Below are 55,847 nucleotides of genomic sequence, written 5' to 3'. Positions count from 1 at the left end.
CAGAAGCGCGATCAGTGGCGCGACCACGACCTTCTCCCGCAGGGTGATGTCACGCCGCATGCCCTCCACCCCGGCCAGCGCCGGGTTGAGGGTGCCCTGGGTGGTGCGCTGCACCATCCAGAGGACGTACGCGGCGGCCAGGATGATGCCCAGGGTGGCGATGATCGCGACCGGCTTGTTCACCGTGTAGGTGCCGATCAGCACCAGGAACTCGGAGATGAACGGGGCCGTTCCGGGCAGGGCGAGCGAGGCCAGACCGGCGAAGAAGAACACTCCGGCCAGCACCGGGACCATCTTGCCGGCCCCGCCGAAGTCGCTGATCAGCGCCGAGTTGCGGCGGGCGACGAACATGCCGACCACCAGGAAGAGCAGGCCGGTGGCGAGGCCGTGGTTGAGCATGTAGAGCACCGCGCCGGTGCCGGCCTGGCTGGTGAAGGCGAAGATGCCGACGCCGATGAAGCCGAAGTGCGCGATCGAGGTGTACGACACCAGGCGCTTGAGGTCGTTCTGGCCGACCGCCAGCAGCGCCGCGTAGATGATGCCGATCAACGCGAGCGCGATCGCGTACGGGGCGAACCAGCGGGACGCCTCGGGGAACAGCGGCAGGCAGTACCGGAGGATGCCGAACGTACCGACCTTGTCCATCACGCCGACCAGCAGCGCGGCGGAGCCGACCGGGGCGGCGCCACCGGCGTCCGGCAGCCAGGTGTGGAACGGGAAGAACGGTGCCTTGATCGCGAAGGCGATGAAGAAGCCGAGGAAGAGCCAGCGCTCGACGCCGGTGGAGATGTCCATCGTCGGCAGCGTCTGGATCAGGGTCGCCCAGTCGAACGTCTTCCCGCCGACGACCCAGAGGCCGATCACGGCGGCGAGCATGAACAGGCCGCCGACCAGCGAGTAGAGGAAGAACTTCACCGCGGCGTACTGGCGCTGGTGCCCGCCGTAGCTTCCGATCAGGAAGTACATCGGGACGAGCATGACCTCGAAGAAGACGTAGAACAGGAACACGTCGGCGGCGGCGAAGACGCCGATCATCGTGCATTCGAGGAGCAGCAGCAGGGCGAAGTAGACCGGCACCGAGCGCTTCGACTTGTCCGCGTCGTGCCAGCTAGCCAGGATCACCACCGGCACCAGCAGCGCGATCAGCATCAGCATGACCAACGCGATGCCGTCGGCGGCGAAGGTGAAGTTGACGCCCCAGCGCGGGATCCAGGAGTAGGACTCGCGGAACTGGAGTCGGTCGCCACCGGCCTGGAACGCCACCCACATGAAGATCGAGAGCACCAGTACGGCGACCGACCAGCCGAGCGCGACCCGCTTGGCCAGCTCCGGCTGGCTACGTGGCAGGAACGCCACGATCACGGCACCGACCAGCGGCGCCACCGTCAGTACGGAGAGGAAGGGAAAGTCCCCGGCGAACATTATTCGGCCTTTCCTGCGTTGTTAGCGCACGGTCCGTGCGAGGCGACGGACCGAATAACGTTCGTCATGCCAGCCATCCCATCTGCAGGGCCAGGAACGCCGCCACCACCAGCAGGGCGCCGGTGAGCATCGACATCGCGTACGACCGGACGAACCCGGTCTGCAGCCGGCGCAGCCGGCCGGAGCCGCCGCCGACCGCCGCGGCGAGCCCGTTGACGAGCCCGTCGATGCCGCGGTTGTCGAGGTAGACCAGGGCCCGGGTGAGGAAGATGCCGGGCTTCTCGAAGACGGCCTGGTTGAACGCGTCGGTGTAGAGGTTGCGCCGCGCGGCCCGTACGACCGGGCCGACCGGCTGCTCCGTGAGCGCGGTGCCGTTGCGGAACAGCAGCCAGGCGAGGCCGGCGCCGAGCACGGTGAGGATCAGCGACAGGGCGGTGATCACACCGTGCGAGAGCACGCCGTGCACGCCCTCCTCGGCCTCCGGCAGCACGGCCGGGGCGAGCCAGTCCGGCACCGAGGTGGCGAGCAGCGCACCGGCGCCGAGCGAACCGATGCCGAGCAGGATCAGCGGGATGGTCATCAGCGGCGGCGACTCGTGCGGGTGCTCGATGTCCTCGGTCCACCGCTTCGGACCGTGGAAGGTGAGCACGAACAGCCGGGTCATGTAGAACGCGGTCAGACCGGCGCCGAGCAGGGCCGCACCACCGTAGAGCCAGGCGGTCCAGCCGTGCCGCTCGAACGCGGCGGCGATGATCGGCTCCTTGGAGAAGTAACCCGAGAACGGGAACATGCCGATGATCGCCAGCCAGCCGGCCCCGAAGGTGAGCCAGGTGATCTTCATGTACTTGGCCAGACCACCGAAGCGGCGGATGTCGACCTGGTCCTTCATGCCGTGCATGACCGAACCGGCGCCGAGGAACATGTTGGCCTTGAAGAAGCCGTGCGCCAGCAGGTGGATGATGGCCAGCGCGTACGCCCCGCCACCGAGCCCGACGCCGAGGAACATGTAGCCGATCTGGCTCACCGTCGACCAGGCGAGGACCCGCTTGATGTCGTCCTTGGCCGCGCCGATGATGCAGCCCATCAGCAGGGTGAGCGCACCGACGCTGACCACCACGGTCTGGAGCGTGTGGTCGGCGGAGAAGATCGGGTTGGACCGGGCGATCAGGTAGACGCCCGCGGTCACCATGGTCGCGGCGTGGATCAGGGCGGAGACCGGGGTGGGGCCCTCCATCGCGTCCGGCAACCAGGCCTGGAGCGGGAACTGACCGGACTTGCCGGCCGCGCCGAGCAGGAGCAGCAACCCCATCGCCAGTACGGTGCCGCCGGCCAGACTGCCGGCGTCGATGCCGCCGATCACCCCGTTGAAGACCTCGTTGTACTGGGTGGTGCCGAAGCTGGCGAACATGATGAAGATCGCGATCGCCAGGCCGGCGTCGCCGACCCGGTTCATCAGGAACGCCTTCTTACCGGCGGTGGCGGCGGACGGCCGCCCGTACCAGAAGGAGATCAGCAGGTACGACGCCAGACCGACGCCCTCCCAGCCGAAGTAGAGCATCACGTAGTTGTTGCCGAGCACGAGCATCAGCATCGCGGCGACGAACAGGTTGAAGTACGCGAAGAACCGGCGCCGGCCCGGGTCGTGCTCCATGTAACCGACCGCGTACACGTGGATCAGGAAACCCACGCCGGTGATCAGCAGCACGAAGACCCCGGACAGCGGGTCGAAGAGCAGGCCGAAGTCGACCTTGAAATTGCCGACCGAGATGAACTCCCAGAGGCTGCTCTCGACGGACTTGTTGTCCAGGCCGCGCAGCTGGAAGAAATAGGTCAGGCCAAGTACGAAGGCGGCACCGACACTCGCCACCCCCAGCCAGTGACCCCACCGGTCGGCCCGCCGGCCGAGCAGCAGGAGGATCGCCGCGCTGGCCAGCGGGATGGCCACCAGCAGCCACACGCTGCTCAGTAGCCCCGTGGCCTGGGCGTACTCCACAGTCTCTTCCACTCCAGGGCCCCTTTAGTACTTCAGCAGGTTGGCGTCGTCGACGCTCGCGGAGCGTCGAGTCCGGAAGATCGACATGATGATCGCGAGCCCGACCACAACCTCGGCCGCGGCGACCACCATCACGAAGAACGCCATGATCTGGCCGTTGAGGTCGCCGTTGATCCGACTGAAGGTGACCAGTGCCAGGTTGGCGGCGTTGAGCATCAGCTCGACGCACATGAACAGCACGATCGCGTTGCGTCGGATCAGCACCCCGACCGCGCCGATGGTGAACAACACCGTGGCGAGGACCAGGTAGTAGTCAGGACTCATTTCTCGGTCCCCTTCAGCGCGGTCTCCGACGCGGACAACTCCCGCGTCGGGAGGATCTCGGGCACGCTGCGCTCGCTGAGCGTTCCGTCCGGCAGAAGGCCGGGGGTGGCGACCGAGCTTGAGGTGGCGAAGACACCGGGGCCGGGCTTCGGGCCGGGGTAGTTACCCGGAGCGAAGCGGGCCTTCATGGTCGCCACCTGGTCCATCCGCTCGCCCTTGCGCCGCTCGACGTGAGCCAGCACCATCGCCCCGACCGCCGCGGTGATCAGCAGCGCCGAGGTGATCTCGAAGGCGAAGACGTACTTGGTGAACAGCAGCGCGGCGATGCCCTGGACGTTGCCGTCGGCGTTCGCCTCGTCCAGCCCGACCACTGTCGTGCCGTGTACGGCCCGGTAGACCCCGGTCGCCACCAGCGCGGCGAAGCCGAGGCCGAGGGCGATCGCGGCGACCCGCTGGCCGCGCAGCGTCTCGATCAGCGAGTCCGAGGCGTCCCGGCCGACCAGCATCAGCACGAACAGGAACAGCATCATGATCGCGCCGGTGTAGACGATGATCTGCACCATGCCGATGAACGGCCCGGCCTGGAGCACGTAGAACACGCCCAGGCAGAGCATGGTCAGCACCAGCCAGAGCGCCGAGTGCACGGCGTTGCGGGCCGCGACCATGCCGATCCCGCCGATCAGGGCGAGCGGGGCGAGGATCCAGAAGGTCACCGCCTCGCCGGTGGAGACGTCACCGGCCGCGGCGAGCACCGTCTGCGTCGTCATCACTTGTCTCCAGTCGCGCCGGAGCCGTCCACCGTGCCGGTTTCGGACCAGGGCGCCCGTTCGGCGCCGGCCGACGTACCCGGGTTGGTCAGCGCACCGACGTAGTAGTCCTTCTCGGTGTCCCCGAGCCGCATCGGGTGCGGCGGCTGCTCCATGCCCGGCAGCAGCGGCGCGAGCAGTTGTTCCTTGGTGAAGATCAGGTCCTGCCGGTTGTCCCGCGCCAACTCGTACTCGTTGCTCATGGTCAACGAGCGGGTCGGGCAGGCCTCGATACAGAGCCCGCAGAAGATGCACCGGGCGTAGTTGATCTGGTAGGTGCTGGCGTACCGCTCACCGGGCGAGAAGCGCTGCTCCTCGGTGTTGTCGCCACCCTCCACGTAGATCGCGTCCGCCGGGCAGGCCCAGGCGCACAGCTCGCAGCCGATGCACTTCTCCAGCCCGTCCGGGTGCCGGTTGAGGATGTGCCGCCCGTGGTAGCGGGGAGCGGAGACCGGTGGCTTGAACGGGTAGTCGGTGGTGACCACCTTCTTGAACATGTGCGAGAAGGTGACCCCGAAACCCTTGAACGTGCCCGAGATCGCGCCCACGTCACACCTCCTTCTCGTCCGCGCCGGCAACAACGTTGGCCGGCTCCCGCTCGGCGACCGCGCGCTTGAGCCGCGGACTCGGCGGGACCTGCAGGTCCATCGGGGGCAGCGGGAAGCTGCCGGTGGGCCGGTTACGCACCTGCTGTTGCAGGGTCTCGGTCGGCTCCGGCTTGCGGCTCGGCCAGAAGAGCACGATCAGCAGCAGGACCAGCAGCACCACACCGAAGATGATCCAGCGGTCGGTCGCACCACGGCCGTCGACCGAGCGGATGCCGGCCAGCGCCAGGATCCAGACCAGGTTGATCGGCAGCAGCACCTTCCAGCCGAACCGCATGAACTGGTCGTACCGCAGCCGGGGCAGCGTGCCACGCAGCCAGACGAAGACGAAGACCAGCAGGATCACCTTGACCATGAACCAGAGCAGCGGCCACCAACCGGAGTTGGCCCCGTCCCAGAAGGTGATCGGCCACGGCGCCCGCCAGCCGCCCAGGAAGAGCGTGACGGTCACCGCCGACATGCTCACCATGGCGACGTACTCGGAGAGCATGAAGAGCGCGAACTTCAGCGAGCTGTACTCGGTCATGAAGCCGGCGACCAGCTCCGACTCCGCCTCGGGCAGGTCGAACGGCGCCCGGTTGGTCTCGCCGACCACGGCGATGAAGAAGATGATGAAGCTCGGGAAGAGCAGCAGCGCGTACCAGCTCGGCGCGGTCGGGTGCCAGCCGAAGATGTCCCAGCTCGCCGCCGAGTTGCCGGCCTGGGCGGCGACGATCCCGCTGGTCGACATGGTGCCGGCGCTCATGAAGACGGCGACGATGGAGAGCCCCATCGCCACCTCGTACGAGATCATCTGGGCGCTGGACCGGAGACCGCCGAGCAGCGGGTACGTCGAGCCGGAGGCCCAGCCACCGAGCACGATGCCGTAGACGCCCATCGCGGAGCAGGCCAGGATCACCAGGACGGCTACCGGCACGTCGGTGACCTGCAACGGCGTCCGCTCACCGAAGATGCTGACCATCGGTCCGAACGGGACGACCGACAGCACCGTCACCGCGCTGATCACCGAGATGGTCGGCGCGAAGAAGAACACCACCTTGTCCGACGCCTTCGGCAGGATGTCCTCCTTGAAGGCCATCTTGAGACCGTCGGCGAGGGTCTGCAGCAGACCGAAGGGGCCCACCTGGTTCGGGCCCGGACGCACCTGCATCCGGCCGACGACCCGGCGCTCGAACCAGACCCCGAGCAGGGTGGCGAGCACCGCGAAGACGAAGGCGAGGACAATCTTGAGCAGCACCAGCCACCAGGTGTCCTTGCCGAAGTCGGCAAGGGTGGGATCCTGGGCCAGATAGTCGAGCCTCACTGTGCACCTCTTCCACTGCCTGTGGACAGCCGGACGATCGCGCCGGAGGTGGCGCCGAGGCTGCGCCGGACCGTCGAGCCGGGCGAGTTGGTCGGCAGCCAGACCACCCCGTCGGGCATGTCGGTGATCTCCAGCGGCAGGGTCAGCGCGCCCCGGTCGGTGCCGACCGTGACGGCGTCGCCGTCGACCGCGCCGAGCGCCTCGGCAGCGGCCTTGCCGAGCCGGACCACCGGCGGGCGGGCGGTGCCGCCGAGCTGCGCGTCGCCCTCGGTCAGGGTGCCCAGGTCGATCAGGTGGTGCCAGGTGGCGAGCACCGCCTCGTCCGCGCCGACCGTCGCCGGTGCGGCCGGCTCGACCGCCGGGCTGGCCGGGCGCTGCGCCCGGGTCACCGGCAGTCCGCCCAGCTCGCGGCGGATGCTGTTGACATCGCCCGCACCGAGGGTGACCCCGAGCTGCGCGGCGAGCGCGTCGAGCACCCGGGCGTCGGTCATCGCGGTGGTGTCGAGCACGGCGTCGAAGGTGCGCAGCCGGCCCTCCCAGTCGAGGAAGCTACCGGCCTTCTCGACCACCGGGGCGACCGGGAAGACCACGTCGGCGCGGCGGGTGACCGGTCCGCCCTTGATCTCCAGGCTGATCAGGAACTGCACCTTCTCCAGGGCTTCCTCGGCCAGTCGCGGGTCGGCCAGGTCGGCCGGGTCGACCCCGGCCACCACCAGCGCGCCGATCTTGTCGGCGGCGACCGCGGCGATGATCTGGTCGGTGTCCCGACCGGTCTGGCTGGGGATGACCCCGGCGGCCACGTCCCAGGAGCCGGCCAGTTCGGCCCGCGCGCCGGGGTCGCTCACCGGGCGTCCGCCGGGAAGCAGGTTGGGCAGGCAGCCGGCGTCGACCGCGCCCCGGTCGCCCGCTCGCCGCGGCACCCAGGCCAGCTTCGCACCGGTACGCTCGGCGACCGCCGCGGCGGCGGAGAGCCCGCCCGGTACGGAGGCGAGCCGCTCGCCGACGAACAGGATCGCGCCCGGCTGGCTCAGCGCCTCGGCGACCGTGTCGTGCTCGGCCAGCACCTGCGCCTCCTCACCCGGTACCACCCGGGCGAGCTTGGCGCCGAGCTTCTCCAGCCCACGGGTGGCGAACGGCGCCAGCGCGTAGACCTTGAGGCCCTTCTTCTGGTACGCCTTACGCAGCCGCAGGAAGAGGATCGGGCACTCCTCCTCCGGCTCCAGCCCGGCCAGCACCACCGTCGGCGCCGCCTCGATGTCGGCGTACGTCACGTCGGTCACGCCGGCCACGTTGCTCGCCAGGAACTGGGTCTCCTCGGCGGAGACCGGGCGGGCCCGGAAGTCGATGTCGTTGGTGTTCAGCGCCACCCGGGCGAACTTCGCGTACGCGTACGCGTCCTCGACCGTGAGCCGGCCGCCGGTGAGCACGCCGATGCCGTACGCGCCGTCACGGGCCAGCCGCAGCCCCTCGGCGGCGAAGGCGAACGCCTCGCTCCAGGAGGCTTCCCGCAGTTCACCGGTTTTCGCGTCCCGGATCAGCGGGTTGGTGAGCCGTTCGGTGGCGGTGCTGTAGCGGAAGCCCCAGCGGCCCTTGTCGCAGTTCCACTCCTCGTTCACCGCGGCGTCGTCGCCGGCCAGCCGGCGCTGCACCTTGCCGCGGCGGTGGTCGGTGCGCTGGGCGCAGCCGGCGGAGCAGTGCTCGCACACGCTCGGGGTGGAGACCAGGTCGAACGGGCGGGCCCGGAACCGGTACTGGGCTCCGGTCAGCGCGCCGACCGGGCAGATCTGCACCGTGTTGCCGGAGAAGTACGAGTTGAACGGGACGTCACCGGCACCGCCGGAGTCGCGGCCGCTGCCGTCGCCCTCGCCGCCGTAGACCTCGTCCCGGTAGACGTTGATCTGCTCGCCGGAGGAGCGGTCCATCAGGTCGATGAACTTGTCCCCGGCGATCTCCTCGGAGAACCGGGTGCAGCGCTGGCAGAGCACGCAGCGCTCGCGGTCGAGCAGCACCTGGGAGGAGATGTTGATCGGCTTCTCGTATTCCCGCTTGGTCTCGTGGAAGCGGGTCTCGGGGCGGCCGGTCGACATCGCCTGGTTCTGGAGCGGGCACTCGCCGCCCTTGTCACACATCGGGCAGTCCAGCGGGTGGTTGACCAGGAGCAGCTCCATGATCCCCTCCTGCGCCTTCTTGGCGACCGGGGAGGTGAGCTGGGTCTTGACCACCATGCCCTGGGCGACCGTCTGGGTGCACGAGGCGACCGGCTTGCGCTGGCCCTCCACGTCGACCAGACACTGCCGGCACGCCCCGGCGGGCGCGAGCAGCGGGTGGTCGCAGAACCGGGGGATCTCGATGCCGAGCGTCTCGGCGGCCCGGATGAGCAGCGTGCCCTTGGGCGCGGTCACCTCGATGCCGTCGATGGTCAGCGTCACCGTCTCCACCGGCGCGACGGCACCGGCCGGGTTGACAGCCTTCAGGTCGGTCATCAGTGCGCCCCCACCAACTGCTTGTCCGACAGCTTCGGCGCGGTGCGCCCCTCGATGTAGTCGAGGTAGTCCTGCTTGAAGTACTGCAGGGACGAGGTCACCGGGCTGGTCGCGCCGTCGCCCAGACCGCAGAACGAGCGGCCGAGGATGTTGTCACAGGTGTCGAGCAGGGTGTCCAGGTCCTCCTGGGTGCCCGCTCCGGAGAGGATCCGGCGGTAGACCCGGACCATCCAGTAGTTGCCCTCCCGGCACGGGGTGCACTTGCCGCACGACTCGTGGTGGTAGAACTCCAGCCACCGGTAGGTCGCGTAGACCGGGCAGTCCTGGTCGGAGAAGATCTGCGTGGCGGTGGTGCCGAGGATCGAACCGGCGGCCGCCACTCCCTCGAAGTCCAGCGGCACGTCGATGTGCTCCGCCGCGAGCAGCGGCGTCGACGAGCCACCCGGGGTCCAGAACCGGAGCTGATGACCGGGGAGCATGCCGCCGGCCAGCTCGATCAGCTCGCGCAGGGTGATGCCGAGACCGGCCTCGTACTGGCCGGGGTTGACCACCCGACCGGAGAGCGAGTAGATCATCGGGCCGGACGACTTCTCCGTACCCATGCTCTTCCACCAGTCGGCCCCGCCGAGCACGATGTACGGCACGCTGGCGATGGTGCCGACGTTGTTGACCACGGTCGGCGCCGCGTAGAGGCCGTGCGTGGCCGGGAACGGCGGGCGCAGCCGGGGCTGGCCCCGGAAGCCCTCAAGCGAGTCGAGCAGTGCCGTTTCCTCGCCGCAGATGTACGCCCCGGCACCGCTGTGCACCACCAGTTCCAGGTCGAACCCGGTGCCGAGGATGTTGGTGCCGAGGTAGCCGGCGCGCTTCGCCTCGGCGACCGCGTTGCGCAGCCGCCGGGCGGCGTGCACCGCCTCGCCCCGGATGTAGATGTAGGCACGGCTGGCCCGGATCGCGTACGACGCGATGATCACGCCCTCGATCAGCGAGTGCGGATCGTGGGTCATCAGTGGCAGGTCCTTGCAGGTGCCGGGCTCGCCCTCGTCCGCGTTGACCACCAGGTAGTGCGGCTTGCCGTCACCCTGCGGGATGAAGCCCCACTTGAGTCCGGTGGGGAAGCCGGCACCGCCGCGCCCCCGCAGACCCGAGTCCTTGATGAGCTGGATCAGGTCGTCCGGGTGGGCGGCGAGCGCCTTGCGCATCGCGGCGTAACCGTCGAGCTTCTGGTAGACGTCGAGTTTCCAGGCGTCCGGCGAGAGCCAGCGCTTGGTCAGCACCGGAGTCAGCTTCGCCAGCGTCTCCGGCCGAGGCGTACTCATGATTGAGCCTCCTTCAACGAACGCTGCTGCTGCTCGGCGTCGTCACCGGCCGGCTTGCCATCGCTGGCCGGCTTGTTGGTGGCGGCGCCGGCCTCGGCGGCGGCCTGGGCGTCCGCCGGTACCGGCGGTTCGCCGTCGACCGGGGTGGCGACCCCCGGCGCGTCCGGTGCCGGCGTCTTCGCGTCCGGCGCGCGGGTCTCCGCGGTACGCAACTGCGGCGACTTCTGGTCCGGTGCCGGCAGATCCGGCGCGGTGGTGCCGGTGGCGGCGGCCGGCCGGGTGGTGGCCGGGGCCGGTGCGGCCGCGGCCTTCGTGCTCTTGATCGGGGTGTTCGGGTCGAAGCCCGGCACCGAGATGCCGTGCTGCTCGGCCAGCCGCAGCCCGCGCAGTGTCGCGTCACCGGCCGGTCCGTCGGCCACCGCGCCCTCGCGCTCGTCGGCGAAGCCGGCGAGTTGCAGCGACATCTCCTTGAGCGTGCAGAGCCGGGCCCCACGGGTCGGCATCGGCCGGTTCCCGGCGCGCAGCTCGTTGACCACGCCGACCGCGCTGTCCGGGTCGACCTTGTCGAAGAAGTCGTAGTTGACCGTCATCACCGGGCCGTAGTCGCACGCTGCCAGGCACTCGGCGTGTTCCAGGGTGATCGTGCCGTCGGCGGTGGTCTCGTCGTGCCCGACACCGAGGTGCTCGGAGAGGGCGTCGTAGACCTTCTGCCCACCGAGCACGTTGCACATCGTGTTGGTGCAGACGCTGACCAGGTAGTCCCCGGTCGGCCGGCGCTTGTACATCGTGTAGAAGGTCGCCACCGCGCCGACCTGCGCCTTGTTCAGGCCGAGGACCTCGGCGCAGAACGACACGCCGGCCGGGGATACGTAACCCTCCTCGGACTGGACCAGGTGCAGCAGCGGCAGCAGCGCCGAGCGGGACCGGTCGGCCGGGTAGCGGGCGATGATCTCCCGCGCCCGCCCGTACGTCTCTTCACTGAAGGCCACTAGCGATCACACCCACCCATCACCGGATCCAGAGAGGCACCGCCCGCGATCACGTCCGCGATCAGACCACCCTCGGCCATCGCCGGGATGGCCTGCAGGTTGACGAAGCTCGGCTCGCGGTAGTGCACCCGGTAGGGCCGGGTCCCGCCGTCCGAGACCGCGTGTACGCCCAGCTCGCCGCGGGGCGCCTCGATCGCGACGTAGACCTGGCCCGGCGGCACCCGGAAGCCCTCGGTGACGAGCTTGAAGTGGTGGATCAGCGACTCCATCGACTGACCCATGATCTTCGCCACGTGTTCGAGGGAGTTGCCCATGCCGTCGACGCCGATGGCCAGCTGCGCCGGCCAGGCGATCTTCTTGTCGGCCACCATGATGGGGCCGGGCCGGAGCCGGTCCAGCGCCTGCTCGACCAGCTTGAGCGACTCGCGGATCTCGCCGAGCCGGACCTGGTAGCGACCCCACACGTCGGCGTCGGTCGAGGTCGGCACGTCGAACTCGTACGTCTCGTAGCCGCAGTACGGCATCGTCTTGCGCAGGTCCCAGGGCAGTCCGGCCGAGCGGAGCACCGGACCGGTGACGCCGAGCGCGACACAACCGGTCACGTCGAGCACGGCCACGTTCTTGGTCCGCTCGATCCAGATCGGCTGCCCGGAGAGCAGGTCCTCGTACTCCTTGAGCCGCTGCGGCATCATCTTCAGGAACTCGCGGATCTTGACGATCGCCGCGTCCGGCACGTCCTGGGCGACACCGCCGGGGCGGACGTACGCCATGTTCATCCGCAAACCGGTGATCATCTCGAAGATGTCGAGAATGTACTCACGCTCGCGGAAGCCGTACAGCATGATGGAGATGGCACCGAGTTCCAGCCCGGTGGTGCCGAGCCAGACCAGGTGCGAGGCGATCCGGTTCAGCTCCATCATGAGCACCCGGATGGTGGTCGCCCGCTCGGTGATCTGGTCGGTGATGCCGAGCAGCTTCTCCACCGCCAGGCTGTACGCCGTCTCGTTGAAGATCGGAGCCAGGTAGTCCATGCGGGTCACGAAGGTCGAGCCCTGTACCCAGTTGCGGTACTCCAGGCTCTTCTCGATGCCGGTGTGCAGGTAACCGACGACGGTGCGGGCCTCGCGGACCGTCTCGCCCTCAAGCTCCAGCACCAGCCGCAGCACGCCGTGCGTGGACGGGTGCTGCGGACCCATGTTGACCACGATCCGCTCGTCGGCGATCGGGTCGTGGCCGGCCACCACGGTGTCCCAGTCGCCACCGGTGACGGTGAAGACCCGGCCCTCGGTGGTCTCGCGCTCAGCCGCGTATCCGGGAGTGGTCATTACTGGTAACTCCTCCGCTTGTCGGGCGGTGGGATCTCGGCGCCCTTGTACTCGACCGGCACGCCACCGAGCGGGTAGTCCTTGCGCTGGGGGTGTCCCTCCCAGTCGTCCGGCATGAGGATCCTGGTCAGGGCGGGGTGCCCGTCGAAGATCACGCCGAACATGTCGTACGCCTCGCGCTCCTGCCAGTCGGCCGTCGGGTAGGTCGACGTGATGCTGGGCAGGTGCGGTTCCTCGGCCGTCACGGCGACCTCCAGCCGGATCCGCCGCCGGTAGGTCATCGAGGTCAGCTCGTAGACGATGTGCAGCCGGCGGTCGTCGGTGCCGAGGTAGTCGACGCCGGAGACCGAGGAGCAGAGCTCGAACCGGAGCGCCCGGTCGTCGCGGAGCACCTGGCAGACCTCGGCGATCCGCTCCGACCGTACGTGCAGGGTCAGCTCGCCCCGGTCGACCACGATCTTCTCGATCGCGTCGGCGAACGCCGGGTACGCCTCTTCGAGCGCGTCCCGTACCTCGTCGAAGTAGCCGCCGTACGGGCGCGGGCTGTCGACCAGGCCGACGTGCCGGCGGACCAGGCCACCGAAGCCGGAGGTGTCGCCCGAGCCGTGGATGCCGAACATGCCCTGCCCGGCCGGGCTGGCCGGCGGGTGTTCGGCGGGGGCACCGCTGGTCGCACCGACCGGCGGCGCGGCCACCGGTACGCCGTTACCGGGCTTGTCACTGGGCGTGGTCACGGCTTGACACCCCCGGTGATGTGGTTCTGTGCGTTCATCCAGTTCTCGATCCGGAGCTGTTCCTCGCGGCCCTCGCGAACCGCCTGCGTCCACTCGGCCCGCCGGGCCTTGTCGGACCGGTACGACGACGGCATCGAGCCGTACGGCACCACCGGCACGTCACCACGGGCGATGCGGGCCTCAAGCATCTTGCGGCCGTTCGGACCGAGCGGCTCGTGCATGATCTTCTCGCGGAGCTTCAGGATCGCGTCGATCAGCATCTCCGGCCGGGGCGGGCAGCCGGGCAGGTACATGTCGACCGGGACGATGTGGTCGACGCCCTGCACGATGGCGTAGTTGTTGAACATGCCGCCGCTGCTGGCGCAGACGCCCATCGACAGCACCCAGCGGGGCTCGGCCATCTGGTCGTAGATCTGGCGCAGCACCGGGGCCATCTTCTGGCTGACCCGGCCGGCCACGATCATCAGGTCGGCCTGGCGCGGCGAGGCCCGGAAGACCTCCATGCCCCAGCGGCCCATGTCGTAGTGCGGGCCGCCGGCCGCCATCATCTCGATGGCGCAGCAGGCGAGGCCGAAGGTCGCGCCCCAGACCGACGACTTGCGGGACCAGTTGACCAGCTTCTCCACCGAGGTGAGCAGGACACCGGCGGGGAGCTTCTCTTCGATACCCATCTGACGTCCTCCCTCAGTCCCAGTCCAGGCCGCCGCGCCGCCAGACATAGGCGTACGCGACGAAGACCGCGACGATGAACAGCACCATCTCCACGAAGCCGAAGATGGGCAGCGAGTCGAACACGACCGCCCACGGGAAGAGGAAGATGATCTCGATATCGAAGATGATGAAGAGCATCGCGGTCAGGTAGAACTTGATCGGGAACCGACCGCCGCCCGGAGGCTGCGGGCTCGGCTCGATGCCGCACTCGTACGCCTCGAGCTTGGCCTTGTTGTAACGCAGCGGACCGGCGAACCGCGCGGCGCCGACGGAGAACAGCGCGAACGCCGCGGCGAGGGCCATGAGCCCGATGATGGGTACGTAAGGCGAGAGCGACATCTCTTCTCCTGCTCGTCCTTCCCTGCCCTCGGTTAACGAAATTCACACTATTCACAGCCCATCGGGCACCTTCGCCCGGGGGCCGCCGCTCACACCGCTGGTGCCACCTTGGTCATCGCGTTGATCACCCGGTCCATCGCGTCCCCGCCGCGCGGGTCGGTCAGGTTGGCCAGCAGCTTCAGGACAAACCGCATCAGGGTCGGGTGCGGCATGCCGTGCTTGGTGGCGATCCGCATGATCTGCGGATTGCCGATCAGCTTCACGAAGATCCCGCCGAGCCGGTAGTAACCGCCGTAGCGAGCCTTCAGCTCGGCCGGGTAGCCGGCCAGTGCCCGCTCCCGGTCCGGCCCCTCGGCACGGGCCAGCGCCTGCACGATGATCTCGGCGGCAAGCTCGCCGGACTCCATCGCGTACGCGATGCCCTCGCCGTTGAACGGGTTGACCATGCCCCCGGAGTCGCCGACCAGCAGCACACCCCGGGTGTAGTGCGGCACCCGGTTGAAACCCATCGGCAGCGCGGCACCGAGGATCGGGCCCTCCGCGTTGGTCTCGTCGGTCATCCCCCACTCGGGCGGAGTGTTGGCCAGCCAGTCGGTGAGCATCCGGCGGTAGTTGGTCTTGCCGAACGCCGACGAGGAGTTCAGTACGCCGAGCCCGACGTTGACCCGACCGTCCCCCATGCCGAAGATCCAGCCGTAGCCGGGGAGCAGATTGTCGCCGGAGTCCCGGCTGCGCAGCTCCAGCCACGACTCCAGGTAGTTGTCGTCGTGCTTGGCCGGTGACTTGTAGTAGCGGCGTACCGCCACACCGATCGGTCGGTCCTCGCGCTTGGCGAGCCCCATCGCGAGCGGCAGCCGCCCGGAGACGCCGTCGCCGGCCACGACCAGGGGCGCGTGGAAGGTCACCGGCTCCTTGCCCGGTCCCGCCTCGCCGCTGACCCCGATCGCCCGGCCGGTCGCGTCCAGCACCGGGGCGGTGACGTTGACGCCGGTACGCAGCTCGGCGCCGGCACCCACCGCCTGCTTGGCGAGGATGTCGTCGAAGTCGAGCCGGGTCCGGACCAGGCCGTAGTTGGGGAAACTCGCCAGATGGGGCCAGTCGAGCTCCAGCCGCATCCCGCCGCCGATCACCCGCAGGCCACGGTTGTGCAGCCAGCCGGCCTCCGGCGAGGTGTCGATGCCGAGCTTGACGAGCTGCTTGACCGCGCGCGGGGTGAGGCCGTCGCCGCACACCTTCTCGCGCGGGAACTCGGTCTTCTCCAGCAGCAACACCCGCAGCCCGTGCCGGGCCAGGTGGTATGCGGTGGTCGAACCACCCGGTCCGGCGCCGACGACGATGACGTCCGCGTCGTACTCGACCGTGGCCATCAGCGCCTCCTTCCCGAGGTGCTCGTGAAATGCTTCACAAGCTAGTTCGGGAGGAGTCTAAGACCGCGTTAAGGGTGCCAGCGGGTTAGGTGAACCTAAGTTACCGAGGTGGGGACGGTGAGCCCCGTACGGTGGCAGCGCGGCCGGCTCAACCCGACCCGGTGGGGCGTTCCTCCGACCCCGCCGCCTCCAGATCGGACAGTGTCACCGGGGGCTCGTCGCCCCTCGTCAACCGGTTGGCCGGCGGCCCGTCCGCACTCGCCGACGCGTCCGACTCCGCCTCCTCGTCGCCGGCCGGCAGATCGACCGGCGCGTTCTCGTACCCGTCGGGCAGATCGACCGGCGGCTCCGCCGGTCCCGCCATCGCCCCGTCCGGCGCACCGGCGCGATCCGCGATCGACCCGCCACCGGTCCGGTCGGCGTTCGACCCGTCACCGGCGCCGGGCGCCGCACCCGGAGCGTCGGCCGGCCGGTCGAGTCGGTCGGCCGACCGACCCTGGCCGGGAGTGTCGGACAAACCCCGGCCGGGAGTGTCGGGCCTGCCGTGCGGCAACTGCTCGCGCAGCGCGCCGCCGGCCGCCCGGTCGAGCGCGCTGAGCACCTCGGCGACCACCTGCCGCACGCCGGCCGGGTCCGCGTCGGCAGCCAACTGCCGGATCTGCGCGATCAGTTCGGCCGCGTCCGTGTCGGCCGGCGCGCCGTGCTCCGCCGCCGCCGACCAGTCATCGCCGTTCGGCTGCCGATATGCCCCCGCCATGCGGGCAGCGTACCGCCCAAGACGTCCCGAAAAGGACGAAACGCGAGAAGTTGCCCACTCGGACCCGATCGGCTCGCTTACTCGCGTACGGCGCGGTGCAGGGCCACGATGCCGCCGGTCAGGTTGCGCCAGCCCACCCGCCCCCAGCCCGAGGCGGCGATCCGCGCGGCCAGCCCGGCCTGGTCCGGCCAGGCCCGGATCGACTCCGCCAGATAGACGTACGCGTCCGGGTTGCTCGACACCGTCCGCGCCACCGCCGGCAGGGACCGCATCAGGTACGACAGGTAGACGGTACGGAAGACCGGGTTCGTCGGCGTACTGAACTCGCAGACGACCAGCCGGCCACCCGGACGGGTCACCCGGGCCATCTCGCGCAGCGCCGCCTCGCTGTCGACCACGTTACGCAGGGCCAGCGAGATCGTCACCGCGTCGAAGGAACGGTCCGGGAACGGCAGCCGCAGGGCGTCACCGGCGAGCAGCGGCACGTACGGGCGGGTCCGCCGGCCGGCCTGCAACATCCCGATGGAGAGGTCGAGTCCGACGGCGTACGCGCCCGAGTGGGCGAGTTCCTCGGTGGAGACACCGGTGCCGGCGCCCACGTCGAGTACCCGTTCACCGGGGCGCAGGCCGAGGGCGGCGCGGGTGGCCCGGCGCCAGCCCCGGTCCTGCCCGAACGAGACGATGGTGTTGGTCAGGTCATACCGGGACGCCACGCCGTCGAACATCGCCGCCACCTCGTGCGGCTGCTTGTCCAGGCTGGCGCGCTGTCCGTGTGGGGTACGGGTCACGCCGCACCACTCTGCCACCCACCAGCCCTCCCCCTCCCCGCACCCCACACCCGCCCCGCACTGCACGCGCCGCACCCGCCCCGCCCCCGCGCGCCTCTTGTAGAGAAAGAGTCGCTATCCGCGACGGAATACCCACTCTTTCTCTACAAGAGGGCGGATCTTGGGGTGGGGGTGGGGGTGGGGCGGCGGCGGGTGAGGAGGAGCAGGGTGGTGCCGGTGGTCAGGGTTCCGAGGGCGAGGGTGGTGAGGAGGGGGGTGGGCGGGCCGGTCAGGGGGAGGTCGGCGGGGGCGCCGGCGGCGGTGCCGGTGCGGGTGGCGGTGGAGATGATGAAGCGGTCGGAGTCGTCGGTGCCGTCGAGGCGGGTGGCGACCAGGCCGATGATGTCCTCGGGCAGGTCCGCCACGGGCGGCAGTTGACCGGCCAGCAGGGGTTCGACGTCGAGCCGACCACCGGCCAGCCGGGCCGGCGCGGGTGCGGACGACTCCACCCGTACCGAGTGGCGGAATCGTAGCGCCGAGTAGTCGCGGTCGTGCGGGTCGCGGTCGGCCCGCGCGGCGACCAGTGACAACTCGGGGTACGCGCAGGTGGCGTTCCGCCGCCCGATGTCGTACGTGCACCCCGGCCGGTCCCCGGCGAACGTCACGTGGACCGGCAGCCCAACGGTCACCACCATCCCACTGACCGGCTCCGTTCCGTGGTTGCCGATCTCGAACCGCAGGTCGCCGACGCTTCCGGGCAGGGCCGGGGTGATGGTCCCGGTCGGATCCGCCGGCCCGTCCCAGGCGCGGGCGTAGAGGTCGGGGGCGCCCTCGGCGAACCCGATCGGGGAGGTCACCGAGTCGTTCGCCGGGACCGGGTCGATACCGGCGTGCGAGACCCGTACGGTCAGCTCACCGACCGTGCCCATGCCGTGCGCCGAGCGGACGATGGTGCTGTTCAGCCGGGCCGACCGGCCGGGGGCGAGATCCGGCAGGCCGCACTCGCCGTCGACCGTCACCTCCAGCGACGGCGCCGAGGTGGGTGGGCCCGGTACGGGGCTGGTGACCGGCGGTGGGCAGAAGGCGACGCTGCGCGGGTTGATGACCTCGCTGTCGACCCGGCCGGTGTAGTGCAGCCGGACGCCCCGCGCGGTGGCGCTGCCCCGGTTGGTCACGGTCGCGGTGGCGACCTGCCGCGAGGTCCGGTTGGTCAATGTGGTGCCGTCGAGGGAGACGGTGAGGTCGACGCCGTGGTCGGATGGTGACAGGGCGACGCCGGGGGTCGCCCTGGCCCCCTCGGCCGGCCCGGTGCCGGCCGATGGCAGTGCGGCGAACACCGGCGCGCCGACGGCCGGCCCGGCTACCAGGAGCAGGGTCGCGCAGGCCGAAGCGGCAAGGAAAAGGTGTGTTCGCATGACTGCGTACTGTAGTCAAATACCCGACGCGACGCGCCTGACCAATCGCGTTTCACCTGGGAAAACGTAAATTTGGCAGTGGATACGGTACGGGCGGGGTGCTGAGCACCCCGCCCGTACCGCCGTGCGTTATGTGGACGGCCCCGCTGGGCCGATGGAGTACGACATCAGCCACCGGCGCGGTCGACACGATCGCGGCGGAGGGCAGGAAGTCTGGATGTCGTCCCGCGAACGCGGGCGCTACGACGGACGTTAGCGATCTCCACCGACCCCCCGCTACCCCAGTGATACATCCGTTATGACCTGCGGCCCTACCGGAGGAGAGTCCAGCCGACCGGCGTGGTCGCGCCAGCCGTCCGGCTACTTCGCCTCGACCAACGGCAGCTGCTTGCCGACTCCTCCGCCGGGCAGTGCGATCGAGGAGAAGTGCGACACCACACGGTCGTCGTGCGGGTCCTCGGCGGGCGTACGGTGCACCGCCAGGTGCCGGTAGAGGGTGTCCCGCTGGGCCGGGATGCGGCCGGCGGAGCGGATCATCCAGATCAGGTCCTGGAGGTTGGACCGGTGCCGGGCACCGGCGGAGGAGATGACGTTCTCCTCCAACATGATCGAACCCAGGTCGTCGACCCCCATGTGCAGGGCGAGCTGCCCCGCTTCCTTGCCCGTGGTCAGCCAGGACGCCTGAAGGTGCGGCACGGTCTCGAAGAAGAGCCGGGCCACCGCGATCAGCCGCAGGTACTCCAGGGTGGTCGCCTGGGTACGCCCCTTGAGGTGGTTGTTCTCCGGCTGGTACGTCCACGGGATGAACGACCGGAACCCGCCCGTACGGTCCTGCACGTCGCGGATCATCCGCATGTGCTCGATCCGCTCGGCGTTGGTCTCGCCGGTGCCCATCATCATCGTCGCGGTCGACTCGATCCCCTGGCGGTGGGCGAGTTCCATCACCTCCAGCCAGCGCTGCCCGGACTCCTTGAGCGGGGCGATCGCCTTGCGTGGGCGGTCCGGCAGCATCTCGGCGCCGGCGCCGGCGATCGAGTCCAGCCCGGCCACCTTGATCCGGCGGATCGCCTCGTCGAGGGTGACACCGGACACCTTCGCCATGTGCAGGATCTCACTCGGTCCGATCGAGTGGATCACGAGCTGCGGGTAGGCGGCCTTGACCGAGGAGAAGAGTTCCTCGTAGTACTCCACGCCGTAGTCGGGGTGGTGGCCGCCCTGGAGCATCACCTGGGTCGCGCCCAGCTCGACCGCCTCGCCGCAGCGGCGCAGGATCTCCTCGGTCGGGTGGGTCCAGCCCTCGGCGTGCTTCGGCGCCCGGTAGAACGCGCAGAACTTGCACGCGGTCACGCAGACGTTGGTGTAGTTGATGTTGCGATCGATCAGGTACGTGACGATGTTGTCCGGGTACCGACGGCGGCGTACCGCGTCGGCTGCCTCACCGAGGGCGTGGAATGGCGCCTCGGTGTAGAGCAGCAGCGCCTCCTCGGGCGTGATCCGCCCGCCGTCGGCACCGCGCTGGAGAATGTCGTGGATCTCGCTGCTCCCAGTCACAGCTCCGAGCGTACGTGGCCGACCCGGACAGCCGCCCGGATGGTGCCGCCGACCGGCGTCGATCACACCCGAGGACACCCGGCCCACCCGCACCCGCACCCGGTGGAGCCGAGTTGTACGCAGCATGGGCGCAGCCAGCAGCAGGTCAGCGGAGATCGGGCAGCGGGCCGGAGGCGGCATCCGGCGACGGACCGGCAGGCTGCTGAGGCGAGATGCCGGGCTCGGGGTGCTGCGGCGACATGTCGGGATCGGGGTGCTTCTCGGGGTCGGTGTGGTGCTCCGGCTGCTGTTCATGATCGCGTACCGGCCCGCGTTCTGGTTCCACGGCGACAGCGGGGTCTACCTCAACCTGGCCGGGTCGACACCGGCACCGCACCCGACCCGGCCGCTCGGCTATCCGGCACTGCTCAAGCTGCTCTCGCCGGCGGGGACGCACCTGGCCGTGGTGGCCGTCCAGCACCTGCTCAGCCTCCTGCTCGCGCTCGCCGTCTACCTCCTGCTGCACCGCCGGGGACTGTCCCGGCGGCTCTGCTGCCTCGCCGCGGCGCCGCTGCTGTTCGACTCGCTCGTCCTGACCACGGGCCACTACCTGTTGCCGGACATGCTCTTCACGGTGCTCTTCGCCGCTGCCGTCGTACTGCTGCTCGGGCCCGGCACGCCGGGGCACCCGGCGGTGATCGGCTCCGGTCTGCTGATCGCGGCGGCCTGGATCACCAAACCGACCGCGCTCCCGGTGGCCCTGCTGCTCGGGCTCTACCTGCTGGTCCGCCGGGTCGGCTGGCGCCGGCTGGTCGGCTACGCGCTCGGCTTCACGGTGCCGTACGTCGGGCTGCTCGTCTGGATCGGCGACCGGCAGAGCGTGTACGGCACCCAGAGCGGCACCGCCCTGTACGGCCGCGCCGCGATCATCGCCGACTGCGACCGGCTCCGGTTGACCGACCGGGAGCGGGTCGCCTGTCCGGACCAGCCGCTGGGGCAGCGCTGGGACCGGGCCGACGCGTTCTTCTGGCGCCGCCCGGCCCGGCTCAACGACGTGTACACCGAAGCCGGCGCGGATCGGCTGGTCGACTTCGCGGTGACGGTGATCCGACAGCAGCCGCTGGACTACCTCCGGATCGTCGGCAGGGAGAGCGCGGCGCACTTCGTACCGGGGCTCTACCTGGGGCCGATGAACGAGTGCCTGCGCGAGCGCCTGGTCCCGCCGGCCGCGTTCCGGGGCACGCAACGGCTGCCGGACCGCTGCCCACCCGCCCAGGGCTCCGCCAACTTCGGCGGCGGCGCGACCTGGCCGGGCACCGCGCCGGAGGGCACGGCCCTGACCACGGGACTGCACCGGTACGGCGAACTGCTCCGGGTGGTGCCGATCGTGCTGCTGGTCGGCGTACTGCTCACGCTGGCGGCACTGGTCGTGCGTCGCCGCCGGGTCGACGGCCGGATCCGGCTCGATCTGGTGCTGTTGCTGCTCGCCGGACCGGGCCTGACCGTGCTCACCGTCGCCGTCGGCATGTACGAGCCGAGGTACGCGCTACCGGCGCTGCCGCTGTCGGCCATCGCGGCGGCGCTGGCCTGGCACGGGCTGACCAACCGACCGGCGGCCACACCCCCGGTCGCCATCCCGGCCAGCCGCGAACCGGAGCCCCGAAACCACCTGAGCGCCGCCGTTTCCGGGTAGCCCGACCCGGGACCCACCCTCAACGCGGGAGGACGGCTCGCAGGGCGACGTCGACGGAGGCCTGGAGTTCTTCGCGGCTGGCACCGGCCGCGGCGTGTACCGCGTGGCCCTCGCTGAGCGCCATCACGAATCGCGCCAGCGAGCGGGCCTCGACACCGTCCGGGAGGTCCCCTTCCCGCGCCGCCCGGGACAGCCGTTCCACGAGCGCGGACTCGGTGGCGGCCCGGCCGGCGGCCAGGACCTCGGAGATCCGGGCGTTCTCGGGCGAGCAGGCCAGGCCGCCCTGGACGGAGAGGCAACCCGCAGGGTGATCGTCGGCGGTGAGGCCGTCGGCACTGGAGCGCAGGAAGGCCTCTATGGCGGCGTACGCCGTGGGTTGTTCCATCGCGGCGCGGGCCTTGGCCACCTGGGTCTCGTGGTAGCGGTCGAAGGCGCGGCGGAACAGTTGCTCCTTGCTGCCGAACGTGGAGTAGAGGCTGGGCCGGTTGATGCCCATCGCGCCGGTGAGGGCGCTGAGCGACGCTCCCTCGTAGCCGTGCCGCCAGAAGACCTCCGTGGCCCGGTCGAGGACCGTCTCCTCGTCGAAGGCCCGCGGTCGTCCGGCGGTCTGCGTCTCGGTGCCCATGGACCCAGCCTACCGCTCGGTACAAATCGCGACCCGGCCACCAACCGTTCGGTACAAAATCTGCTACGGTGGCCCGCAACCGATCGGTACAAAAACTGGCCGGCCCCGCCCGACCGCATCCCCGGAGGAGACACATGACCGTCACCCTCATCACCGGCGCCAACAAGGGCCTCGGTTTCGAGACCGCCAAACAGCTCCTCGAACTGGGCCACACGGTCTACGTCGGCGCACGCGACGTCGAGCGGGGCGAGAAGGCCGCAGCGACGCTGGGCGCACGATTCGTGCAGCTCGACGTCACCGACGACGCGTCGGTGAGCGACGCGTTGGCCAGCATCGAATCGGCCGAGGGTCGACTCGACGTCCTGGTGAACAACGCGGGCGTGCTCGGAGTCGGACCCGTCGACGGAACGACGGCCCTGCGGGTGTTCGACACCAACGTGGTCGGGATCGTCCGCGTCACCGAGGCGGCGCTGCCGCTGCTGCGGAAGTCCTCGAATCCCACGGTCGTCACCGTGTCGAGCAGCATGGGATCTTTCTGGGCGGTGACGAATCCCGACCGGCCGGAGTTCAGTCTGTCGGCCACGCTCTACTCGGCGTCCAAGTCGGCGGCCACCATGCTCACCGTCCAGTACGCCAAGTCCCAGCCGGGCATCAGGTTCAACGCGATCGAGCCCGGCTACACCGCCACCGACATGATGGCCGCCATCGGGGGCGGACGGCCACCGGCGGAAAGCGCCAAGACCATCGTGCGGTTGGCCACGCTCGGCGCGGACGGCCCGACGGGGACATTCCAGGACGAACTCGGCACGTTGGGCTGGTGAGGGCAGGGCGCCACCGGTCGGTCAAGACCGCACTGCCCGAAGATCCGTCAGGCGTCGTAGTCGACCACAAGGGTGTCGCCGACCGGGCTGGACTGGCAGGTGAGCACGTAACCGGCGGCCACCTCGTCCGGCTCCAGGGCGTAGTTGCGGGCCATCGTCACCGCACCGGTGACGACCTTCGCCCGGCAGGTGGAGCAGACCCCGCCCTTGCACGCGTACGGCAGCTCGCCGCGTACCTTGAGGGCCGCGTCGAGCACCCGTTCGGTGCGGCCCATCCGGAACGACGACGCCCGCCCGTCGAGCATGATGGTGACGTCGGTGCCGGCGGTGTCCGCCGTGGTCGGCCGGACCGGCGCCACCGGCGGCTCGTCGACGTGGAACAACTCCGTGTGTACGGCGTCGCCGGGCACACCCCGCCCGGCGAGCACCTCACGGGCGTCGGTGACCATCCCGTACGGGCCGCAGAGGAACCACTCGTCGATCCGCTCGGCCGGCACCAGGTGCGTGAGTAGCCGGGTCAACCGGTCGGCGTCGACCCGGCCGGAGAGCAGGGCCGACTCGCCGGGCTCGCGGGAGAGCACGTGGATCAGGTGCAGCCGGGCCGGGTAGCGGTCCTTCAGGTCGGCCAGTTCCTCGGTGAACATGACACTGCGGGCGTTGCGGTTGCCGTACACCAGGGTGAAGGTGCTGGCCGGTTCGACGGCCAGGGCGGTCGCGACCAGCGCGAGCACCGGGGTGATGCCGGAGCCGGCGACCACCGCGCCGTAGTGCCGGGTCCGGTCCGGCCGGAACCCGGAGCTGAACTGGCCCAGCGGCGGCATCACCTCGACCGCGTCGCCGGCCCGCAGCAGCCGACCGGCGAAGGCGGAGAACGCGCCGCCGGGGATCTCCCGGACGCCGATCCGCAGCCGGCCGTGGTCGGCCAGCTCCGCCGGGGTCGAGCAGATCGAGTACGACCGGCGCACCTCCGCCCCGGTCAGCTCGTCGGTACGGCGCACGGTGAGGTGCTGACCGGCCCGGAAGGCGAAGGTGTCGCGCAGTTCGGCCGGAACGGCGAAGGTGACCGCCACCGAGTCGTCGGTGAGCCGGTCCACGGCGAGAACCGGCAACAGGTGGAAGACCGGCCGACGGCGGACCGGTCGGGTGATCGTCACGCTGCTCATAACGCCTTCATCTGGTCGAACGGTTCACGGCAGGCGCGGCAGCGCCAGAGCGCCTTGCAGGCGGTGGAGCCGAACCGGCTGACCTGCTCGGTGTCCGCCGAGTCGCAGCGCGGACAGCGTACGGTCAGCCGCACCGCCACCGGGCCGGGTCGCCGGTCCGCCGGTCCGGGCGGGGCGATGCCCGCCTCGGCGAGCTTGGCCCGGCCGGCGGCGCTCACCCAGTCGGTGCTCCAGGCCGGGGCGTACACGGTCGTCACCTCGGAGTCCGGGTACCCGGCGGTGCGCAGGGCGGCCCGGATGTCGGCCCGGATCACGTCCATCGCCGGGCAGCCGGTGTAGGTGGGGGTGATGGTGACGGTGACCCGGCCGGTTTCCGGGTCCCGGTCGACCCCGCGCAGGATGCCCAGGTCGTCGATGGTCAGGATCCGGATCTCCGGATCGACCACCGCGGCGACCGCCTCCCGTGGGCTCACCATCGTGTCCGGCCTCACCAACGCGCGCCGGGGTGGGCGCGGTGCAGCACCTGCATCTCGGCCAGCAGGTAGGACAGGTGCTCGGTGTGCACCCCGGTCCGGCCACCGCCCGGTGCCCAGCCGTCGGCCGGGCGGACCAGCGTCGCCTCGGTCAGCACCGCGTCCACCGTGGCCAGGAAGGCCGGGCGCAGGGTGGCCGGGTCGACCGGCGCGTCCGGGTCGGCCACGAACAGCTCGTGCGTGTACGGCCACACCTGGTCGACCGCCGCCTGCATCCGCCGGTGCGACTCCTCGGTGCCGTCACCGAGCCGCACCGTCCACAGTGAACTGTGGTCGAGGTGGTACGCCGTCTCCTTGCGGGCCTTGTCCGCGATCGCGGCCAGCCGTTCGTCGGCACAGCCGGCCAGCGCCGTGTAGAGCGGAAGCTGGTACGCGGCGAGGAAGAGCAGCTTCGCCATGGTCACGCCGAAGTCGCCGTTGGGCAGCTCGACCAGCAGGCAGTTGCGGTACTGCCGGTCGTCGCGCAGGTACGCCAACGCGTCCTCGTCCCGGCCGGCGCCCTCCACCTCCCCCGCGTACGACAGCAGCAGGCGGGCCGCGCCGAGCTGGTCGAGCGCGATGTTGGCCAGGGCGACGTCCTCTTCCATCTCCGGTGCGGCGGCGGCCCACTCACCGAGCCGCTGGGCGGCGATGAGGGCGTCGTCACCGAGCCCGAGCAGGTGTTCCACGGAGACGGTCACAGGTGGGCCACCCCGTCCGGCACCTCGTAGAAGGTCGGATGACGGTAGATCTTGTCCGCCGCCGGGTCAAAGAAGGCGTCCTTCTCGTCCGGGCTGGACGCGGTGATCGCGCTCGCCGGCACCACCCAGATGGAGACACCCTCCTGGCGCCGGGTGTAGAGATCCCGGGCGTTGCGCAGGGCCATCTCGGCGTCGGGTGCGTGCAGGCTGCCGACGTGGGTGTGGGACAGCCCTCGCCTGGCGCGTACGAACACCTCCCACAGTGGCGACTGTTCGGTCACTGGGCCGGCTCCATGGTGCGGGCGGCGGCGGTGCGCTTGGCGGCGTACGCGGTGGCTGCCTCGCGTACCCAGGCACCGTCGGAGTGTGCCTTGCGACGGTGGTCGATCCGCTGGCGGTTGCACGGCCCGTCGCCCTTGATCACTCGCATCAGCTCCGCGTAGTCCGGCTGGGTGTAGTCGTGCGCCTGGCGCTGCTCGTTCCACCGCAGGTCGGGGTCGGGCAGCCGCAGGCCGAGGATGGCGGCCTGCTGGACGCACATGTCGACGAAGCGCTGGCGCAGCTCGTCGTTGGAGAAACGCTTGATCTTCCAGGCCATCGACTGGGCGGAGTGCGTGGAGTCGGTGTCCGGCGGGCCGAACATCGCCAGCGACGGGTACCACCAGCGGTCGATCGCGTCCTGCGCCATCGCCTGCTGTTGCGGGGTGCCGTGGGCCAGGGTGTGCAGGATCTCGTAGCCCTGCCGCTGGTGGAACGACTCCTCCTTGCAGACCCTGATCATGGCGCGGGCGTACGGACCGTACGAGCACCGGCACAGGGGCACCTGGTTGACGATCGCCGCGCCGTCGACCAGCCACCCGATGGCGCCGACGTCGGCCCAGGTCAGGGTGGGGTAGTTGAAGATCGAGCTGTACTTCTGCCGACCTTCGAGCAGCATGTCGACCAGCTCGTCGCGGCTGATCCCGAGCGTCTCGGCGGCGGCGTAGAGGTAGAGACCGTGCCCGGCCTCGTCCTGCACCTTGGCCAGCAGGATCGCCTTGCGTTTGAGCGAGGGCGCCCGGCTGATCCAGTTGCCCTCCGGCTGCATCCCGATGATCTCGGAGTGGGCATGCTGGGCGATCTGCCGGATGAGCGTCTTCCGGTAGGAGTCGGGCATCCAGTCTCGCGGCTCGATCTTCTGGTCCGCCTCGATCACGGCCGTGAAGTAGTCGCCTAGATCACTTTCGCCTGCCCCGGCCAGGTCGACGGCGGCCCGGGGGCGCGCCTGGAGGGCCGCGGCACGCAGTGCCGCCTCGGCCGCCTCAACCTGGTCGATCAGGCCGCCGGTCGGCTCGTCGGACGCGTCGGGGAAGTCATTGCCGTACACCCGTCCAGTGTTACAGCTCAGAGATGACTAAGCCAGAGGGTGTCACAAGAAATCAGCTCGACCACGGTAAGTAGCGGTACGCCTACATACCGTCGTAAATGCTTCCAAATTGGACAAATGATCCCGATCACAGAGTGTGATCGGCCAAGATTGCATTGCCACATAAGGGCTTATTTCGGTTCTCTTTACGAAAACTTGATGGCTTCCTGATCTGGCACATCGAGCCCCGCCACGTAAGCTTTCATCGGTCGGCCTGCCATATTCCCCGGCAGCCCGCGACCGCGTCGCCGCCCCGCAGTGGTCGGCCGGCACAGGATAACCAGCGCGAACCCAAACCCAGAGCGAAGATCGACATCCCAAGCGCAGCACGCCCCGGTCCCCCCGGGCCCCGACTTTCTTGGAGCTCTACCCCCATGCGCCCACGCCTGATCATGGTGCTCGCCATCGCGGCCATCGTCGCCGGCGGCGTCCTGCTGGTGCCGGCCGCGTACGCCCAGTTCGAGGGCGACGATTCGACCGCAGCCGGACCGGGCTCGGAATCCGCGCAGGGCGCGGCGGCGGCCAAGCTCGCCGCCCCGGCGCCGCCGACGCTCGCGGCCGCACCGGTCTCCGTGCAGGTCGACAAGGGGTTCTTCTCCTGGGCGCTGCTCGACCGCGAGACCGGCAAGATCTCCGGCGCGCCCAACCTGACCGCGACCAACAGCACCGAATCGATGATCAAGGTCTGGCTGGTCTCGGACTACCTGCGCCGGCTCGGTGACAAGCAGCCCCCGGCATCCCGGTTGAAGCAGGCCAGCGCCGCACTGATCAACAGTGACGACGACGCGGCCGAGGCGCTGTACCAGGCCGGCGGCGGCAAGCCGGTGATCGACCGCCTGATCGACCTGTGCAAGCTGACCGAAACCGAACCGGTCATCCCACCCGGCGCCAAGACCGTGTGGTGGAGCTACACCAGGATCTCGGCCGAGGACGCGGTCCGGATGGGCGAGTGCGTCAAGAACGGCACCGCCGCCGGCCCGAAGTGGACCACCTGGGTGCTGGACGAGATGACCAAGGTCACCGGCAGCACCGCCGCCAAGGACCAGCAGCTCACCAGGGGTGGCGGGCGCTGGGGCATCATCGACGGCCTGCCGCAGGCGATCACCGACCAGGGTCCGGTCGCGATCAAGAACGGCTGGACGATGATCTACGCGGACGGGTTGTGGCACGTCAACTGCCTCGCCGTCGCGGACAAGTGGGTGCTGGCCGTACTGCTGCGCTATCCGCAGAAGCAGGGCCTCGACTACGGCGCGGACGTCTGCTCCAGCGTCGCCACCCAACTGGTCACCGTGCAGCCGGGCGCCGCGCTCAAGGTGCCCGTACCGATCGGCAACACTGCCGTACGCGCCGGTGGGGCCTCCTGATGGCGGGCACCCGACGGGCCAGCCGCAACGGCGCCGACATGACCCCGCTGCGGATCGCGATCATCACGGGCGTACTCCTGGTGCTGGTCCTGGCCGCGCTCCGGCTGCTGCCGGGGTCGCCGCTGGCGGCGAAGGCGGCCGGTGAGTGGGGCGAACCCGACCGGTCCGCCGGGGCCCCCGCGCACACCGGCGACCAGGCGGCCAGCCGGTCGGGCCGGTCGACGCCCAGCGCGACCCCGACCCCGGAACTGCCGCCGCTGCCGGTCCGCGCGGCCGACGTCACCATCGACGCCAAGGGCTGGTGGGCCTGGTCGATGCAGGACACCCGGACCGGTGAGATCGTCGGCTCGGAGAACATGACCGAGACCAGCACCACCGCCTCGCTGATCAAGTCGTGGATCGGGGCGGACTTCCTGCGCCGGTCGGCCGAGGCCGACCGGAAGCCGACCGACGCGCAACTCCAGCAGGTCCGGGTGATGATCCGGGACAGCGACAACACCGCCGCCGAGTCGCTGTACAACACCGTCGGCCGGGCCGCCTCGATCCAGCGGCTGATCAGCACCTGCAAGCTCACCGACAGCAGCGCGGCCAGCGGCGGCGGCTGGAGCCGTACCGAACTCTCCCCGCGCGACATCACCCGGCTCGCGGCCTGCATCGCCGACGGTCGGGCCGCCGGCCCCACCTGGACCAAGTGGCTGCTGGACGAGATGCGGGCGGTCCGCGGCGTCGGCGACTTCGGCATCCGCAAGGCGTTCCCGGCCGCCGTGCAGAAGACGATCGCGATCAAGAACGGTTGGGTCGACCGACAGGCCGAGCAGGAGTACCACGTGAGCTGCCTGGCCATCGGCGACGGCTGGACCATGGGCGTGATGACCAAGTACCCGATCGGCCTCGGCTACACGTACGGCGCCAAGATCTGCCAGCAGGTGGCCGAACAGCTCCGCGCCGACTGACGCGTCGGCGCGGCCGGTGTCAACGGTCGGTGCGGCCGCTGGCTGGCTGGGTCAGCCGGCGAAGAAGGCCGGTCCGTCCGGCGGCAGGACCGGGGTGGCACCGATCTCGGCCGCCCGCCGGGCGAACTCCCGCAGGCCGCCGACCTGGCGCTCGCCGAGGGAGAAGTCGAGCACCCGGAAGTACGACGCCAGCGTCGCCGCGTCGAACGACTCCCACCGGGCCGCCGCCTCGGCCACCTCGTCCAGCTCAGACAGGCACAGGTCGCGGGACCGCAGGAACGCCTCGTGCACGTCCTTGACCAGTCCCGGGTGCGCCGCGGCGAAGTCGCGCCGGACCGCCCAGACGGCGAAGACCATCGGCAGGCCGGTCCAGTCCCGCCACGCCTGCCCGAGGTCGGTGACCTCCAGCCCCCGACCCGGTGCCTCGTACAGGGCGCGGAGCGCGACGTCGCCGATCAACACCCCGGCATCGGCTTCGAGCAGCATCTGGGTCAGATCCGGCGGGCAGCTGAAGTAGTCGGGTCGTACGCCGTACCGGTCGGCGAGCAGCATCTGGGCCAGCAGCACCCCGGTACGCGAGGTCGAGCCGAGCGCCACCCTCGCCCCGTCGAGATCGGGCAGCGGGCGGGTGGAGACGACGTTGACCGAGAGCACCGGCCCGTCGCTGCCGACCGCGAGGTCCGGCAGGAGCAGCAGCTCGTCGGAGTGCCGCAGGTATTCGACCAGCGTGATCGGGCCGATGTCGAGGTCACCGGCGACCAGGGCGGCGCTGAGCCGCTCGGGCGAGTCCTTGTGCAGGTCGACGTCGAGCAGGGCGCCGGAGCGCATCAGCCCCCAGTAGATCGGCAGACAGTTGAGGAACTGGATGTGCCCGACCCGTGGTCTCTGAAGATCACCCATGATTTCCACCGTATACCGACGCTTCGGACACCCGCTCATCCAGTCACCGAAGAAGTGTCCAAGCCCGCACCGGATCCGGTTGCGGCCACGGCCCCACGGTCCCGCTCCCGGCGGGTGATCCGGACCACCGGTACGGCCAGCCCGAGCACCACCACCAGCCCGGCCAGCCCGAGCCCGGCGACCAGCGGCCGGATCGGCACCCGGTCGGCGAGTACGCCACCGGCGAGGTAGCCGGCCATGCTGGCGCCCTGGATCGCGCCGCCGAGGGTGGCGAAGGCGCGTCCGAGGACCGCCTCCGGCACCCTGTTGCCGACCACCACCCCGGCGAACACGTTCTCGCCCCCGTTGAACGCCCCGCCGACCACCCAGAGCGGGATCAGCCACCCGACCGTGCCGACCACCGCCGCCACCGGCAGGACCAGGCAGGTCGCGCCGAGCAGCAGCAGGATCCCGCCGACCAGGGCGGCGTCGTCGCGGGCGCGGCGGGCCAGCCGGGCGCAGAGCCAGGCACCGGCGAGCAGTCCCACCATCCAGGCGGCCTCGACCACCCCGTACATGGTCTCGGAGGCGGCGAGCGTCTCGCGGACGAAGAAGACGGCGACGACGTTGATCGCACCGACCACCCCGATCACGGCGGCGACCGAGACGACCATCGTCCGCAGCAGCGGGTCCCGCCAGATCGACCAACCTCCGTCGACGGCGCGGTCCGCCGGGACCGGTACGCCGGCCGTTGTCCGGCCACCCCGACGGGTACGCAGGAGCAGCCCGGCCGCCACCAGTGCGCCGTAGCTGGCGGCGTCGACGAGCAGTGGCACGGTGGTGCCGAACTGGCCGACCAGCAGGCCGGCGAGCGCCGGTCCGACCAGGGCGCCGACTGTGCCGGCGGTCTGGTTGATCGCACCGGCCCGGGGCAGGTCCGCGCGCCCGACCATGGCGGGGATGAGCGCGGAGAGGACCGGTTGGGTGACCGCCAGTCCGCAGGAGAGCAGAAAGACCAGCCCGATGACCACCAGCGGCTGGCTGACCAGGGCGAGCGTCACGCAGATGGCGGCCTGGCCGACTCCGGCCCAGATCAGCAGCGTACGGCTGTCCACCCGGTCGGCGAGTCGGCCGGTGACCGGGGCGAGCAGCACCAGCGGCAGGGTCGAGGCGAGGAGCAGGGCGGCGACGGCGAGCCCACCGGCACCGGCGGACTGGAGGGTGAGTACGAGCGTGGTGGCGGCGAGGAAGTCACCGCAGACCGAGATGCCCTTGGCGGTGGCGGCGAGGTACACGTCCCGCCACTGCCCGCCCGACCGTACGGCGGGACCACGGACCGGAGCAGACGTGAAGGACATCTTTCGAAAATAATCCTTCACATCTGTTCGGCACAAGTGCCCGCCACCCTCACTCCATCGGCAACGCCCAGTAGTTGGCCGCCACCGGACGCGCCCCCGCCGGTGGATCGGCCTGCCGGTGCCGCCGCCGGTACGGCTCCAGCAGATCCAGCACAGCCGCGTTCAGCCGGGTCAACTCCTCGGCGGTGAGCAGCAGCACGGTGCCGTTCATGATCGCGGCGTCGTACCACTGCTTCGGCTCTTCGTGCGAGCGGAGGAACCAGTCGCGGATCCGCTCGAAGTCCCGCGCCGCAAATGCCTCCACCAGCGACAACTCGGCCGCGCGGGACTCCGGCGAGGCGCCCTGCCCGGCGTCGACCTTGAACGAGGGCTGCGCGGTCCGCCACAGCCGCTCCCGTGCGTCACCCCGGCTCGGCGCCTGCTCCACCAACCCGAACCGGGCCAGCTCGCGCAGGTGGTAACTGGTCGCGCTCGGCGACAGCCCGGCGACCTCGGCGCATTCGGTCGCGGTGACCGCCCGCCCGGTCGACCCGAGGTGCTCCATGATCGCAATCCGGGCCGGATGGGCGAGTGCCCGCATCACCCTCGGGTCACTGACCGTCGTCCACCGCGGCTCGGCACGCTCCTCGCTCATGCAACCATGATTCCGCCCCCGGCGTGGCCAGCGCTAATCCGACCACCGGTGGTCGACGACACCGGGTGGTGCGGACCCGCAGGCGTACGTCCGTCGGTTCCGCAGCAGCCGAGCGGCGTATATCGGTGGAACGGTCGGTCCGGGGCGCGTACCGTGGTTGACCGCCTGACGGCCGAGGTGAACACGCACCGCAGCGGACGTCGTCGCGCCGGGTGCCGGCCATCCGCCCCGGACACGCGAGCGAGCAGCAGATGATTCCGAGGAAGTCAGCATGCCCGCACCCGACCTGGACACCGAACTGCACGGCGAACGCGCCCACCTGGACGCCTCCCGTGCCGCACTGCACCGGATGCGCGAGCATGCCGAAGCCCTCTTCAGCACCGGCGCGAACGTCGCCGGGGACTCGTACACCGCCGAAATGCTCGGCCGGACGCTTTCCCGGCGGGTCGCCGAACTCGCCGACGACCCGACCACCCCGCTCTTCTTCGGCCGGCTCACCTTCCCCGAGGTCGACTACCACATCGGCCGGCGGCACGTCACCGACAACCTCGGCGAACCCATGGTGCTCGACTGGCGGGCCCCGGTCTCCCGGTCGTTCTACCGGGCCAGCGTGCGCGACCCGCAGGGCGTCACCGTCCGACGCCGGTTCGGCTTCAGCGCCGGGGTGCTGACCAGCTTCGAGGACGAGCACCTGGACCGGGGCGAGGAACTCGGCACCGCCTCCCGGATCCTCACCGCCGAAATCGAACGCCCCCGCGTCGGCCCGATGCGCGACATCGTCGCCACCATCCAGCCCGAACAGGACGAACTGGTCCGGGCCGACCTGGAGACGTCGATCTGCGTCCAGGGGGCGCCTGGCACCGGCAAGACCGCCGTCGGGCTGCACCGGGCCGCGTACCTGCTCTACCTGCACCGGGAACGACTGCGCCGCTCCGGCGTACTGATCGTCGGGCCGAACCGGGCGTTCATGTCGTACATCGCCGCCGTACTGCCCGCCCTGGGCGAGGTCGAGGTCGCCCAGGCCACGGTCGAGGACCTGGTCACCGCCGCGACCGTACGACCCGAGGGCGCCGAGCGGCCGCGCACCATCGCCGTACGCGGCACCGACGCCCCAGCCACCGCCGCGATCAAGCACGACGCGCGGATGGCCGAGGTGCTGCACCGCGCGGTGAACGCCCACATCCGCGAACCGGAGCAGCCGATCACCGTCTCCGACGGCTCGTTCCGCTGGCGGATCGGGGTCGAGGTGCTGCGCCGGATCGTCGACGAGGCCCGCCGCGAAGGACTCCCGTACGGCACCGGCCGGGAACGGGTCCGGGCCCGCGTCGTCGGGCTCCTGCAACGACAGGCCGAGGCCCGCCGGGGCGAGTCGCCGAACGACACCTGGCTGCGCCGGATGGGCAAGACCAAGCCGGTCACCGAGTTCCTCGACGCGGCCTGGCCGGCACTCACCCCGGACGGGCTGGTCCACCACCTGCTCAGCGACCCGGACATCCTCGCCACCGCCGCCGCCGACCTGCTCACCGACACCGAACAGGCGTCGCTGATCTGGGCGAAGCCGCCCAGGACGGCCAGGGTCGCGAAGTGGAGCGCCGCCGACGCGGTCCTGATCGACGAGGCGGCCGGACTGATCGAACGGGTGGCGAGCTTCGGGCACGTGGTCGTCGACGAGGCGCAGGACCTCTCCCCGATGCAGTGCCGGGCCATCGCCCGGCGCAGCGTGCACGGCTCGATCACCCTGCTCGGCGACCTCGCCCAGGGCACCGCGCCGTGGGCCGCCACCGACTGGCGGCAGTCCCTGGCCCACCTCGGCAAGCCGGACGCCGCCGTGGTGCCGCTCACCATCGGGTTCCGGGTCCCCGCCGCCGTGGTCGCCTTCGCGAACCGGCTCCTGCCGGCGCTCGCCGTCGACGTGCCCCCGGCCGAGTCGCTGCGCCGCGACGGCGCGCTCGACCTGCGTACGGTCACCGACCTGGACGCGGCGACGGTGGCCGAGGTGCGGGCGGCGCTGGCGTACGAGGGATCGGTGGCGGTGATCGCCGCGGACGCGGCGGTCGACCGGCTGGCCGGCGCCCTCGCCGACGCCGGGATCGGCACCTCGACCGCCGACGACGTCGAGGCGCCGCAGCGGGTCACCGTGGTCCCGGCCAGCCTGGTCAAGGGCCTGGAGTACGACCACGTCATCGTCGTCGAACCGGCCCAGATCGTGGCCGCCGAGCCACGCGGGCTGCACCGGCTCTACGTGGTGCTGACCCGTGCCGTCTCCCGCCTGGCCGTGCTGCACCACGAACCACTCCCCGCCCCGCTGCGGGATCAACTCGCCGCCACGCCGTAGCGACGGTGGCGGTGCTCCGGGCCCGCTCGGGCGCGGAAATTCGGTGGCGTCCGGTCGCGCCTCGGGTTTACCTGACACCGCTTGATCCACACGGCGGCCGAACCGCCCGCTACCCCTGGGGAACCACATGATCGTTGTATCCGCCGCAACCGGCGCGCTCGGCCGGCTGGTGATCGGCTCGCTCCTGACCCGGCTGCCCACCGACCGGATCACCGCCGCCGTACGTGACCCGGAACGCGCCGCCGACCTGGCCGCGCTCGGCGTCGACGTCCGGCACGGCGACTACGACCGCCCGGACAGCCTCCGGTCGGCGTTCCACGGTGCCGACCGGCTGCTGCTGATCTCCTCCCCGGAACTGGACCCGGACCGGCGGATCCGGCAACACCTGAACGCGGTCGAGGCGGCCCGGCACAACGGCGTACGCGCCATCGCCTACACCAGCTTCCTCGGCGCCGACCGCTCCGGCGACGGCATGAACGCGGCGCACCACGCCACCGAGCGGTCCATCATGGACAGTGGATTGGCCTGGACGATGCTGCGCAACCCGTTCTACGGCGACGCGTTCGTCAACGCCGGCCTGCGGGTGGCGGTCGAGTCCGGTGAACTGTCCAGCGGCACGGGCGGACGTGGTCTGAACACCGCGCTCCGGCTCGACCTCGCCGAGGCCGCCGCGAACGTACTGGTCGACGACACCCACCTCGGCCACGGGTACGACCTCACCGGGCCGCTGTGGACGTACCCGCAGCTCGCCGACGCGCTGACCGAGGCCACCGGGCGGGCGGTCGAATACCGCGAGGCCACCGAACCGGTGCCCGGCCCGATGGGTTGGCTGATGGGCCTGGCCCGATCCGGTGCGCTCGAACGCCAGACCGACGATCTCCGTCGGGTCCTCGGTCGCCCACCCACCACACTGCACCAGGCAGTGACCATGGCCCTCGCCTAGCCCGGGCGGACCACTCCACCGGGCTACCGGCGGACGGCTGCGGTCTCAGCCGCGTTGGCGCAGGTAACGCAGCCCTTTCTTCAGGTAGACACGCGGGTTCGTGTCCAGGTGCCGGGCCCACTGCGGGTCCGGCTCGCCCCGCAACCAGGCGTACGTCGCCAGCGCGTAGCCGAACATCGGCTCGGTCAGGTAACCCGTACGCCGGGTCCGCCAGCCGCTGCCGTGGGTGGAGAACTCGAATGCGGCGTTGGCGCTGAACACCCCGTAGCCGAAGTAGACGGTGAGCAGGTCGGTGAGGGGTTCCGAGTCCCGCCGCTCCGGGGCGATTCGCTGCTCGCCGAGGAGCAGTACGTGCCCCAGTTCGTGGGCGATCGTCGCGACCAGTGATGTCGGGTCGCCCGCCTCGGCACTGTTGATCGAGATCACGGCCCGGTCGCCGCGGGGTTGGTAGTGACCGGCCGCACCCGACCAGGAACCGGCGAACGACGGCAGGCTGGAGAGCAGGTCGGCACCGAGGCCGTCGTCGAAGAACTCGATCTCCAGTCGGTCGGGGTCGACACCGGTCCGGCGGCAGAGCGATCGGACGACACGGTGGACGTCGGTCTCGGTTCCGGTGAAGGCGTCCGGAAAGAAGTCCGGGGTGGGCAGCACCACCGGACGGCGCAGAATCCCGGTGCCGAACTCACCGACCAGCCAGTCCAGCGAGTCCTCGATCCACTGCTGTTCCTCGGGGGTGACCGGACACCTGGCCGGGAACCACCTCACACCGCACCGCCGAACACCTTGACCAACCACACCCGTCGCATCGACCGCCTCCGATCCACCCTTGCGACAAGTGTCCTCCCCCACCACAACCCCGAAGAACAACAGAACCGGCACTCTTGTAGAGAAAGAGTGGCCACCCCGGATCGGATAGCCACTCTTTCTCTACAAAAGCCTCGTCGCGTGCGCTTCTCTGCGGCGTCGGCCGGGGAGCGTCAGGCGTTGCCGTTGATGCGAAACTTGACCTTTTCGACTTCGGAGGCCAGGCCGATCGACTCCAGGTCGTGCTCATCGATCTTTCCGTCGCCGTTGGCGTCCGGCACCTCGTCCGGGGCGTCGTCGAAGATGCCGTTGCCGTCGAGGTCCTTCACGACGGCGGTGAGGACCTCGGACTCGACGTTCGAGCCGAAGTTCTCCGCGCCGACGATCCAGTCGTCGGTGATCTGGGTGACGTGCTCCGAACGGTTGGTCACCCCGGTCAGGTTGAACAGGTTCGCCACGTTCTGTCCGGCACCGGCGACGTTGGTGGTGACGAGGACGACCAGGCCGGGCAGCCGGTCGTCCTGGCCGGGGCCGAAGGTGCCCGGGAACGGCGGGATGTTGTCGTGCCCGGCCGGACCGGTGAGCTGTGGAGCGGTGAAGCCGGCCCGCTCCAGCCCGTCCGGCCCGCCCGGGAAGTCGATGGCCAGGTTCACGATCCATCCCAGGCCGCCGACGCCGACGTTGTCGCCGTACACCGGGGTGAGGATCTCGATCGAGACCGGTTTCCCGTCACCGTCCTTGCCCCCGTCGTGCCAGTACGGCGGTCCGTCGTCCGCCGCGTTGGCGATACCGGCGCCACCGCCGGCTCCGGCACCGGCGAGTGCCAGCGCTCCGGCGACTCCGAGACCGATACGGGCCAGGATGCTCTTGCTTCGGTTGTTCGACACGGAAAACCTCCACTGCTCAGCGGGGTACTGGTTTGTACCCTTTGGCGGCGTGCGGCTACCCGTACGGGCTGCTGGTATGCCCCGCTCGGAGATGAATTTTCTTCGCCACGGGCCACAACGCGCAGCCGGGATCGGGTGGACGGAACCGGGGCGTTCCTCCCATCCGGGCCGCAACCGGCAGCCGTGAGGACGCTCTCATCGACGGCTCAGGAAGGGCTCATCAAGGAGCGGCAGGCTGCGGTTTGACCGACAAGGCAGCCGCGTCCGTACGAGTTACGCCGTCGCGGCCGTACCGAGCGAGGTTGCCGTGACTGTTTCCCTGTCCGCACCACTACTGGTCGCGTTGCTGGCGGCGGCGACCGCCGCTGCCGGCGCCGACCGGCCGTTACGCCGCCGCTTCCGCCGACCCCGGCTGATCCAGGTGCTCGCGGTCGGCGCCGCACTGGTGCTGGTACCCGCCAACATCGCCTACGGTCTGGCGAGCCGGTCCGGGGCGAGCCCGACGGCGGGCGGGACCGCCGCCGGCGTACAGGTGGCCAGCCTCGTTGTGCTGGGTGTGCTGGTCGGACTCTGCGTCGTGCTCCGGGTCACCCCGGCACCGACCCGGTTGCCCCGGCGGGTCCTTGCCATCGGGGCCCACCCGGACGACCTCGAACTCGCCTGCGGCGGCACGCTGCTGCGGCTGGTCGACTCCGGACACGAGGTGCACGTCATGGTGATGAGCCACGGCGGTCGCGGCGGCGACGGCGACGTACGGGCCGGCGAGGCCGAGTCGGCGGGCCGGTTCCTCGGCGCCACCGGGATCGAGGTGCTCGACCTGCCCGACACCCGGCTCGCCCGGCACGAGAACGAGATGGCCGAGGCGATCGAGCGAACCATCCGGCGCCACCGGCCGGACCTGGTGTTCACCCACTCCGGCAACGACCAGCACCAGGACCACCGGGCGGTGCACCTGGCCACCCTCCGGGCGGCCCGCCAACACCCGGCGGTGCTCTGCTACGAGAGCCCGTCGGTCACCGCCGAGTTCCGGCCGAGCGTCTTCGTCGACATCTCCGACCAACTCGACGCGAAGGTCTGCGCGGTCGCCACCCACCAGGATCAGCGGGCCAAGCCGTACGTCGGCGAACGGCAGGTACGCGGCCTGGCGGTGTTCCGGGGCGGCCAGGCCCGGGTGCCGCTGGCCGAGGGTTTCGAACCGGTCCGGATGACGGTGCCGCTGATCGAGGAGCAGCACTGATGCCGCGTCTGCTGGTGACCGGCGCGGCCGGTCCCGCCGGCCGGGCACTGCTGCACGCGCTCGCCGTCCGGGGAGTCCCGGTCGTCGGCGTCGACATGGCGCCCGCTGCGGTCACCGGACGAGGGCCGCAAGCGGGCGCGGGCGCGACCATGGACGGGAACGGAATCGGACGGGCCGCCGGCACCGGGCCGGACGGGATCGGACGGACACCGGACATCGGGCCGGACGGGATCGAGCGGGTGCCGGCCGCCACCGACGAGTCCTTCCTGCCGGAACTGTTGCGGATCGCGGACCGGCACGAGGTCGACCTGATCGTGCCCACGGTCACCGAGGAACTGCCGGTGCTGGCCCCGCTCGCCACCCGGCCCGGTCACCCGGCGGTGCTGGTGAGCCCGGTGTCGGCGGTGGCGATCGCCGACGACAAGTGGCAGACCGCGCAGGTGTTGGCGGCGGCCGGGGTCGCCGTACCGCGTTCGGTCCTACCGGGGGTGCTCAGCCCGGCGGCACTGCGCGGCTACCTGGGGTCGACGTACCTGAGCAAGCCGCGCCGGGGGCGGGGCGGGCGCGGCGTCCGTGTGCACGACCGGGTCGGGACGCCGCCGCCGGATCCGGGCGACGTGTTGCAGGAGTTCATTCCCGGTACGGAGTACGCCGTCGACCTGTTCGCCGACCGGCTCGGTCGGATGCGGGCGGTGGTGGTGCTCCGCAAGACCACGCTCGCCCAGGGCCGGGTCGGCAACGCGGTACGGGTGCTCCGTGAGAACTCGTCCGATCTGGCCGATGTGGCCGACCTGGCCGTGGCGGCGGTACAGGCGATCGGGGTGACCGGTCCGGCCGACCTGGACATCCGGCGGCGACGGGACGGCACCCCGGTGGTGCTGGAGGTCAACGCCCGGTTCGGTGCGCACAGCCGGCACGCGCCGGAGGTGCTCGACGCGCTGCTGGCCGGGTACCGGGCCGGGGCACTCTCGTGATCGACCTGCTCGCCACCGTGATCGTGCTGCTCAGTGTGCCGCTGCTGCTGATCGGGGTGCTGGAGCTGGCCTACTACCCGCTGGCCGTGCTCGCCGAGGTACGCCGTCGCCGGCAGCCGGTCTTCGACAGTGTGCTGCCGCTGGTGTCGGTGATCGTGCCGGCGTACAACGAGGAGCGGGTGGTGGCCAGCTGCATCGAGTCGATCATCGCGACCCGGTACCCACGCAAGGAGATCATCCTGGTCGACGACGGTTCGACCGACCGGACGCTGGCGGTGATGCGCCAGTTCACGTACCACCCGGACGTGGTGGCGCTGACCCAGCGCAACGGCGGCAAGGCCAGCGCCCTCAACCTGGGCATCCGACTGGCCCGGGGCGAGATCTGCTGCTTCGTCGACGCCGACGGGGTCTTCACCGCCGACACCATCGGCGAACTGCTGCGCGGCTTCGACAGCGCCTCGGTCGGCGGGGTCTGCGGCAACGACGAGCCGGTCAATCTCGACCGGCCACAGACCCGCCTGCTGGCACTGCTCACCCACGCCACCGCGCTGGTCCGGCGCGGATTGGCGCAGATCGGCTGCCTGACCATCGTCTCCGGCAACTGCGGCGCGTTCCGCCGCCGGGTGGTGGAGGAGGTCGGCGGCTTCGAGACCGGGACGCTCGGCGAGGACCTGGAACTGACCTGGCGGGTACGCGCCGCCGGGTACCGGATCAACTTCCAGCCCCGGGCGATGGTCTACGCCGAGGTGCCGTCGACGGTGGGCGGGCTCTGGCGGCAGCGGATCCGGTGGACCCGTGGACTGGTGCAGACCGCTCGACGTCACCGCGACCTGATCGGCAGCCGACGGCACGGCCGGCTCGGCTGGTACCTGGTCTACAACCTGGTCACCATGCTGGCGGTGCCACCGGTCCAGCTGTTCACCCTCGGACTGGTGCTGCTGCTGGCCGCGTTGGGTCGACTGCCGAGCGCGGCGACCGTACCGGCGCTGCTGCTGTGGATCGGGCTCGGAGCGGCGGCGGCACACACCCTGGTCGCGATCACCCTCGACCGGGCCTGGCGGGATCTGCGGCTGCTCTACGTCCTGCCCGCCGCCGCGATTTTCTCCGTCTTCAGCAGCGTGGTGACCGTACGGGCGCTCTGGCTGGAGGCCCGCAACGCCCCGATGCGCTGGAACAAACTCGACCGCACCGGCGTCCGCACCCGCACCGGCGTGAGCTGACCCCCTACCCCCACCCTCCAGGTCCACTCTTGTAGAGAAAAGAGTCCCTATTTCGGCGCGGGAAACCACTCTTTCTCTACAAGAGGGCCCCGGCCTGGGGGGTTTGGGTTTGTGGCGTAAAGTAGTTTGCGTGGGACTTGAGGATGACGACGAGCGGTTGCCGGCGAGTCCGGCGGAGACGTTGCTGCTGATTCGGCAGCAGCAGGCCGAGGCGGCCCGGCAGCTCAACCCCGACCCCCGGCTGATCTACTGGCCGTGGGGAATCGCCTGGCTGATCGGGTTCGGGCTGTTCTTCCTCCGGTTCGGGCCGGACGACCGGGTCTACGTCAACCTGCCCGAGTGGCTGCCGCTGACCACACTCTTCGTCCTGCTCGGCGCCGCCGGCATCCTCTCCGCGATCACCGGCGCCCGGTCGTACGGCCAGATCACCGGCGACTCGGCCCGGCGCGGCCAGTGGTACGGCATCGCCTGGCTGCTCGGCTTCGTCAGCTACGGGATGATCCTCGGCCGGGTCACCGACAGTCAGCCGGACGACCTGGCCCGACTGCTCTGGGCCGCCGCGGCGGTCGGCCTGACCGGGGTGCTGCACGTGGCCGGCGGGGCGATCTGGCTCGACCGCAACCTGTTCCGCCTCGGCATCTGGCTCAGCGTGATCAACATCGTCGGCGTGTACGTCGGACCCGGCTGGCACGCGCTGATCGTCGCGGTCGCCGGGGGCGGCGGCATGCTGCTCGGCGGAACGGTCGCCTGGCTCAACCGCCGGAAGCGGCCATGACGAGCCCACCCGAGCTCGACCCGGTGATCCACGCCCAGGCCCGGCTGCGGGTCGTGTCCACCCTGGCCACGCTCGCCGAGGGTGACCGGATCACCTTCCCCCGGTTGCAGGAGATCCTGCGGATGACCGCCGGCAACCTCTCGGTCCACCTGCGCAAACTCGAAGACGCCCAGTACGTCGAGATCACCAAGACGCACCAGGGGCGTACGCCGGCCACCCTGGTCCGGCTGAGCCGGCGCGGCCGGTTGGCCTTCGAGGAGTACACCGCAGCGCTGCGCGCCCTGCTCGACCCGCCCGAGGCAGCCACCCCCGCCAAGGAGACGACATGATCCTCGCTCGCGCCGTGAAGGCCACCCGCCGGTACGGCGACGTCACCGCACTCGACCAGGTCAGCTTCGAGGTCCGTACCGGCGAACTGGTCGGGCTGCTCGGACCGAACGGGGCCGGCAAGAGCACGCTGCTGAACCTGCTGGTCGGCGTACGCCGGGTCAGTTCCGGCCGGGTCGAACTGTTCGGCGGCGACCCGCGCGACCCCGCGCACCGACAACGCCTCGGGGTCACCCCGCAGGAGACCGGCCTGCCGCCCACACTGCGGGTCGGCGAGGTGGTCGACTTCGTCTCCGCGCACTACGCCGACCCGGTGCCGCGCGGGGAACTGCTCGACCGGTTCGGCATCACCGACCTGGCCAAACGGCAGACCGGCGGGCTCTCCGGCGGGCAGAAGCGGCGGCTCGCGGTGGCGCTGGCCTTCCTCGGCCGACCTCAGCTGGTGATCCTGGACGAGCCGACCACCGGCCTGGACGTGGAGGCCCGGCACAGCCTGTGGGCGGCCATCCGGTCCTTCCACGAAGACGGTGGGACGGTGCTGCTGAGCAGCCACTACCTGGAGGAGATCGAGGCGCTGGCGCACCGGGTGGTGGTGCTCGGCCGGGGCCGGGTGCTCGCCGACGACAGTGTCGCCGCGATCCGGGGCATCGTCGGCGTACGCCGGGTCAGCCTGGTCGCGGAGAACCTGCCGGCGCTGCCCGGTGTGCTCGGCACCGAACACACCGACGGGCGTACGCACCTGCTGACCGCCGACGCGGACCAACTGGTCCGGGACCTGGTGGCGAGCGGGGTCGGCTTCTCCGGGCTGGAGATCCGGCCCACCTCGTTGGAGGAGGCGTTCCTGACCCTGACCGCCGGCGGCGACCGTCTGGTCGGGGCCGGTACGACCGCCACCGCACCGATCACCGCCTGACGGGGGAACAGCCATGCAGCTCGCGCTCGTACATGCCAGGTACCAGCTCCTGGAGACGATCCGGATCCCGATCGCGGTGATCGGCAGCGCCTTCTTCCCGGCCGCCTCGATGCTCTTCTTCGTGGTGCCGTTCACCGGCGACGACGCGACCGGGGCCACCTTCGCCACCGCCTCGATGGTGACCTTCGCGGTGATGAGCAGCAACATCTTCCAGTACGGCATTGGGGTGGCCGAGGATCGGGCGCAGCCCTGGGACCCGTACACCCGGACCCTGCCGGCCGGGCCGGCGCCGCGCTTCGTCGGCCGGATCCTCGCGGGCCTCGCGCTGACCTTCGTCTCGCTGATCCCTGTGGTGGTGATCGCGGCGGTGGCGACCCCGGCGACGATCACGCCGGCCGGGTTCGTGCTCGCGCTCGGCGCGGTGGTCGTGGCCGCGGTGCCGTTCACCCTGCTCGGGCTGACCATCGGGTACGCGCTGCCGAGCAAGGCGGCGATCGTGGCGGCCCAGATCATCTTCTTCCCGCTCGCCTTCGGCGGTGGCCTGCTCTCCGCGCCCGGCGACGCGCCCGGTTTCATCGAGACGATCGCACCCTTCCTGCCGACCCGGGGCGCGGTCGAGCTGATGTGGGCGGCGGTGGGTGACTTCCGCCCCGACCCGACAGCGCTGGTCATGCTCGGAGTCTGGGTGGTGGTCCTGGCCCTGTCCGCCGGCTGGGCGTACCGGCGGGACGAGGGGCGCCGGTTCAGCTGACCGGTGTCCGACAGCGCACTGCCCCGCCGACCGGGGAACCGGTCGACGGGGCAGCGTCGTGAGTGGACCGTCAGGAGCTGGTGATGGTCACGTTGTCCACGCCCGCCTCGACCAGGCTGGCGGTGGAGGTGTCGGTCGCCTCCACCAGGATCCGGACCTGCTGCCCCGCGTACGGGGTGAGGTTGAGGCTGGCACTCGCCCACGAGCCGTTGCGGTTGCTCGCCGCCCCGGCCTGGGTCAGCAGTGCGGTGGTGCCGCCGTTGTGCACCACGCTGACCCGGAAGAAGTCCGCCGAGGACGAGTTGGCGCCGTGGGCGAGGTACCACGACAGGGACAGCGTCAACGTGCCGCTGCCCGGCAACGCCACCACCGGCGAAAGGGCACTGGTCGAGCCGCCGTCGAGGTCGTAGTCACCGGCGGCGGTGCCGGCGAGCGGACCGGTGGTCAGGTCGTTGCTGCCGCCCGCCGGGGCGAGCTGCTTGGCGCCGCTGGAGTTGGTCGCCTGCGAGGTGCCCCGCGCCCACGCACCGGAGGTGGCGGTGTCCGTACCGGAGGGGTTGGTGGTCCAACCGGTCGCGGTCTCGAAGGTGTCCGACCAGACCGTGGTGCCGCCACCGCCGCCGCAGTACTGCGCCTGCTTGCCGATCACCCGGTACGGGCAGTCGGCGTACTCGCTGAGGATCAGGACCGCTTCCCGGTTGCGGGAGGTCTGCGCCGGGATGACCTCGTCGGGCGGGTAGAAGCCGCCGCCGCCGGACGATCCGGGGTACATCTCGAAGGTGTACGCCCAGATCTTGTGCTGGCCCCACATCCAGTCGATGCTGTCGCCGTCGGTGATGTAGAGGTCGGAGGACTGCTCCGGGGTGTAGCCGTTGGTGGCAGCCATCTGCTGGCCGAGGGTCCGGAACGTCGCCTCCTGGTCGACGTCGAGCCCCGGTGCGGTGTTCGCCGTGGTGTAGCCGTACGGCCAGAGCACCAGCTGCGAGTACGTGTGGAAGTCGATGTTCGCCTTGAGCTGCTGCACACCGCCGACGACCCGGCTGTTGACGAAGTTGCGCAGCGCCTGGGTCTCCGGGGCGGAGAAGGCGGACGGGCCACGGTACGTCTCCGACGAGGTGCTGCCCGACGATCCGCCGCAGCAGCCCCAGTTGTAGGACCAGTTGCGGTTCAGGTCGGTGCCGACGTTCGACGAACCGGCGTTGGGCTGCCGGTTCTTCCGCCAGGACCGGTACGAACCGGTGGCGATGTCGTACTCGCTGCCGTCGGGGTTGACCGTCGGCACGATCCAGATCTCCCGGGTGTTCACGATGTTCGTGATCCGGGAGTCGGAACCGTAGTTGTCGGTGAAGAGGTTGAGCAGGTAGATCGCCATCTCGACGGTCAGGTGCTCACGGGCGTGCTGCTGGGAGTTGAACAGGATCTCCGGCTCGGCCTCGTCCGTACCGACGTTGTCCGAGATCTTGATGACGGGCAGGTCCCGACCCTCGTACGAGCTGCCGATGCTGGACTTGCGGGCGATCGTCGGGTGGTCCGAGACCACCTGGTTGATCACCGCGGTCAGTTCGGCGTAGTCGTGGTAGTTCGAGTCGGCGGGCGGGAAGGCCATCGTGCCGACCCCGTCGGTCGCGCCCCGTGCGGGCGGTGCCGGTACGGCTTCCAGGGTGAAGCCGAGCGCGGTGATCGCCTTCACCTCGGCTGCGGTCGCGGTGACGTTCAGGATGCCGTGCTCGCTGTAGTTGATCGCCACGCCGGTCTTGGCGACCGCGTTGCGGTCGTCGAGCGTACGCGGGCCGAGTACGCGGTACTCGGCGCTGGTGGCGGCGCTGATCACGCCCGGCTTCGGATCGGCGGAGACCGGGCTGGTGACGACGGCGAACAGTCCCACCGCGACGGTCGCCGTGAGGGCGATGGTTCGGCGCCGGGACGACCGACGGGGTACGGGGGTACGGAAGGGCATGCAAAACCTCCTGGGGGTGCGGAGATTCCCGCTGTACCGCACACTGCACCACCCCTTACATGGTCATATCAATATGGATCACTCTCCGTTCCATCTCAACATCATCGTCACACCGGCGAAAAGCGCCGGCCCTGTCAGATCGGATGGAAATTCTCTTCAACGGCCGACCGGCACTGATCATCGGCCCGAGCGGCGAGGGCAGCGGCGAAGCGGTTGCGGACTGTGGGCACGCTTCCCATTGGAGCGAACGACATCAACTCCGAATCACCCGCGACGGCGATGCCGGGCCCGACCTGGCGATCAGCGGCGGGCCCGGCGGTCAGCCGTCGCTCAGAGCACCTGTGGCAGGTCCCATGCCTGGTCGGCGCCGGTCACCTTGTCGATTGTCGGGCCGAGGACCGGCTTCACGATGGTCTGCTTGATCACCCAGTTGGTGGCGAGCAGCTGGTAACCGGCGGTGCTCGCGTACCGGGCGCTGGCCCAGTTCTGCACCCCGACCTTGTGAATGCTGGTGAGCTTGTACGCCCGCGCGAAGTCGCTCATCTTCTTCAGGAAGAGAGCCACCTTCTCCAGCATCCGGGCCAGCTTCGCGGCCACCGCCGCCGCCCGGGTCGCGGCGAGCGCCGACTCCACCCCGACCGCCGCACCACCGACCACCGCCGACGCCCCGGCCGTGATCCAGGCCGAGGCGAGCGCCACGATGATCGTGATGATCGCCCAGGCAATCAGCTCCCGGACGATCTGCTCGACCAGCTCCCGCGCCTGCCGGGCGCCCTCCGCCGAGCCCTCCAGCAACTCGGCGGTGGCCTCGAAATGGTCGCCGATCTCGGTCAACGACCGGTTGAGCTGGGCCATCTCGTCGTTGAACGACTCGGCCGCCGCACCCTCCCAGTAGGAGAGCAGGTCGGTCCGCGCGCCCAACTCGTCCGTCGCGTACCGGTCCAGCCGGGCCGCCGCGTCCCGCCACGCCCTCGCCTGCGCGGTCAACGCGTCCGGGTCGCCGGTCACCTGGTCGATCGGATGGGCCAGGAACTCGACGATCGGCTTGATGATCGCGTACGCGGCACCGGCCGGGGCGAGCCAGTTCTCGATCTGCTCCGCGCCACTCGGCGGCCGGGTCACGACCCTCCCCCGAGCCGCTTGCCCGCGGCCTCGTCGGTGCCCCGGTAGTTGTCCCGCATCTGGCGGAACGCCACCGCCAGCTCGCCGAACACGTCCTCGCCGGTACGCAGCACCTCCAGCCCGTCCGTGGTGCGCTGCTCGTAGACCCTCGCCACCTCCCGCGACTCCGGCAGCAGCCCGAAGCTGTCGTCGGTCACGTCGGCGTCGACCAGCAGCGAACGGGTGTTGCCGAACGCCGTACCGAGGTCCTGCATCGCCTCCGCGTACCTGGTCATCGCGTCGAGATAGACCTTCACCGGTTGTGTCATTCCCGCTCCTCCCCAGGAGTCTGTGCCGCCGGCCGGGGCGGGCCGATGGCTTCCGCCGCCCGCCGACCCGCGTCCGGCGGTCCGCCGATCAGGGCACAGACCGATCCGTCGGTGAAGACAACCAGGAACCGTCCCCGGCGGAGCACACCCGCCGGCGCCTTGATCGCCCCGACGATAGCGGTCCGGGGCGATTCGTGGACGAACGTCGCGACGTACTCCACCGGACCGAACCAGCGGTCGGTCCAACTTCCACCCTTCCGGTCGACCGTCTTCCGGTCGGCGATCAGCAACCTGGTCTCGGTGACCGCGAGGGTGGGCGAGACAGTGGTGGCGATCGCGCCGTACAGGCGCCGGGCCGGGCTGTCCTCCGGCCCGATCACCGCCCGGCCGAAGGTCGCCCGCTGCAACAGGCTTCCGGGATGGCTGCCCAGACCGAGCAGGATGCTCGGGTCGAGCAGGTTCTTCAGTTCGTCGGAGATGGAGACGTCGTCGGTCGTACCGACGTCCTTGATCAGCATCGCGGCGGTCAGCAACCGCTCCCCGGGCGCGAGGAGTGGACGCAGCGCCGGTTCGATGTGGAGCGTGTCATCCTTGGCCACCGGGCAAGAATGCCATCGGTCCGTGGGCCGTCGCTATCCTGTCCACCCTGACCCGCCGCCACCGGCCGAGAGGATCTGACGTGCCCGACATCCGCAACCTGGAGGACCTCGCCGAGTACGCCCACCAGCAGGTGGCACGGATCCAGCGGATGCAGGAGGACCTGGCGGACCAGTACGGCACCGGCGAGTCGCCGCGCGGTTACGTGCGGGCCCGTACGGGTCCCGGTGGTGCCGTGCAGGAGCTGCGGATCGAACCCGGTGCCCTGCGCCTGTCGGCGGAGGACGTGGCGGCGGAGGTGACCGCCGCGATCGGCGCCGCCCAGCGGGAGTACGCCGACCGCGCCAACAGCATCATCACGCCGGTGCTGGCGGCGGCGCCGAGCGAGGGCTCGCTGGAGAACCTGGACGCCGGCATGCGCCGGCTGGACGGTCTGATGGACGACCTGGACCGGTTGGCCCGGCGACGCGGCCTGGACGGCTGAGCCGAGGCCTCCCCTCCTCCCGCTCGGTCAGCGGGTGGTGTCCGGGTCGGTCAGCGGGTGGCGTCCGGTTCGGCCGGCGGGGTGGTCGAGCCGGCCGGCGAGGTCGGGGCCGGCTGGTCGTCACCGGAGAGCGCGGCGCGCAGCCGTGCCTTCTCCTCCTGCCGCCGCTGGACCGCACCGGCAACCTGCTCGGCCATCTCGTTACGCCAGGTCTTGAGCAGGAAGAAGGACGCCGCCGCCGAGAACACCACCGCCAGCATGAGCTTGAGGAAGATGCTCATGGGAACCGGCAGCAGCGCGGCCATGACCACCAGGAACAGCCCGATCCGGCCCAGCGTGTACTTCACGGCGGGACTCACGATTTCATCTCCGATCAACCCGTCCGGCGGACCAGCCACCGGACGCCGAAATACCAGATCAGCGTATATACCAGCGCAAACGCCCCGGCTGCCGCCGCGCCCGACACCAGCGGCGGCGCTCCGGCGGCCAGCCCGGCGGCGAGCAGCCCGGAGGTCAGCCCGACCCCGGCGCCCACCACCGCTGCCGCAGCCCTGGCCGGACCCGGCCCCCACGCCCGGTACTCCTCCAGGAAGAGCCAGGCAGGCAGAATCACCGCCAGCCAGCCGTTGGTCTTGCCGAAGTCGGCCAGGCCGATCGACTCGAACGCCCAGTCGAACGCGACCAGCGCCAGCACACCGATCACCAGGCCGGCGAGAACCAGCCCGCCCAGATCGGCCAGTCCGGTGATCCGGCCGTTGGCGTCCCGCCGGGGAAAACTGCTCTGCGCTTCGCTCATGACACGTCGAGGGTACGTGAGCTGCCCGCTCCACCGCCCCAGCGGGCGCCACCAGCCGTACTCGTACGCGCCCCCCCGTCGTTGATCATGAAGTTAACGCGGACATTTCGGGCTGGCGCCTGTGCCTAACTTCATGATCAACGACGGGAGGGCGGGTGAGAGGTGGGGCGTTGGCGTCGTCGGCCGAGCAGCCGCACTGCGGCGCCGCCGCCGACCAGCGCCGCGCCCACCACGACGAAGGCACCGACCGCCATCCCGGTACGGGGCAGGTCGCCACCGTCGCCCGGTGGATCCGTCGGGGCGGTGGTGCTCGGCGTCACGGTCGTCGGCGACGGGGTGACGGGTGTCGGCGTGACGGGAGTCTGGGTGACGGTGCCGGTTGGCTTCGGGGCGATCACCACGCCCAACTCGACCGAGGCACCGCGATCGCCGCCGGGAGCCGGCGTACCGGACGGGGTGACCACCGCGCGCACCGGCCCAAGTCCGGCGGCGTTCACCGCCGGGGTCCAGGAGGCCGTGACCGCACCGGCGGCCCCGACCAGGAAGACCAGGACCACGGCGAGCCGGCGGATGTTGCGTTCGGCCACTGTCACCACCCTCTCCGCTCGTCATTCACGGCCGATACCGGCGGTGACCCGATCGCCACGCCGGGCAGCGACCCGATCGTCGTGCCGGGCGGCGACCCATTCGCCACGCCGGGCAGCGACCCGATCGTCGTGCCGGGCGGCGACCCATTCGCCACGCCGGGCGGCGACCCGATCGTCGTGGCGGGCGGTGGGTCGGCGGGTCCGGGCGCCGAACGGCGTCGGTCGGCCGTCCCGGATGCCGGCCGGGCCATCAGGAGGCCACCGGCACGGCCCGGGGCAGCGCCGGGTCGGCGGGGAAGATATCGGCGTCGTCCCGGTCCCGCAGGCGCACCATCCGGCGCCGCCAGAACCAGCCGACCAGGGCCGCGACGAGCAGGAACAGGACACCGAGGAGGAGCCACGGTACGGCCGGCACCGACGCCGACCCGGTCAGCGCGGGAAGTGTGCCGGGACCGGCCTGCGGGTTGACGCTGACCGTGGCGGTGAGCCGACCGGCGGGAAAGACCCCCGGCAGGGTCCCGCGCAGTTCCACCTCCGAGTCGGGCAGCAGTTCCGGGATGTCGATCACCTCGCTGTTGGCCAGCCGTACGCCGAGCGGCCCGGTCACCTGGATCCGCGCCTTCCCGCTCAGCCGGGTGTTGCCCCGGTTCACGAGCCGGTACGTCACCGCGACCTCGGCCCCACCGAACGGCACCAGTGGGTTGTCGTAGTCGACGCGCACGTCGCCGATCTCGGCGAGCGGGGTGAGCGGCCCGGCGACCCGGAGGTACACCCGGGCGGCGATCCGCCGCTCGACGTCGACCCGCTGGCCGCTGGAGTCGGTCTGCGCCTCGGTGGCCGAGGCGATGATGCCGCCGATGTGGTCACCCGGCGCGGCACCGTCCGGCACCCGCAGCTGGAACGGCAGGTCGGCGCGCTTACCCACGGGCACCTTGAGCTGCCGGGTCGGCAGCGTGATCCAGGAACCGACGCCGTCCGGCGGCTGGCTGCGCGGCAGCAGGGCGAAGCCGCCGTCCACGGCGGTGAACGCGTCGGTGGGATAGAGGTCGACGGTGAGCGGCTGGTCGCTCAGGTTCGTCACCGAGATCCAGTCGGTGATCTCCTCCCTGGGCGCCAGCTCGTAGTCGAGCTGCTTGCGTCCCTTCGGACCGCTCGGGCTGGACGGGACGATGGTCCAACGGAAGCCGTCGTCCCGCGCCGCACCGGCCGCCGAGGTCGGCACGATCGAGGTCAGCAGCACCGCCGCCACGGCGAGCAGCACCGCTGCGCGGGTGGCCCGACGGGGGCGTACGGGGTGGGCGAGGGTCATGGCACAGGCTCCGAGAAGAGGTCCGGCTCCGAGAAGAGGTCCGGCTGCGAGAAGAGGTCGGGAAGAACGGCGTGTGGCGGAGGTGACGCCGGCTCTCGCCGACGGCACCTCCGCCTGGGTCACCCGAGGGGCGGACCCGACCGGTTGTCGGTCAGGCCAGCGTCAGGGTCAGGGTCGCGGTGTACTCGCCCGGCGCCACGTTGTCCGGGATCGCGAGGCGGAGGTCGGCACCGCAGGTGAACACACCCGCGTTGGTGCCGGCGACGGCCGAGCAGAGCGTGCGGGTGTCGCCGAGGGCAGCGCTGCCGCCGGCCGCGACCGCACCCGAACCGCTGGTCTTGGCGGCGTTCGGGGTCCAGGTCAGGGCGCTGTTCGAGATGGTGCTGGTGCCCTGGTTGAAGTCCCCGAGCTGGCCGGTGAGGTTCCACGCGGTTCCGGTGCCCCGCAGGTCGGTGACGGTCGCGGCCGGCAGCGCACCGGTCGCGGTGCCACCGACGGTGCCGCCGGTGAGGCTGGTGTTCGGGGCGGCCACCGCGAGGGTGAACGCGCCCGGCGCCACGTCGGCGGTGATCTCGACGTCGACCGGCGGGGTGCCGCCGGCCCGGCGGATGATCTGGTACGACACCGCCGCCGAGGTGGAGGACTTGAAGTCGGCCGAGTTGGCCGGGGTGAACACGGCGGTGTAGTTGAAGGTGCCCGCCGGAAGGGCGGTGGTGGCGAGGGTGGCGGTGCCGGCGGCGACCGGCGCGGAGCCGATGACGCTGGCGCCACGGCGGAACTCGACCGTACCGGCGACGGCGGGGGCGCCCGCCTCGGTGGCGGCGACGGTGGCGGAGAGGGTGACCTCGTCGCCCTCGGTCGCCGTGTTGCTGGCCGGGCTGATGGCCAGGGCGGTGGTGGTGTTGTAGGCCACCGCGACCCGCCAGCTGCTGCCGTTGACCACGATCGAGGTACGGAACTCGTCGGTGTGCCGGCCCAGGGTCAGGCTGTAGCACTCGACGATGACCCACCACTCACCGTTGGCCGGGGCGACGTTCCCCAGCGCCTGGGAGAACGACCGGTCCCCGGCGAAGCTCAGCGGGGCCTGGTCGAAGCCGCCGCCGCCGAGGGAACGGGCGATGTTGGCGTACTCGCCGCCCGGCCGACCGATGCGCAGCGAGGCGTTCTCGCCGAACCCGGTCGGGCAGGCCGCGCTGGTCGCGTTCGCCAGCATCGGGGTGTCGGTGACGCTGCCGCTCTGCTGCGACAGGACCACGTCACCGAGCGACGCGGCCTGGGCGGGAGCGGAGACAGCAACGAGTACGCCGGTCGTCATCGCCATGGCGGCCAGCGTGGCGCCCGCGCGAGCGAACATCCGCTTGCTCATGAATCACTTCCTCTCATTGAGGGTGATGCTCGGCTGGATCCTCTTGACCCGGCCGGCAATCAGGCTCCACAGGAGCTGTGACCCGGTAGGCAGGCCAACGTCACCGCCGGACGTGCGGAAAGCGAATTCTGGGTGCCCGTACAACGGAAAACAGAATGGCTTCGACCGGCTCGACAAATGATTTGGCGAAAGGGCGGAGCGGGCTCAGCCGAACCGGCCGTTCACGTAGTCGTGCGTACGCGGATCCTGCGGGTTGTCGAACATCGCCCCGGTCGGGCCGTGCTCGACGATCAGTCCGGGGGTGCCGTGCGAGGCCAGGAAGAACGCGCACTGGTGGGACACCCGGGCGGCCTGCTGCATGTTGTGCGTGACGATGACGATCGTCACCTCGTCGGCGAGTTCGGCGATGGTCTCCTCGATCCGCCGGGTGGAGGTCGGGTCCAGGGCGGAGCACGGCTCGTCCATCAGCAGCACCCGTGGTCGTACGGCGAGCGACCGGGCGATGCAGAGCCGCTGCTGCTGGCCGCCGGAAAGGGCTCCACCGGGCTCGCGGAGCCGGTCGCGTACCTCTTTCCAGAGCCCGGCCTTGGTGAGCGTCTCCTCCACCAGGTCGTCCCGGCCGCGCCGGGAGACCCGGGTGCCGGTCAGCCGCAGTCCGGCGATCACGTTGTCGTAGATCGACATCGCCGGGAACGGGTTCGGTTTCTGGAAGACCATGCCGACCTGACGCCGGGCGTCGGTGATCCGGCGCTCCGCCGAGTAGAGGTCGCGCCCGTCCAGCAGCACCTCCCCGGCCAGTGACGCGCTCGGCACCAGCTCGTGCATCCGGTTGAGGATGCGCAGGAAGGTCGACTTGCCGCAGCCGGAGGGCCCGATCAGCGCGGTCACCTGCCCGGCCGGCATGGTCAGTGACACCCGGTCGAGCACCTTGTGGTCACCGAACCAGGCGGAGATCGACCGGGCTTCGAGGGTGGCCAGGTCGGCGCTGCCGTAGATCGACGGGATGGCGGGGGCGGAGGGTGGCAGATCGACCAGGGTCGCGTCTTCGACTGTGGACACGGCGATCCTTTCTGTACCGGAGCAGGGGCGCTAGAGCAGGTTGGGCAGGAGACGGGCGGCCTGGTCGGCGATGGCGAGGCCCAGCGCGATCAGCAGTGGGGTGCCGACGATCCAGGCCTGCCAGCGACCCCACCGCGAGCGGAGGTACGTCAGCGCGAGCGCCGCGAGCACGATGGCCTGGCCCCAGAGCATCAGCGGGGTCCAGGCGTCCGGGTCGGTGGCCATCGCCTGTTCCGGCGGCGGCAGTGAGGCGGCGCCGAACGTGCGTTTCGGTGCCGGCGCAACCGGCGACACCAGGTCCGCGTCGACCCGGAGCACGTCCTGCGGCACGAACGGGTCCCCGTCGGCGGTGATCAGGGTCAACCGGCCCGCCCCGGCCGAGGGTTCCGGTGGCGCGTTGTCGCCGGGTCGGCGCAGCCCGGTCACCCGGTAGGAGTGTTCACCCTGGCCGGTGGTGACCGTGATCATGTCGCCGGGCAGCAGCAGGTCCAGGTCCCGGAACGGGCCGCCGTACGCCGCCCGGCGGCCGAGCACGAGGCTGGTGCCCGGCTGTCCGGGCAGTACGGTGTCCCGCCGGTGACCCGGACCCGACCGCAGCACCTCGCCGCTGCTGCCCTCGAAGACCACCGCCTGCAGACCGACCGCCGGGATGCGCAGTACGGCCACGGCGGAGCCCGGTTCGACCAGTCGTTCCCGCCCCGCGCCCCCGTCGGTGAAGTCCAGCCGGTTCTGCCCCACCGGTGCGGTCCCCTGGGCCAGCTCGGTGCGGAAGTCGGCGAAGGCGGTCTGCTGGTTGCGGGCGTACTGGAGTTGGGAGACCAGGGTCAGGTGGATCACCAGGCCGAGGGCGAGGCAGGCCAGGGTGCTGAGCGCCACGCCCGGCACCTGGAGGGCGAGCTTGACCGGACGCGCGGCCGGCACCTGCCCGGCCGGAGCCGGGGTCGGTGCCGGCCGGGCCGGTGGCGCCTCGGTCACGCTCATCAGTGGGCGTCCGGCCAGGCGACCGGTTGGGGCTCGGTCCGGCGCCGGCTGACCAGCATGGTGCCGCCGCCGAGGGCGACCAGCAGCAGGCCGGCGGAACCCACCGCGATCAGCGGGGCACCGGTACGCGGCAGCGTGTCGCCGCCCCCGCCACCGTCCCCGCCCTCGTCGCCGCCGCCCTCGTCCCCGCCGCCGTCGGCCGGGTCGCCGGACGTGATCACGTACGAGTTGACCGCCGACTGGGAGGAGCCGTAGGCGTTGGTGGCGGTCGGGGTGAAGGTCGCCCGGAGCTGGTGGGTGCCGGCCGTCAGGGTGGACGTCTTGAAGCTGGCCTGGCCGTTGCTGACCGTGGCCGAGCCCAGCTGGGTGGTGCCGTCCAGGAACTTCACCGTGCCGGTGGCGGCGGACGGGCTCACGGTGGCGGTGAGGGTCAGCTCGGTCCCTTCCCGCTGGGGCGAGGCCGGCGTGACCGCGAGCGTGGTGGTGGTCGCCACGGGCCCGGTCGGCGGGGTGCCGACGAGGTAGCCGTTCAGCGTGTCCGTCGAGCCCACGAAGTCGTTCTCGTCGGCCGGTACGAACACCGCCTGGAGGCTGTAGTTGCCGTCGGCGAGACGTGGGCTGACGGTGTGGGTGTACCTGCCGTCGGCCAGGTCGGAGGTGCCGAGGACCACCCAGACCGTGGTCCCGGTGAGGCGCTGCTCGAACCGTACCCGGCCGACGGGGGCGGTCACGCCGGTGCGCTGCCGGACGGTCGCGCTCAGCACCAGGTCGGTTCCGGCCGGCAGTGGACTGGCCGGGGCGACGGTCAGTCTCGTCTCGGTTTCCGGCGTCGGGGCCTCGCCCACGTACACGGCGACGTCCAGGGTGGCGGCCGATCCGACGTACGCCGGCCCGTCCGGCACGAACCGCGCCGTGATCCGGTGCGTACGCGAGGTGATGGCGCCCTCGGGTGGTGGCAGGGCGATCACCATCAGGACCGCCCGGCCCTCGGTCACCGCGACCGTGCCGAGCTCGACCGCCGGGTCGGAGGTGATCGGCTCACTGCGGCTGAACACCACGTTCCCGGTGGCTGTCGGTGGCAGCGGGGCGCACTCGTCTCCCGTACCGGGTACGCAGACGGTGGCGGTGAGGGTGACCGGAGTCGCGGCCGGGACCGGGCTCGGGTCGACCGCCAGCGCGGTCCTCGTCGCCGTGGCGGCGGTACAACTGTCGGCGGTGGTCCAGAGGTCGCCGCACACCTCGATCGAGGTCTGGAACTGGTCGGGGCTGCGGCCGGCGGTGAGGCTGTAGCAGTCGACGATGACCCACCACTCGCCGTCGCGTTCGACGACCGGGGGGTCGATGGCCTCCACCGCCCTGGTGAAGGAGCGGTCGGCCGCGAACTCCAGCGGGTTCTGGTCCCAGCCGCCGGCGCTCAGCGCGCGGGCGAGGTTCGCGTACGGGCCGCCGGGGCGGCCGATCCGCAGGTTGGTGGTCTCGCCGAAACCGGTCGGGCACGGTGTGGCGGTGCTCGCGGTGGCGAACATCGGGGTGGTGTTCACGTCGCCGGTCTGCTCGGAGAGCGTGACGGCACCGAGCGACACGGCCTGCGCCGGGCTCGCCGGCCCGATGAGCACCCCGGCCACGAGTACGCCGGCCGAGAGTAGGCCCGCCGACAGCAGGGCGAGCGCGCGGGCAAACCTGTGCCTGCTCATTGATCACTTCCTCTGGTCAGGTGCCGAGCGGTCCGGGGGGGGGGGGGGGGGGGGCGGGGAAAGGGGGGGGGGGGGGGGGGGTGGGTGGCTCCCCTGTAGGTGTTTGTTGGGTTCGCTTCGAGTGTTT

The 55,847-nt window shown here is 70.8% G+C and carries 55 protein-coding genes (1 of these 55 cut by a window edge); 14 read left to right on the top strand and 41 right to left on the bottom strand.

Going from position 1 to position 55,847, the window contains the following annotated elements; all coding sequences use genetic code 11:
• From ACZ6QQ_RS14585 to mqnC, 18 genes are all read right to left on the bottom strand, one after another.
• On the bottom strand, window positions 1-1,422 hold the 5' portion of the coding sequence (locus tag ACZ6QQ_RS14585) for an NADH-quinone oxidoreductase subunit M (protein ID WP_465876609.1). 129 nt of this gene lie to the left of the window's left edge; 1,422 of the gene's 1,551 nt are visible here — the first part of the coding sequence; its start codon is at window positions 1,420-1,422; its stop codon lies beyond the left edge, outside the window.
• 64 nt (window positions 1,423-1,486) lie between these two features.
• Window positions 1,487-3,427: an NADH-quinone oxidoreductase subunit L gene (gene nuoL, locus ACZ6QQ_RS14580; RefSeq protein ID WP_465876607.1), complete on the bottom strand. Its 1,941-nt coding sequence runs from the start codon at window positions 3,425-3,427 to the stop codon at window positions 1,487-1,489.
• 12 nt (window positions 3,428-3,439) lie between these two features.
• Entirely contained in the window at window positions 3,440-3,739 is a 300-nt protein-coding gene (gene nuoK, locus ACZ6QQ_RS14575) for an NADH-quinone oxidoreductase subunit NuoK (RefSeq protein ID WP_326561439.1), read from the bottom strand.
• Window positions 3,736-4,506: an NADH-quinone oxidoreductase subunit J gene (locus ACZ6QQ_RS14570; RefSeq protein ID WP_465876605.1), complete on the bottom strand. Its 771-nt coding sequence runs from the start codon at window positions 4,504-4,506 to the stop codon at window positions 3,736-3,738. Before ACZ6QQ_RS14570 ends, nuoK begins: the two co-directional genes overlap by 4 nt.
• Window positions 4,506-5,093, bottom strand: a complete 588-nt coding sequence (nuoI, locus tag ACZ6QQ_RS14565; protein WP_465876603.1) for an NADH-quinone oxidoreductase subunit NuoI — start codon at window positions 5,091-5,093, stop codon at window positions 4,506-4,508. Before nuoI ends, ACZ6QQ_RS14570 begins: the two co-directional genes overlap by 1 nt.
• 1 nt (window position 5,094) lies before the next feature.
• Window positions 5,095-6,453, bottom strand: coding sequence for an NADH-quinone oxidoreductase subunit NuoH (nuoH, locus tag ACZ6QQ_RS14560; protein WP_465876601.1), 1,359 nt, complete (start codon window positions 6,451-6,453; stop codon window positions 5,095-5,097).
• Window positions 6,450-8,936, bottom strand: a complete 2,487-nt coding sequence (locus ACZ6QQ_RS14555) for an NADH-quinone oxidoreductase subunit G (protein ID WP_465876599.1) — start codon at window positions 8,934-8,936, stop codon at window positions 6,450-6,452. The genes nuoH and ACZ6QQ_RS14555 overlap by 4 nt, the downstream gene beginning before the upstream one ends.
• Entirely contained in the window at window positions 8,936-10,252 is a 1,317-nt protein-coding gene (gene nuoF / locus ACZ6QQ_RS14550; RefSeq protein WP_465876598.1) for an NADH-quinone oxidoreductase subunit NuoF, read from the bottom strand. Before nuoF ends, ACZ6QQ_RS14555 begins: the two co-directional genes overlap by 1 nt.
• Complete coding sequence (nuoE, locus tag ACZ6QQ_RS14545) at window positions 10,249-11,241, bottom strand: NADH-quinone oxidoreductase subunit NuoE (RefSeq protein ID WP_465876596.1); 993 nt, start codon at window positions 11,239-11,241, stop codon at window positions 10,249-10,251. The genes nuoF and nuoE overlap by 4 nt, the downstream gene beginning before the upstream one ends.
• Window positions 11,241-12,566, bottom strand: coding sequence for an NADH-quinone oxidoreductase subunit D (locus tag ACZ6QQ_RS14540; RefSeq protein WP_465876594.1), 1,326 nt, complete (start codon window positions 12,564-12,566; stop codon window positions 11,241-11,243). The genes nuoE and ACZ6QQ_RS14540 overlap by 1 nt, the downstream gene beginning before the upstream one ends.
• Window positions 12,566-13,300 (bottom strand): NADH-quinone oxidoreductase subunit C, encoded by a 735-nt coding sequence (locus ACZ6QQ_RS14535; RefSeq protein WP_465876593.1) that lies wholly within the window; start codon window positions 13,298-13,300, stop codon window positions 12,566-12,568. Before ACZ6QQ_RS14535 ends, ACZ6QQ_RS14540 begins: the two co-directional genes overlap by 1 nt.
• Window positions 13,297-13,971, bottom strand: a complete 675-nt coding sequence (locus ACZ6QQ_RS14530) for a NuoB/complex I 20 kDa subunit family protein (protein ID WP_465876591.1) — start codon at window positions 13,969-13,971, stop codon at window positions 13,297-13,299. Before ACZ6QQ_RS14530 ends, ACZ6QQ_RS14535 begins: the two co-directional genes overlap by 4 nt.
• Before the next feature lie 13 nt (window positions 13,972-13,984).
• Window positions 13,985-14,350, bottom strand: coding sequence for an NADH-quinone oxidoreductase subunit A (locus ACZ6QQ_RS14525; RefSeq protein WP_326561449.1), 366 nt, complete (start codon window positions 14,348-14,350; stop codon window positions 13,985-13,987).
• 89 nt (window positions 14,351-14,439) lie between these two features.
• On the bottom strand, window positions 14,440-15,717 hold the full coding sequence (locus ACZ6QQ_RS14520; protein WP_465876590.1) for a geranylgeranyl reductase family protein: 1,278 nt from the start codon (window positions 15,715-15,717) through the stop codon (window positions 14,440-14,442).
• Window positions 15,718-15,865: 148 nt separating this feature from the next.
• Window positions 15,866-16,474 (bottom strand): hypothetical protein, encoded by a 609-nt coding sequence (locus ACZ6QQ_RS14515; protein ID WP_465876589.1) that lies wholly within the window; start codon window positions 16,472-16,474, stop codon window positions 15,866-15,868.
• Window positions 16,475-16,551: 77 nt separating this feature from the next.
• Window positions 16,552-17,262, bottom strand: a complete 711-nt coding sequence (locus ACZ6QQ_RS14510; protein ID WP_465876588.1) for a demethylmenaquinone methyltransferase — start codon at window positions 17,260-17,262, stop codon at window positions 16,552-16,554.
• A gap of 143 nt (window positions 17,263-17,405) precedes the next feature.
• A complete protein-coding gene (locus tag ACZ6QQ_RS14505) occupies window positions 17,406-18,656 on the bottom strand; it encodes a COG1361 family protein (protein WP_465876587.1) in 1,251 nt (416 codons plus the stop codon).
• 360 nt (window positions 18,657-19,016) lie between these two features.
• Window positions 19,017-20,207 (bottom strand): cyclic dehypoxanthinyl futalosine synthase, encoded by a 1,191-nt coding sequence (mqnC, locus tag ACZ6QQ_RS14500; RefSeq protein WP_465876586.1) that lies wholly within the window; start codon window positions 20,205-20,207, stop codon window positions 19,017-19,019.
• 124 nt (window positions 20,208-20,331) lie between these two features.
• Here mqnC and ACZ6QQ_RS14495 point away from each other — a divergent pair, with 124 nt between their 5' ends.
• Window positions 20,332-21,879: a hypothetical protein gene (locus tag ACZ6QQ_RS14495; RefSeq protein WP_465876585.1), complete on the top strand. Its 1,548-nt coding sequence runs from the start codon at window positions 20,332-20,334 to the stop codon at window positions 21,877-21,879.
• Window positions 21,880-21,898: 19 nt separating this feature from the next.
• Here the strand turns inward: ACZ6QQ_RS14495 and ACZ6QQ_RS14490 are convergent, their stop codons facing one another.
• The gene (locus ACZ6QQ_RS14490; RefSeq protein WP_465876583.1) at window positions 21,899-22,504 is read right to left on the bottom strand and encodes a TetR/AcrR family transcriptional regulator; all 606 of its coding nucleotides are present in this window, start codon (window positions 22,502-22,504) and stop codon (window positions 21,899-21,901) included.
• A gap of 134 nt (window positions 22,505-22,638) precedes the next feature.
• Between ACZ6QQ_RS14490 and ACZ6QQ_RS14485 the strand changes: the two genes are divergently transcribed.
• On the top strand, window positions 22,639-23,325 hold the full coding sequence (locus tag ACZ6QQ_RS14485) for an SDR family NAD(P)-dependent oxidoreductase (RefSeq protein ID WP_465876582.1): 687 nt from the start codon (window positions 22,639-22,641) through the stop codon (window positions 23,323-23,325).
• 47 nt (window positions 23,326-23,372) lie between these two features.
• Here the strand turns inward: ACZ6QQ_RS14485 and paaE are convergent, their stop codons facing one another.
• The 5 genes from paaE to paaA are packed head-to-tail and all read right to left on the bottom strand — an operon-like array spanning window position 23,373 to window position 27,067.
• Window positions 23,373-24,488 carry a 1,2-phenylacetyl-CoA epoxidase subunit PaaE gene (gene paaE, locus ACZ6QQ_RS14480; RefSeq protein WP_465876581.1) on the bottom strand — a complete coding sequence of 372 codons (1,116 nt, stop codon included), beginning with the start codon at window positions 24,486-24,488 and terminating at the stop codon, window positions 23,373-23,375.
• Window positions 24,485-24,964 carry a 1,2-phenylacetyl-CoA epoxidase subunit PaaD gene (paaD, locus tag ACZ6QQ_RS14475; RefSeq protein ID WP_465876580.1) on the bottom strand — a complete coding sequence of 160 codons (480 nt, stop codon included), beginning with the start codon at window positions 24,962-24,964 and terminating at the stop codon, window positions 24,485-24,487. Before paaD ends, paaE begins: the two co-directional genes overlap by 4 nt.
• Before the next feature lie 11 nt (window positions 24,965-24,975).
• Window positions 24,976-25,701, bottom strand: coding sequence for a 1,2-phenylacetyl-CoA epoxidase subunit PaaC (gene paaC, locus ACZ6QQ_RS14470; RefSeq protein WP_465876578.1), 726 nt, complete (start codon window positions 25,699-25,701; stop codon window positions 24,976-24,978).
• Window positions 25,698-25,982 carry a 1,2-phenylacetyl-CoA epoxidase subunit PaaB gene (gene paaB / locus ACZ6QQ_RS14465; protein ID WP_326561470.1) on the bottom strand — a complete coding sequence of 95 codons (285 nt, stop codon included), beginning with the start codon at window positions 25,980-25,982 and terminating at the stop codon, window positions 25,698-25,700. The genes paaC and paaB overlap by 4 nt, the downstream gene beginning before the upstream one ends.
• A complete protein-coding gene (paaA, locus tag ACZ6QQ_RS14460) occupies window positions 25,979-27,067 on the bottom strand; it encodes a 1,2-phenylacetyl-CoA epoxidase subunit PaaA (RefSeq protein WP_465876577.1) in 1,089 nt (362 codons plus the stop codon). The genes paaB and paaA overlap by 4 nt, the downstream gene beginning before the upstream one ends.
• Before the next feature lie 413 nt (window positions 27,068-27,480).
• Between paaA and ACZ6QQ_RS14455 the strand changes: the two genes are divergently transcribed.
• Both ACZ6QQ_RS14455 and ACZ6QQ_RS14450 read left to right on the top strand, forming a co-directional pair.
• The gene (locus ACZ6QQ_RS14455) at window positions 27,481-28,470 is read left to right on the top strand and encodes a hypothetical protein (RefSeq protein WP_465876575.1); all 990 of its coding nucleotides are present in this window, start codon (window positions 27,481-27,483) and stop codon (window positions 28,468-28,470) included.
• Window positions 28,470-29,423 carry a serine hydrolase gene (locus ACZ6QQ_RS14450; protein ID WP_465876574.1) on the top strand — a complete coding sequence of 318 codons (954 nt, stop codon included), beginning with the start codon at window positions 28,470-28,472 and terminating at the stop codon, window positions 29,421-29,423. The genes ACZ6QQ_RS14455 and ACZ6QQ_RS14450 overlap by 1 nt, the downstream gene beginning before the upstream one ends.
• A 51-nt stretch (window positions 29,424-29,474) precedes the next feature.
• Here the strand turns inward: ACZ6QQ_RS14450 and ACZ6QQ_RS14445 are convergent, their stop codons facing one another.
• From ACZ6QQ_RS14445 to ACZ6QQ_RS14435, 3 genes are read right to left on the bottom strand one after another with little or no spacing between them, the layout of a single operon-like run.
• The gene (locus ACZ6QQ_RS14445) at window positions 29,475-30,323 is read right to left on the bottom strand and encodes a menaquinone biosynthetic enzyme MqnA/MqnD family protein (RefSeq protein ID WP_465876573.1); all 849 of its coding nucleotides are present in this window, start codon (window positions 30,321-30,323) and stop codon (window positions 29,475-29,477) included.
• A gap of 35 nt (window positions 30,324-30,358) precedes the next feature.
• Complete coding sequence (locus ACZ6QQ_RS14440; protein ID WP_465876572.1) at window positions 30,359-31,660, bottom strand: MFS transporter; 1,302 nt, start codon at window positions 31,658-31,660, stop codon at window positions 30,359-30,361.
• A gap of 49 nt (window positions 31,661-31,709) precedes the next feature.
• Window positions 31,710-32,294, bottom strand: coding sequence for an ArsR/SmtB family transcription factor (locus ACZ6QQ_RS14435; protein WP_465876570.1), 585 nt, complete (start codon window positions 32,292-32,294; stop codon window positions 31,710-31,712).
• 271 nt (window positions 32,295-32,565) lie between these two features.
• Here ACZ6QQ_RS14435 and ACZ6QQ_RS14430 point away from each other — a divergent pair, with 271 nt between their 5' ends.
• Together ACZ6QQ_RS14430 and ACZ6QQ_RS14425 are read left to right on the top strand one after the other, a co-directional pair.
• Window positions 32,566-34,629: a HelD family protein gene (locus ACZ6QQ_RS14430; protein ID WP_465876569.1), complete on the top strand. Its 2,064-nt coding sequence runs from the start codon at window positions 32,566-32,568 to the stop codon at window positions 34,627-34,629.
• Window positions 34,630-34,756: 127 nt separating this feature from the next.
• Window positions 34,757-35,572: an NAD(P)H-binding protein gene (locus ACZ6QQ_RS14425; RefSeq protein ID WP_465876568.1), complete on the top strand. Its 816-nt coding sequence runs from the start codon at window positions 34,757-34,759 to the stop codon at window positions 35,570-35,572.
• A gap of 45 nt (window positions 35,573-35,617) precedes the next feature.
• On the opposite strand, the gene ACZ6QQ_RS14420 is transcribed toward ACZ6QQ_RS14425, so the two are convergent.
• The gene (locus ACZ6QQ_RS14420; protein WP_465876567.1) at window positions 35,618-36,337 is read right to left on the bottom strand and encodes a M48 family metalloprotease; all 720 of its coding nucleotides are present in this window, start codon (window positions 36,335-36,337) and stop codon (window positions 35,618-35,620) included.
• 212 nt (window positions 36,338-36,549) lie between these two features.
• Entirely contained in the window at window positions 36,550-37,263 is a 714-nt protein-coding gene (locus ACZ6QQ_RS14415; RefSeq protein ID WP_465876566.1) for a hypothetical protein, read from the bottom strand.
• A 307-nt stretch (window positions 37,264-37,570) separates the two neighbouring features.
• On the opposite strand from ACZ6QQ_RS14415, the gene ACZ6QQ_RS14410 reads away from it, so the two are divergent.
• From ACZ6QQ_RS14410 to ACZ6QQ_RS14380, 7 genes are all read left to right on the top strand, one after another.
• Window positions 37,571-38,500, top strand: a complete 930-nt coding sequence (locus tag ACZ6QQ_RS14410; RefSeq protein WP_465876565.1) for a PIG-L deacetylase family protein — start codon at window positions 37,571-37,573, stop codon at window positions 38,498-38,500.
• Window positions 38,500-39,474: an ATP-grasp domain-containing protein gene (locus tag ACZ6QQ_RS14405; protein WP_465876563.1), complete on the top strand. Its 975-nt coding sequence runs from the start codon at window positions 38,500-38,502 to the stop codon at window positions 39,472-39,474. Before ACZ6QQ_RS14410 ends, ACZ6QQ_RS14405 begins: the two co-directional genes overlap by 1 nt.
• Window positions 39,471-40,694 carry a glycosyltransferase family 2 protein gene (locus ACZ6QQ_RS14400; RefSeq protein ID WP_465876562.1) on the top strand — a complete coding sequence of 408 codons (1,224 nt, stop codon included), beginning with the start codon at window positions 39,471-39,473 and terminating at the stop codon, window positions 40,692-40,694. The genes ACZ6QQ_RS14405 and ACZ6QQ_RS14400 overlap by 4 nt, the downstream gene beginning before the upstream one ends.
• Before the next feature lie 130 nt (window positions 40,695-40,824).
• The gene (locus ACZ6QQ_RS14395) at window positions 40,825-41,469 is read left to right on the top strand and encodes a transporter (RefSeq protein ID WP_465876560.1); all 645 of its coding nucleotides are present in this window, start codon (window positions 40,825-40,827) and stop codon (window positions 41,467-41,469) included.
• A complete protein-coding gene (locus ACZ6QQ_RS14390; RefSeq protein WP_465876559.1) occupies window positions 41,466-41,798 on the top strand; it encodes a transcriptional regulator in 333 nt (110 codons plus the stop codon). The genes ACZ6QQ_RS14395 and ACZ6QQ_RS14390 overlap by 4 nt, the downstream gene beginning before the upstream one ends.
• Window positions 41,795-42,709: an ABC transporter ATP-binding protein gene (locus tag ACZ6QQ_RS14385; RefSeq protein WP_465876558.1), complete on the top strand. Its 915-nt coding sequence runs from the start codon at window positions 41,795-41,797 to the stop codon at window positions 42,707-42,709. Before ACZ6QQ_RS14390 ends, ACZ6QQ_RS14385 begins: the two co-directional genes overlap by 4 nt.
• A 13-nt stretch (window positions 42,710-42,722) precedes the next feature.
• Window positions 42,723-43,460 carry an ABC transporter permease gene (locus tag ACZ6QQ_RS14380; protein WP_465876556.1) on the top strand — a complete coding sequence of 246 codons (738 nt, stop codon included), beginning with the start codon at window positions 42,723-42,725 and terminating at the stop codon, window positions 43,458-43,460.
• A 70-nt stretch (window positions 43,461-43,530) separates the two neighbouring features.
• Here ACZ6QQ_RS14380 and ACZ6QQ_RS14375 read toward each other — a convergent pair whose 3' ends face one another.
• The 4 genes from ACZ6QQ_RS14375 to ACZ6QQ_RS14360 all read right to left on the bottom strand — a co-directional run bounded on the left by ACZ6QQ_RS14375 (window position 43,531) and on the right by ACZ6QQ_RS14360 (window position 47,446).
• On the bottom strand, window positions 43,531-45,417 hold the full coding sequence (locus tag ACZ6QQ_RS14375; RefSeq protein WP_465876554.1) for a M14 family zinc carboxypeptidase: 1,887 nt from the start codon (window positions 45,415-45,417) through the stop codon (window positions 43,531-43,533).
• Between the two features lie 330 nt (window positions 45,418-45,747).
• Window positions 45,748-46,539, bottom strand: coding sequence for a WXG100 family type VII secretion target (locus tag ACZ6QQ_RS14370; RefSeq protein ID WP_465876553.1), 792 nt, complete (start codon window positions 46,537-46,539; stop codon window positions 45,748-45,750).
• The gene (locus ACZ6QQ_RS14365) at window positions 46,536-46,847 is read right to left on the bottom strand and encodes a hypothetical protein (protein WP_465876551.1); all 312 of its coding nucleotides are present in this window, start codon (window positions 46,845-46,847) and stop codon (window positions 46,536-46,538) included. The genes ACZ6QQ_RS14370 and ACZ6QQ_RS14365 overlap by 4 nt, the downstream gene beginning before the upstream one ends.
• The gene (locus ACZ6QQ_RS14360; protein ID WP_465876549.1) at window positions 46,844-47,446 is read right to left on the bottom strand and encodes a hypothetical protein; all 603 of its coding nucleotides are present in this window, start codon (window positions 47,444-47,446) and stop codon (window positions 46,844-46,846) included. The genes ACZ6QQ_RS14365 and ACZ6QQ_RS14360 overlap by 4 nt, the downstream gene beginning before the upstream one ends.
• An 80-nt stretch (window positions 47,447-47,526) precedes the next feature.
• Here ACZ6QQ_RS14360 and ACZ6QQ_RS14355 point away from each other — a divergent pair, with 80 nt between their 5' ends.
• Window positions 47,527-47,928 carry a YbaB/EbfC family nucleoid-associated protein gene (locus tag ACZ6QQ_RS14355; RefSeq protein WP_465876547.1) on the top strand — a complete coding sequence of 134 codons (402 nt, stop codon included), beginning with the start codon at window positions 47,527-47,529 and terminating at the stop codon, window positions 47,926-47,928.
• A gap of 50 nt (window positions 47,929-47,978) precedes the next feature.
• Here ACZ6QQ_RS14355 and ACZ6QQ_RS14350 read toward each other — a convergent pair whose 3' ends face one another.
• The 8 genes from ACZ6QQ_RS14350 to ACZ6QQ_RS14315 form a co-directional block, all read right to left on the bottom strand.
• A complete protein-coding gene (locus ACZ6QQ_RS14350; protein ID WP_465876546.1) occupies window positions 47,979-48,287 on the bottom strand; it encodes a DUF4229 domain-containing protein in 309 nt (102 codons plus the stop codon).
• A gap of 14 nt (window positions 48,288-48,301) precedes the next feature.
• Window positions 48,302-48,724 carry a hypothetical protein gene (locus ACZ6QQ_RS14345; protein WP_465876544.1) on the bottom strand — a complete coding sequence of 141 codons (423 nt, stop codon included), beginning with the start codon at window positions 48,722-48,724 and terminating at the stop codon, window positions 48,302-48,304.
• 137 nt (window positions 48,725-48,861) lie between these two features.
• The gene (locus ACZ6QQ_RS14340) at window positions 48,862-49,317 is read right to left on the bottom strand and encodes a hypothetical protein (RefSeq protein WP_465876543.1); all 456 of its coding nucleotides are present in this window, start codon (window positions 49,315-49,317) and stop codon (window positions 48,862-48,864) included.
• Between the two features lie 244 nt (window positions 49,318-49,561).
• Window positions 49,562-50,620, bottom strand: coding sequence for a WxL protein peptidoglycan domain-containing protein (locus ACZ6QQ_RS14335; RefSeq protein WP_465876542.1), 1,059 nt, complete (start codon window positions 50,618-50,620; stop codon window positions 49,562-49,564).
• Between the two features lie 151 nt (window positions 50,621-50,771).
• Window positions 50,772-51,986: an Ig-like domain repeat protein gene (locus ACZ6QQ_RS14330; RefSeq protein WP_465876541.1), complete on the bottom strand. Its 1,215-nt coding sequence runs from the start codon at window positions 51,984-51,986 to the stop codon at window positions 50,772-50,774.
• Window positions 51,987-52,190: 204 nt separating this feature from the next.
• Window positions 52,191-53,045 (bottom strand): phosphate ABC transporter ATP-binding protein, encoded by an 855-nt coding sequence (locus ACZ6QQ_RS14325; RefSeq protein ID WP_465876539.1) that lies wholly within the window; start codon window positions 53,043-53,045, stop codon window positions 52,191-52,193.
• A gap of 30 nt (window positions 53,046-53,075) precedes the next feature.
• On the bottom strand, window positions 53,076-54,026 hold the full coding sequence (locus ACZ6QQ_RS14320; protein ID WP_465876537.1) for a sortase: 951 nt from the start codon (window positions 54,024-54,026) through the stop codon (window positions 53,076-53,078).
• Entirely contained in the window at window positions 54,026-55,720 is a 1,695-nt protein-coding gene (locus tag ACZ6QQ_RS14315) for an Ig-like domain-containing protein (RefSeq protein WP_465876535.1), read from the bottom strand. Before ACZ6QQ_RS14315 ends, ACZ6QQ_RS14320 begins: the two co-directional genes overlap by 1 nt.
• Between the last annotated feature and the right edge of the window lie 127 nt (window positions 55,721-55,847).

This window comes from Micromonospora sp. NPDC049529 (assembly GCF_055586685.1).
This window is presented reverse-complemented; position numbering and strand designations above follow the sequence as displayed.

Excerpts from the sequence above, each read along its gene's own strand:
- nuoK (WP_326561439.1), bottom strand. The coding sequence starts at position 3,739 with ATGAGTCCTGACTACTACCTGGTCCTCGCCACGGTGTTGTTCACCATC.
- ACZ6QQ_RS14570 (WP_465876605.1), bottom strand. The coding sequence starts at position 4,506 with ATGACGACGCAGACGGTGCTCGCCGCGGCCGGTGACGTCTCCACCGGC.
- ACZ6QQ_RS14555 (WP_465876599.1), bottom strand. The coding sequence starts at position 8,936 with ATGACCGACCTGAAGGCTGTCAACCCGGCCGGTGCCGTCGCGCCGGTG.
- nuoF (WP_465876598.1), bottom strand. The coding sequence starts at position 10,252 with ATGAGTACGCCTCGGCCGGAGACGCTGGCGAAGCTGACTCCGGTGCTG.
- ACZ6QQ_RS14540 (WP_465876594.1), bottom strand. The coding sequence starts at position 12,566 with ATGACCACTCCCGGATACGCGGCTGAGCGCGAGACCACCGAGGGCCGG.
- ACZ6QQ_RS14530 (WP_465876591.1), bottom strand. The coding sequence starts at position 13,971 with ATGGGTATCGAAGAGAAGCTCCCCGCCGGTGTCCTGCTCACCTCGGTG.
- ACZ6QQ_RS14525 (WP_326561449.1), bottom strand. The coding sequence starts at position 14,350 with ATGTCGCTCTCGCCTTACGTACCCATCATCGGGCTCATGGCCCTCGCC.
- ACZ6QQ_RS14520 (WP_465876590.1), bottom strand. The coding sequence starts at position 15,717 with ATGGCCACGGTCGAGTACGACGCGGACGTCATCGTCGTCGGCGCCGGA.
- ACZ6QQ_RS14515 (WP_465876589.1), bottom strand. The coding sequence starts at position 16,474 with ATGGCGGGGGCATATCGGCAGCCGAACGGCGATGACTGGTCGGCGGCG.
- ACZ6QQ_RS14505 (WP_465876587.1), bottom strand. The coding sequence starts at position 18,656 with ATGCGAACACACCTTTTCCTTGCCGCTTCGGCCTGCGCGACCCTGCTC.
- ACZ6QQ_RS14495 (WP_465876585.1), top strand. The coding sequence starts at position 20,332 with ATGGGCGCAGCCAGCAGCAGGTCAGCGGAGATCGGGCAGCGGGCCGGA.
- ACZ6QQ_RS14490 (WP_465876583.1), bottom strand. The coding sequence starts at position 22,504 with ATGGGCACCGAGACGCAGACCGCCGGACGACCGCGGGCCTTCGACGAG.
- ACZ6QQ_RS14485 (WP_465876582.1), top strand. The coding sequence starts at position 22,639 with ATGACCGTCACCCTCATCACCGGCGCCAACAAGGGCCTCGGTTTCGAG.
- paaE (WP_465876581.1), bottom strand. The coding sequence starts at position 24,488 with ATGAGCAGCGTGACGATCACCCGACCGGTCCGCCGTCGGCCGGTCTTC.
- paaD (WP_465876580.1), bottom strand. The coding sequence starts at position 24,964 with ATGGTGAGCCCACGGGAGGCGGTCGCCGCGGTGGTCGATCCGGAGATC.
- ACZ6QQ_RS14455 (WP_465876575.1), top strand. The coding sequence starts at position 27,481 with ATGCGCCCACGCCTGATCATGGTGCTCGCCATCGCGGCCATCGTCGCC.
- ACZ6QQ_RS14450 (WP_465876574.1), top strand. The coding sequence starts at position 28,470 with ATGGCGGGCACCCGACGGGCCAGCCGCAACGGCGCCGACATGACCCCG.
- ACZ6QQ_RS14445 (WP_465876573.1), bottom strand. The coding sequence starts at position 30,323 with ATGGGTGATCTTCAGAGACCACGGGTCGGGCACATCCAGTTCCTCAAC.
- ACZ6QQ_RS14440 (WP_465876572.1), bottom strand. The coding sequence starts at position 31,660 with ATGTCCTTCACGTCTGCTCCGGTCCGTGGTCCCGCCGTACGGTCGGGC.
- ACZ6QQ_RS14435 (WP_465876570.1), bottom strand. The coding sequence starts at position 32,294 with ATGAGCGAGGAGCGTGCCGAGCCGCGGTGGACGACGGTCAGTGACCCG.
- ACZ6QQ_RS14430 (WP_465876569.1), top strand. The coding sequence starts at position 32,566 with ATGCCCGCACCCGACCTGGACACCGAACTGCACGGCGAACGCGCCCAC.
- ACZ6QQ_RS14425 (WP_465876568.1), top strand. The coding sequence starts at position 34,757 with ATGATCGTTGTATCCGCCGCAACCGGCGCGCTCGGCCGGCTGGTGATC.
- ACZ6QQ_RS14405 (WP_465876563.1), top strand. The coding sequence starts at position 38,500 with ATGCCGCGTCTGCTGGTGACCGGCGCGGCCGGTCCCGCCGGCCGGGCA.
- ACZ6QQ_RS14390 (WP_465876559.1), top strand. The coding sequence starts at position 41,466 with ATGACGAGCCCACCCGAGCTCGACCCGGTGATCCACGCCCAGGCCCGG.
- ACZ6QQ_RS14385 (WP_465876558.1), top strand. The coding sequence starts at position 41,795 with ATGATCCTCGCTCGCGCCGTGAAGGCCACCCGCCGGTACGGCGACGTC.
- ACZ6QQ_RS14380 (WP_465876556.1), top strand. The coding sequence starts at position 42,723 with ATGCAGCTCGCGCTCGTACATGCCAGGTACCAGCTCCTGGAGACGATC.
- ACZ6QQ_RS14375 (WP_465876554.1), bottom strand. The coding sequence starts at position 45,417 with ATGCCCTTCCGTACCCCCGTACCCCGTCGGTCGTCCCGGCGCCGAACC.
- ACZ6QQ_RS14365 (WP_465876551.1), bottom strand. The coding sequence starts at position 46,847 with ATGACACAACCGGTGAAGGTCTATCTCGACGCGATGACCAGGTACGCG.
- ACZ6QQ_RS14345 (WP_465876544.1), bottom strand. The coding sequence starts at position 48,724 with ATGAGCGAAGCGCAGAGCAGTTTTCCCCGGCGGGACGCCAACGGCCGG.
- ACZ6QQ_RS14335 (WP_465876542.1), bottom strand. The coding sequence starts at position 50,620 with ATGACCCTCGCCCACCCCGTACGCCCCCGTCGGGCCACCCGCGCAGCG.
- ACZ6QQ_RS14330 (WP_465876541.1), bottom strand. The coding sequence starts at position 51,986 with ATGAGCAAGCGGATGTTCGCTCGCGCGGGCGCCACGCTGGCCGCCATG.
- ACZ6QQ_RS14320 (WP_465876537.1), bottom strand. The coding sequence starts at position 54,026 with ATGAGCGTGACCGAGGCGCCACCGGCCCGGCCGGCACCGACCCCGGCT.
- ACZ6QQ_RS14315 (WP_465876535.1), bottom strand. The coding sequence starts at position 55,720 with ATGAGCAGGCACAGGTTTGCCCGCGCGCTCGCCCTGCTGTCGGCGGGC.